The 52,455-nt window shown below is 45.3% G+C and carries 54 protein-coding genes, 7 tRNA genes, 1 pseudogene, 1 riboswitch and 1 other annotated feature; of the genes and pseudogenes, 46 read left to right on the top strand and 16 right to left on the bottom strand.

Annotation, left to right across the window (positions count from 1 at the left end):
* Positions 1-55: 55 nt before the first annotated feature.
* The 7 genes from J7E26_RS18115 to J7E26_RS18085 all read left to right on the top strand — a co-directional run bounded on the left by J7E26_RS18115 (position 56) and on the right by J7E26_RS18085 (position 658).
* Positions 56-128: transfer RNA gene (locus tag J7E26_RS18115), tRNA-Phe, on the top strand.
* Between the two features lie 25 nt (positions 129-153).
* Positions 154-229, top strand: a tRNA-His gene (locus J7E26_RS18110).
* Between the two features lie 9 nt (positions 230-238).
* Positions 239-312 (top strand) — tRNA-Gly (locus J7E26_RS18105).
* Between the two features lie 15 nt (positions 313-327).
* Positions 328-404 (top strand) — tRNA-Ile (locus tag J7E26_RS18100).
* A 10-nt stretch (positions 405-414) separates the two neighbouring features.
* Positions 415-489, top strand: a tRNA-Asn gene (locus tag J7E26_RS18095).
* Between the two features lie 3 nt (positions 490-492).
* Positions 493-583, top strand: a tRNA-Ser gene (locus J7E26_RS18090).
* Positions 584-586: 3 nt separating this feature from the next.
* Positions 587-658 (top strand) — tRNA-Glu (locus tag J7E26_RS18085).
* A gap of 35 nt (positions 659-693) precedes the next feature.
* Here J7E26_RS18085 and J7E26_RS18435 read toward each other — a convergent pair.
* Positions 694-969: pseudogene (locus J7E26_RS18435) on the bottom strand (tryptophan-rich sensory protein); the annotation flags it as partial.
* Between the two features lie 576 nt (positions 970-1,545).
* Positions 1,546-2,265, bottom strand: a complete 720-nt coding sequence (locus J7E26_RS18080) for a TraR/DksA C4-type zinc finger protein (protein WP_214803817.1) — start codon at positions 2,263-2,265, stop codon at positions 1,546-1,548.
* 282 nt (positions 2,266-2,547) lie between these two features.
* On the opposite strand from J7E26_RS18080, the gene J7E26_RS18075 reads away from it, so the two are divergent.
* The 6 genes from J7E26_RS18075 to menC all read left to right on the top strand — a co-directional run bounded on the left by J7E26_RS18075 (position 2,548) and on the right by menC (position 10,048).
* A complete protein-coding gene (locus tag J7E26_RS18075) occupies positions 2,548-3,963 on the top strand; it encodes an isochorismate synthase (protein WP_214803815.1) in 1,416 nt (471 codons plus the stop codon).
* Entirely contained in the window at positions 3,960-5,696 is a 1,737-nt protein-coding gene (gene menD / locus J7E26_RS18070; protein WP_214803812.1) for a 2-succinyl-5-enolpyruvyl-6-hydroxy-3-cyclohexene-1-carboxylic-acid synthase, read from the top strand. The genes J7E26_RS18075 and menD overlap by 4 nt, the downstream gene beginning before the upstream one ends.
* Positions 5,684-6,514 (top strand): 2-succinyl-6-hydroxy-2,4-cyclohexadiene-1-carboxylate synthase, encoded by an 831-nt coding sequence (gene menH, locus J7E26_RS18065; protein WP_214803810.1) that lies wholly within the window; start codon positions 5,684-5,686, stop codon positions 6,512-6,514. Before menD ends, menH begins: the two co-directional genes overlap by 13 nt.
* 52 nt (positions 6,515-6,566) lie before the next feature.
* Positions 6,567-7,385, top strand: a complete 819-nt coding sequence (menB, locus tag J7E26_RS18060; RefSeq protein ID WP_214803808.1) for a 1,4-dihydroxy-2-naphthoyl-CoA synthase — start codon at positions 6,567-6,569, stop codon at positions 7,383-7,385.
* Positions 7,386-7,472: 87 nt separating this feature from the next.
* Positions 7,473-8,936: an o-succinylbenzoate--CoA ligase gene (locus J7E26_RS18055; RefSeq protein ID WP_214803806.1), complete on the top strand. Its 1,464-nt coding sequence runs from the start codon at positions 7,473-7,475 to the stop codon at positions 8,934-8,936.
* Positions 8,933-10,048, top strand: coding sequence for an o-succinylbenzoate synthase (menC, locus tag J7E26_RS18050; protein WP_214803804.1), 1,116 nt, complete (start codon positions 8,933-8,935; stop codon positions 10,046-10,048). Before J7E26_RS18055 ends, menC begins: the two co-directional genes overlap by 4 nt.
* Before the next feature lie 279 nt (positions 10,049-10,327).
* Here menC and J7E26_RS18045 read toward each other — a convergent pair whose 3' ends face one another.
* Genes J7E26_RS18045 through J7E26_RS18035 form a run of 3 tightly spaced genes read right to left on the bottom strand, consistent with a single transcriptional unit; the run spans position 10,328 to position 12,940 of the window.
* On the bottom strand, positions 10,328-10,486 hold the full coding sequence (locus J7E26_RS18045; RefSeq protein WP_214803802.1) for a DUF1540 domain-containing protein: 159 nt from the start codon (positions 10,484-10,486) through the stop codon (positions 10,328-10,330).
* 59 nt (positions 10,487-10,545) lie between these two features.
* Positions 10,546-11,586, bottom strand: a complete 1,041-nt coding sequence (locus J7E26_RS18040; protein ID WP_214803800.1) for a cytochrome d ubiquinol oxidase subunit II — start codon at positions 11,584-11,586, stop codon at positions 10,546-10,548.
* A gap of 22 nt (positions 11,587-11,608) precedes the next feature.
* On the bottom strand, positions 11,609-12,940 hold the full coding sequence (locus tag J7E26_RS18035; protein ID WP_214803798.1) for a cytochrome ubiquinol oxidase subunit I: 1,332 nt from the start codon (positions 12,938-12,940) through the stop codon (positions 11,609-11,611).
* 199 nt (positions 12,941-13,139) lie between these two features.
* Here J7E26_RS18035 and J7E26_RS18030 point away from each other — a divergent pair, with 199 nt between their 5' ends.
* Positions 13,140-13,388, top strand: coding sequence for a type B 50S ribosomal protein L31 (locus tag J7E26_RS18030; RefSeq protein WP_214803796.1), 249 nt, complete (start codon positions 13,140-13,142; stop codon positions 13,386-13,388).
* Positions 13,389-13,514: 126 nt separating this feature from the next.
* The gene (locus J7E26_RS18025; RefSeq protein ID WP_214803794.1) at positions 13,515-14,084 is read left to right on the top strand and encodes a beta-class carbonic anhydrase; all 570 of its coding nucleotides are present in this window, start codon (positions 13,515-13,517) and stop codon (positions 14,082-14,084) included.
* On the opposite strand, the gene yidD is transcribed toward J7E26_RS18025, so the two are convergent.
* Positions 14,081-14,308 carry a membrane protein insertion efficiency factor YidD gene (gene yidD / locus J7E26_RS18020; protein ID WP_214803792.1) on the bottom strand — a complete coding sequence of 76 codons (228 nt, stop codon included), beginning with the start codon at positions 14,306-14,308 and terminating at the stop codon, positions 14,081-14,083. The genes J7E26_RS18025 and yidD overlap by 4 nt on opposite strands.
* A gap of 122 nt (positions 14,309-14,430) precedes the next feature.
* Between yidD and J7E26_RS18015 the strand changes: the two genes are divergently transcribed.
* Positions 14,431-14,904, top strand: coding sequence for an S-ribosylhomocysteine lyase (locus J7E26_RS18015; RefSeq protein ID WP_214803790.1), 474 nt, complete (start codon positions 14,431-14,433; stop codon positions 14,902-14,904).
* Positions 14,905-15,017: 113 nt separating this feature from the next.
* A complete protein-coding gene (locus J7E26_RS18010; RefSeq protein ID WP_214803789.1) occupies positions 15,018-15,461 on the top strand; it encodes a FixH family protein in 444 nt (147 codons plus the stop codon).
* On the opposite strand, the gene ytzI is transcribed toward J7E26_RS18010, so the two are convergent.
* Positions 15,458-15,607 carry a YtzI protein gene (ytzI, locus tag J7E26_RS18005; protein WP_214803786.1) on the bottom strand — a complete coding sequence of 50 codons (150 nt, stop codon included), beginning with the start codon at positions 15,605-15,607 and terminating at the stop codon, positions 15,458-15,460. The two genes, J7E26_RS18010 and ytzI, sit on opposite strands and share 4 nt — an antisense overlap.
* 126 nt (positions 15,608-15,733) lie before the next feature.
* Here ytzI and J7E26_RS18000 point away from each other — a divergent pair, with 126 nt between their 5' ends.
* The 3 genes from J7E26_RS18000 (at position 15,734) to ytkD (ending at position 17,334) form a co-directional block, all read left to right on the top strand.
* Positions 15,734-16,171, top strand: a complete 438-nt coding sequence (locus J7E26_RS18000) for a Dps family protein (protein ID WP_214803784.1) — start codon at positions 15,734-15,736, stop codon at positions 16,169-16,171.
* A 151-nt stretch (positions 16,172-16,322) separates the two neighbouring features.
* Complete coding sequence (locus J7E26_RS17995) at positions 16,323-16,727, top strand: phage holin family protein (protein WP_214803782.1); 405 nt, start codon at positions 16,323-16,325, stop codon at positions 16,725-16,727.
* Between the two features lie 130 nt (positions 16,728-16,857).
* Entirely contained in the window at positions 16,858-17,334 is a 477-nt protein-coding gene (gene ytkD / locus J7E26_RS17990) for an RNA deprotection pyrophosphohydrolase (RefSeq protein WP_214803780.1), read from the top strand.
* A gap of 38 nt (positions 17,335-17,372) precedes the next feature.
* On the opposite strand, the gene J7E26_RS17985 is transcribed toward ytkD, so the two are convergent.
* From J7E26_RS17985 to J7E26_RS17975, 3 genes are read right to left on the bottom strand one after another with little or no spacing between them, the layout of a single operon-like run.
* Entirely contained in the window at positions 17,373-18,185 is an 813-nt protein-coding gene (locus J7E26_RS17985; RefSeq protein WP_214803778.1) for an ABC transporter permease, read from the bottom strand.
* Positions 18,160-18,942 (bottom strand): ABC transporter ATP-binding protein, encoded by a 783-nt coding sequence (locus J7E26_RS17980; protein ID WP_214803776.1) that lies wholly within the window; start codon positions 18,940-18,942, stop codon positions 18,160-18,162. Before J7E26_RS17980 ends, J7E26_RS17985 begins: the two co-directional genes overlap by 26 nt.
* A gap of 10 nt (positions 18,943-18,952) precedes the next feature.
* Complete coding sequence (locus tag J7E26_RS17975; protein ID WP_214803774.1) at positions 18,953-19,957, bottom strand: ABC transporter substrate-binding protein; 1,005 nt, start codon at positions 19,955-19,957, stop codon at positions 18,953-18,955.
* A gap of 141 nt (positions 19,958-20,098) precedes the next feature.
* On the opposite strand from J7E26_RS17975, the gene J7E26_RS17970 reads away from it, so the two are divergent.
* Positions 20,099-20,872, top strand: coding sequence for an alpha/beta hydrolase family protein (locus J7E26_RS17970; RefSeq protein WP_214803772.1), 774 nt, complete (start codon positions 20,099-20,101; stop codon positions 20,870-20,872).
* A 54-nt stretch (positions 20,873-20,926) separates the two neighbouring features.
* Positions 20,927-21,169 (top strand): DUF2584 domain-containing protein, encoded by a 243-nt coding sequence (locus J7E26_RS17965; protein WP_061520066.1) that lies wholly within the window; start codon positions 20,927-20,929, stop codon positions 21,167-21,169.
* Positions 21,170-21,207: 38 nt separating this feature from the next.
* Here J7E26_RS17965 and pckA read toward each other — a convergent pair whose 3' ends face one another.
* Positions 21,208-22,791, bottom strand: a complete 1,584-nt coding sequence (gene pckA, locus J7E26_RS17960) for a phosphoenolpyruvate carboxykinase (ATP) (RefSeq protein ID WP_214803770.1) — start codon at positions 22,789-22,791, stop codon at positions 21,208-21,210.
* Between the two features lie 197 nt (positions 22,792-22,988).
* A riboswitch (SAM riboswitch) is annotated at positions 22,989-23,128 on the top strand.
* A 170-nt stretch (positions 23,129-23,298) separates the two neighbouring features.
* On the opposite strand from pckA, the gene metK reads away from it, so the two are divergent.
* From metK to alaP, 3 genes are all read left to right on the top strand, one after another.
* A complete protein-coding gene (gene metK / locus J7E26_RS17955; protein WP_214803768.1) occupies positions 23,299-24,501 on the top strand; it encodes a methionine adenosyltransferase in 1,203 nt (400 codons plus the stop codon).
* 144 nt (positions 24,502-24,645) lie between these two features.
* A complete protein-coding gene (gene asnB / locus J7E26_RS17950) occupies positions 24,646-26,544 on the top strand; it encodes an asparagine synthase (glutamine-hydrolyzing) (protein WP_061520069.1) in 1,899 nt (632 codons plus the stop codon).
* Between the two features lie 203 nt (positions 26,545-26,747).
* Entirely contained in the window at positions 26,748-28,151 is a 1,404-nt protein-coding gene (gene alaP, locus J7E26_RS17945; protein WP_214803767.1) for an alanine permease AlaP, read from the top strand.
* Between the two features lie 176 nt (positions 28,152-28,327).
* Here alaP and J7E26_RS17940 read toward each other — a convergent pair whose 3' ends face one another.
* Entirely contained in the window at positions 28,328-28,843 is a 516-nt protein-coding gene (locus J7E26_RS17940; RefSeq protein WP_214803821.1) for a gamma carbonic anhydrase, read from the bottom strand.
* A 47-nt stretch (positions 28,844-28,890) separates the two neighbouring features.
* On the opposite strand from J7E26_RS17940, the gene J7E26_RS17935 reads away from it, so the two are divergent.
* Entirely contained in the window at positions 28,891-29,670 is a 780-nt protein-coding gene (locus J7E26_RS17935) for an alpha/beta hydrolase (RefSeq protein ID WP_214803764.1), read from the top strand.
* A gap of 20 nt (positions 29,671-29,690) precedes the next feature.
* On the top strand, positions 29,691-30,770 hold the full coding sequence (locus tag J7E26_RS17930) for a tetraprenyl-beta-curcumene synthase family protein (RefSeq protein ID WP_214803819.1): 1,080 nt from the start codon (positions 29,691-29,693) through the stop codon (positions 30,768-30,770).
* Between the two features lie 135 nt (positions 30,771-30,905).
* On the opposite strand, the gene J7E26_RS17925 is transcribed toward J7E26_RS17930, so the two are convergent.
* The 3 genes from J7E26_RS17925 to mnmL form a co-directional block, all read right to left on the bottom strand.
* On the bottom strand, positions 30,906-31,100 hold the full coding sequence (locus J7E26_RS17925; protein ID WP_214803762.1) for a hypothetical protein: 195 nt from the start codon (positions 31,098-31,100) through the stop codon (positions 30,906-30,908).
* Between the two features lie 395 nt (positions 31,101-31,495).
* On the bottom strand, positions 31,496-32,077 hold the full coding sequence (gene mnmM / locus J7E26_RS17920; protein WP_214803760.1) for a tRNA 5-(aminomethyl)-2-thiouridylate-methyltransferase MnmM: 582 nt from the start codon (positions 32,075-32,077) through the stop codon (positions 31,496-31,498).
* Positions 32,074-33,042, bottom strand: coding sequence for a tRNA modification radical SAM protein MnmL/YtqA (gene mnmL, locus J7E26_RS17915; RefSeq protein ID WP_214803757.1), 969 nt, complete (start codon positions 33,040-33,042; stop codon positions 32,074-32,076). Before mnmL ends, mnmM begins: the two co-directional genes overlap by 4 nt.
* 263 nt (positions 33,043-33,305) lie before the next feature.
* On the opposite strand from mnmL, the gene J7E26_RS17910 reads away from it, so the two are divergent.
* The 15 genes from J7E26_RS17910 (at position 33,306) to J7E26_RS17845 (ending at position 46,971) form a co-directional block, all read left to right on the top strand.
* Complete coding sequence (locus tag J7E26_RS17910) at positions 33,306-33,578, top strand: YtzC family protein (RefSeq protein ID WP_003152272.1); 273 nt, start codon at positions 33,306-33,308, stop codon at positions 33,576-33,578.
* A 190-nt stretch (positions 33,579-33,768) separates the two neighbouring features.
* On the top strand, positions 33,769-33,885 hold the full coding sequence (locus J7E26_RS18430) for a hypothetical protein (protein WP_251034689.1): 117 nt from the start codon (positions 33,769-33,771) through the stop codon (positions 33,883-33,885).
* Positions 33,886-33,924: 39 nt separating this feature from the next.
* Complete coding sequence (gene ytrA, locus J7E26_RS17905) at positions 33,925-34,317, top strand: GntR family transcriptional regulator (RefSeq protein WP_214803755.1); 393 nt, start codon at positions 33,925-33,927, stop codon at positions 34,315-34,317.
* Positions 34,310-35,188, top strand: coding sequence for an ABC transporter ATP-binding protein (locus J7E26_RS17900; protein ID WP_214803753.1), 879 nt, complete (start codon positions 34,310-34,312; stop codon positions 35,186-35,188). The genes ytrA and J7E26_RS17900 overlap by 8 nt, the downstream gene beginning before the upstream one ends.
* Positions 35,182-36,171 carry an ABC transporter permease subunit gene (locus tag J7E26_RS17895; RefSeq protein ID WP_214803751.1) on the top strand — a complete coding sequence of 330 codons (990 nt, stop codon included), beginning with the start codon at positions 35,182-35,184 and terminating at the stop codon, positions 36,169-36,171. Before J7E26_RS17900 ends, J7E26_RS17895 begins: the two co-directional genes overlap by 7 nt.
* A gap of 15 nt (positions 36,172-36,186) precedes the next feature.
* Positions 36,187-37,173 carry an ABC transporter permease gene (locus J7E26_RS17890; protein ID WP_214803749.1) on the top strand — a complete coding sequence of 329 codons (987 nt, stop codon included), beginning with the start codon at positions 36,187-36,189 and terminating at the stop codon, positions 37,171-37,173.
* Between the two features lie 37 nt (positions 37,174-37,210).
* Positions 37,211-38,191 carry an ABC transporter permease gene (locus J7E26_RS17885; protein ID WP_214803747.1) on the top strand — a complete coding sequence of 327 codons (981 nt, stop codon included), beginning with the start codon at positions 37,211-37,213 and terminating at the stop codon, positions 38,189-38,191.
* Positions 38,192-38,205: 14 nt separating this feature from the next.
* Positions 38,206-38,901 carry an ABC transporter ATP-binding protein gene (locus J7E26_RS17880; protein ID WP_061520083.1) on the top strand — a complete coding sequence of 232 codons (696 nt, stop codon included), beginning with the start codon at positions 38,206-38,208 and terminating at the stop codon, positions 38,899-38,901.
* On the top strand, positions 38,891-40,204 hold the full coding sequence (locus J7E26_RS17875) for an ABC transporter permease (RefSeq protein WP_214803746.1): 1,314 nt from the start codon (positions 38,891-38,893) through the stop codon (positions 40,202-40,204). Before J7E26_RS17880 ends, J7E26_RS17875 begins: the two co-directional genes overlap by 11 nt.
* Positions 40,205-40,267: 63 nt before the next feature.
* On the top strand, positions 40,268-40,963 hold the full coding sequence (locus tag J7E26_RS17870; RefSeq protein WP_214803744.1) for a response regulator transcription factor: 696 nt from the start codon (positions 40,268-40,270) through the stop codon (positions 40,961-40,963).
* Positions 40,956-41,960 carry a sensor histidine kinase gene (locus tag J7E26_RS17865; RefSeq protein WP_214803742.1) on the top strand — a complete coding sequence of 335 codons (1,005 nt, stop codon included), beginning with the start codon at positions 40,956-40,958 and terminating at the stop codon, positions 41,958-41,960. Before J7E26_RS17870 ends, J7E26_RS17865 begins: the two co-directional genes overlap by 8 nt.
* 101 nt (positions 41,961-42,061) lie before the next feature.
* Complete coding sequence (locus J7E26_RS17860) at positions 42,062-42,823, top strand: ABC transporter ATP-binding protein (protein WP_214803740.1); 762 nt, start codon at positions 42,062-42,064, stop codon at positions 42,821-42,823.
* The gene (locus J7E26_RS17855) at positions 42,813-44,753 is read left to right on the top strand and encodes an FtsX-like permease family protein (RefSeq protein ID WP_214803737.1); all 1,941 of its coding nucleotides are present in this window, start codon (positions 42,813-42,815) and stop codon (positions 44,751-44,753) included. Before J7E26_RS17860 ends, J7E26_RS17855 begins: the two co-directional genes overlap by 11 nt.
* A gap of 118 nt (positions 44,754-44,871) precedes the next feature.
* Complete coding sequence (locus tag J7E26_RS17850) at positions 44,872-45,591, top strand: YwaF family protein (RefSeq protein WP_214803734.1); 720 nt, start codon at positions 44,872-44,874, stop codon at positions 45,589-45,591.
* A gap of 195 nt (positions 45,592-45,786) precedes the next feature.
* On the top strand, positions 45,787-46,971 hold the full coding sequence (locus J7E26_RS17845) for an MDR family MFS transporter (protein ID WP_214803731.1): 1,185 nt from the start codon (positions 45,787-45,789) through the stop codon (positions 46,969-46,971).
* A 41-nt stretch (positions 46,972-47,012) separates the two neighbouring features.
* Here J7E26_RS17845 and ytvA read toward each other — a convergent pair whose 3' ends face one another.
* Positions 47,013-47,798 (bottom strand): YtvA family blue-light photoreceptor, encoded by a 786-nt coding sequence (gene ytvA / locus J7E26_RS17840; RefSeq protein WP_214814444.1) that lies wholly within the window; start codon positions 47,796-47,798, stop codon positions 47,013-47,015.
* A 383-nt stretch (positions 47,799-48,181) separates the two neighbouring features.
* Here ytvA and J7E26_RS17835 point away from each other — a divergent pair, with 383 nt between their 5' ends.
* From J7E26_RS17835 to J7E26_RS17820, 4 genes are all read left to right on the top strand, one after another.
* Positions 48,182-48,517, top strand: coding sequence for a DUF4257 domain-containing protein (locus J7E26_RS17835; RefSeq protein WP_214803725.1), 336 nt, complete (start codon positions 48,182-48,184; stop codon positions 48,515-48,517).
* Between the two features lie 103 nt (positions 48,518-48,620).
* Positions 48,621-48,836: a binding site (T-box leader), on the top strand.
* Between the two features lie 109 nt (positions 48,837-48,945).
* On the top strand, positions 48,946-51,360 hold the full coding sequence (gene leuS / locus J7E26_RS17830) for a leucine--tRNA ligase (RefSeq protein ID WP_214803722.1): 2,415 nt from the start codon (positions 48,946-48,948) through the stop codon (positions 51,358-51,360).
* Positions 51,361-51,473: 113 nt separating this feature from the next.
* Positions 51,474-51,785, top strand: coding sequence for a rhodanese-like domain-containing protein (locus J7E26_RS17825; RefSeq protein WP_214803719.1), 312 nt, complete (start codon positions 51,474-51,476; stop codon positions 51,783-51,785).
* Between the two features lie 107 nt (positions 51,786-51,892).
* Positions 51,893-52,381, top strand: coding sequence for a GNAT family N-acetyltransferase (locus J7E26_RS17820; RefSeq protein WP_214803717.1), 489 nt, complete (start codon positions 51,893-51,895; stop codon positions 52,379-52,381).
* Positions 52,382-52,455 lie beyond the last annotated feature (74 nt).

The raw sequence follows: 52,455 nt of genomic DNA, 5'->3' as shown, positions 1-52,455 counted from the left end.
TGTCACGCAGGAGGTCGCGGGTTCGAGTCCCGTCCGGACCGCCATTTATATTCAAGGCTCGGTAGCTCAGTTGGTAGAGCAACGGACTGAAAATCCGTGTGTCGGCGGTTCGATTCCGTCCCGAGCCACCTTTTTAATTCAATATATGTTTTGGCGGTTGTGGCGAAGTGGTTAACGCACCAGATTGTGGCTCTGGCATTCGTGGGTTCGATTCCCATCAATCGCCCCAAACAAACATGCGGGTGTAGTTTAGTGGTAAAACCTCAGCCTTCCAAGCTGATGTCGTGGGTTCGATTCCCATCACCCGCTCCATTTTTGTGTTGTCATGGGCCTGTAGCTCAGCTGGTTAGAGCGCACGCCTGATAAGCGTGAGGTCGGTGGTTCGAGTCCACTCAGGCCCACCATGACTTTTCTTCCACAGTAGCTCAGTGGTAGAGCTATCGGCTGTTAACCGATCGGTCGCAGGTTCGAATCCTGCCTGTGGAGCCATATGGAGAAGTACTCAAGTGGCTGAAGAGGCGCCCCTGCTAAGGGTGTAGGTCGCGTAAGCGGCGCGAGGGTTCAAATCCCTCCTTCTCCGCCATAAGGCCCGTTGGTCAAGCGGTTAAGACACCGCCCTTTCACGGCGGTAACACGGGTTCGAATCCCGTACGGGTCATTTTAAAACCCTTGCATAGAAATGCAAGGGTTTTTTTATTTGCTCAGAAAGCGTGGCTTTGTTATTAATTCATAAGGAATCCGAAGACAGGATGCAGCCTTGCTGTATTTACCGGCAGAGATCATAATAATCAATGTCGTATCGCGACGAGCAGGCAATCAATTGATGCAGCGAGCAGGCTTTTTTGTGTGAAATGAAAAAAGCTGAAGCCTTGGTTCACGATGTAATTGAGGATCAGAATCACTCAGAAAACTTTGGCATACAATGGCTGCTGTAAGTGAAATAAGCGCAAATAAAACAGCCCATATGACTTGTTTTTACTTATTTGGGCGCCTGTTGATTCATAGGATTTAAGATGTAACATTCCATCGCCGGGGTCCGCCGTTAGGCTGCTGATAGAAGGCAGAAGCGGGATGAAAATTGTCTTCAATCAATCACTCGCAGACTGCAAGTGAAACTTATTGCCTTTTCTCGGGTTATACCGTTTTAATCCGGCAAATAAAATGTTTGTCTCCAACTCCGTATTTTTTGCGGTATTCATTTCTTATGTCTTTCCCGCGGGAGGTGAATGTAATTCACTTCATTTCTCATTTTCCTTTTAGGGAGAGCGGGATCTTCAATTGAAGGACAATTAAGTCGTAAGAGCTGAAGAAATAAGGGGATACCCCGTCAATCATTATTGGAATAGCGCCGCTAAGCATGGCCGGGGCCTATTTTTTTCATGCGAATTAAGGCCGGCTCACATTGATTTCTCTTATATAGCTGCGGTCCCTTTGACACAGTCTCCGACATACGTTAAGTCTCTGGATGTTTCCCGTCTTCCGTGTACATAAAGCGTTGTATTAAAGCCTATATGTATGAAAAAGACCCCGGAAAAAGCCGGGGCATTAATCAGCGTGCAGGTCGCCAAAAGTCGTCATGATTCCTTCTTCATCCAGTTCCTGCTCATATTTTTCATGTGCTTTGCTGGGATACACGGAAACGTTTTTTCCGGTAATATCTGTCGCGATAAAGTTTTCATAATCCTCGGCATATCCGATGTTTTCTTCTGAGTTCATCGTCATATCGCCGTAGCTGAGCGGCGGGTCTTCTAAATCCTGCGGCGTCTCCGAGTTTCCATACTCTTCGACATCCTGATAGGCGTCTTCACTGTCGTAGGCTGCCCGGATCGATTCATCATCATCGAATTCAAACTGTCCGAATGGCGTTTCTTCTTCGATCGGCCTATCTTTTGAGACGGCGTCTTGTGAGGAATATTCAGCAAGCGTCGTAGCGGTCGGCAGAGCTTCCAGTCTGTCGTAAGGAATTTCTTTGCCGCTGGCTTCGCATATGCCGTATGTGCCATTTTCGATTTTCTTCAGCGAGTAGTTGATGTCGTGAAGATGTTCGCGTTCATGTTCGAGAAGAGCGATATCTTTTTCACGCTCGTATAACTCTGTCGCCTCGTCACCGGGATGATTGTCATAGGAAGACAGTTCTCCGACCGAGTCATACGGAAATTCATCTGTTAATTGAAAATGGTCATTTTCTTTAAACCGGCTTAAAATATCGTGTTTTGCTTCTTCAAGTTCTTTTTTCAGATGCATGATCTGTTCGTTTGTAAGCAATATGATCGCCTCGTTTCTATGTGATGCTTACTGATAGTATGAACGTTTTTGGGCTGAAAAATGGTGGATAAAAATAGGTGTTTTTCCTTCTATGACTCAAGACATACAGCGATTGCCGCGAGTGGGGAAAATAATTTCAAGTTTGTTTCTTTATTCATTTGCTCAAAAAGGTTTATAATAAGAAATGCAGGCATTTTGTCGTGCAAATTCTGTGTGTTTGACACAATGTAACCACAGGTGTATTGTATTAAAAGCATTTAACGGATTATGGAGGAATGTCTCATGGTGACAACGGTGCAGCATACGTTCCGAAAGGAAGCAGTTCATGCATTATATAAAACCAAACAAGTCAACCATGCTGTCTTATTGAGCTATTCAAGACGTATTGCGTCTTTGGACCCTCTATCATTTTTCAATTACGGAGCAAAAAAATATAAAGGCAAGCGATTTTTTTGGTCAGAACCCGGTAGTGAATTAACAATAGTCGGTCTCGGCACAGAAGCGGTGTTCCAGTCGGAGGAAAAAAATGAAAAACGGTACCACGACGTTTTTGAACAATGGGAGCGCTTTAAAAAGACGGCTTTTCATATTCATGAGGAAGAACAGGCGCAGCACTCTGCGATAGGTCCTGTCTTATTCGGCGGTTTTTCGTTTAATCCTTCTGAGGAAAGAGGAGATGAGTGGAATGGATTTGAAGAAGGGCTTTTCTTTATTCCTTCACTCATGCTTACGAAAACAGCTGACGGTGCTTTTCTAACCGTCAATCAATGGGCCGGTGAGGCGGATCAGGCAGAAGATGTGCTCGAACGTCTGAAATCCTTTTCGGAAGCTTTTACGGTTTCTTCTTTGTCGTATGAAGATTATCCGGAATTAACGAAGGCGGAAGAACTTGATGTGGAGAACTGGCTTGAAGCCATTAAAACAGCAACAAATGAAATGAAAGAGAATCAATATGATAAAGTTGTGCTGGCGCGGGAAGTGCTCTTGTCGTATGACGGGCCGATCCCGATTGAAAGCGTGCTGAATAAGCTTTTGACGGATCAAACGACAAGCTATATCTTTGCCTCTGAGCAGGGAAATAAATGCTTTATCGGCGCTTCACCGGAACGTCTTATTAAAAAAGACGGCAAAAACGTGATGTCATCCTGCCTTGCAGGCTCGATCAAACGAGGGAAAGATGAACAAGAAGATGTGCGTTTAGGACGGGAATTGCTGCATGATGAAAAAAATCTCATGGAGCATGATTTTGTGGTCAAAATGATACACGATGCTTTTTTGTCGAGCTGTCATGAGGTAGAAAAGCCGTCAGGCCCGCAATTATATAAGACAAAAAACGTTCAGCATCTTTATACGCCGATCGTCGGCCGTCTCAAAACGTCAGCTTCGCTTTTTGATTTAATTGAAAAGCTTCATCCTACACCGGCATTGGGAGGCGCTCCTCAACAGAAAGCCGTTGAGGTCATTGCTGAGCTTGAGCCGATGACACGCGGATGGTATGCAGCTCCTATTGGCTGGATTGACAGCAGAGAAAACGGAGAATTTGCGGTAGCGATCCGCTCGGGACTGATCGAAGGCAATGAAGCGCGGCTGTTTGCAGGATGCGGCATTGTTGAAGATTCCGACCCGCAATCAGAATATGAAGAAACACAAATTAAACTAAAGCCGATGATCTCTGCTTTAGGAGGTGAAAGGCTTTGACAAACCCGATTACCCATTATATCGGAAGTTTTATTGATGAATTTGCTCTTTCAGGTGTAACCGATGCGGTCGTTTGTCCTGGATCGAGGTCTACTCCGCTGGCCGTGTTGGCTGCGGCTCACCCGGATATCAATGTTCATATTCAGATTGACGAACGATCCGCCGGTTTTTTCGCACTCGGTTTGGCAAAAGCCCGGCAGCGCCCGGTCATGCTGATTTGTACGTCGGGTACGGCTGCGGCGAACTTTTATCCGGCTGTTATTGAAGCGCATTATTCACGAGTGCCGCTTATCGTGCTGACCGCTGACCGTCCTCATGAATTACGTGAAGTAGGGGCGCCTCAAGCGATTAACCAGCATTTTCTGTTCGGTAACTTTGTTAAGTTTTTCACAGACTCGGCTCTTCCCGAGGAACAGCCGCAGATGCTGAGTTACGTCCGGACATTGGCCGGCCGCGCTGCCAGTGAAGCGGGCAAGCGTCCGATGGGGCCTGTTCATATCAATGTTCCGCTCAGAGAGCCGTTAATGCCGGATCTCTCCGCGCAGCCTTTTGAAAGAATGAGAACGGGACGCCACGTATCTGTGAAAACAGGCATTCAGTCTGTCGATAAAGAGTCTCTGCGTGATGTTACCGAGCGCCTTGCCGGCGTTCAAAAAGGAATGATCGTCTGCGGAGAGATTCACAGCGACGACGAAAAACAGCATATTATCGCGCTTGCCGAGGCGCTTCAATATCCGATTTTGGCGGACCCGCTTTCAAATCTCCGAAACGGAAAACATGATAAGAGCATGATCATTGATGCCTATGATTCTTTCTTGAAAGATGAAGAGCTGAAAGAGGTCTTGCGTCCTGACGCTGTCATCCGTTTCGGGCCGATGCCGGTTTCTAAGCCGCTCTTTTTATGGCTGAGGGATGATCCTGCCATTGAGCAGTTCATTATTGATGAGGATGGCGGCTGGAGGGACCCTACTCAGGCCGGCGCACACATGATTCATTGCCATCCGTCAGTCTTTCTGGAAGCTGTCCGTTCCGCTGAAGGCGCAAAACGGCATTCGGACTGGCTGGAAAAATGGCAGTTTGTCAATGAGCGGTTCCGAAGTCATTTGCAAACCGCAAGTATGGATGATCTGTCATTTGAAGGAAATGTATATCGAGAGCTTCAGCATCTTGTTCCAGAAAACAGTTCACTTTTTGTCGGCAACAGTATGCCGATCCGTGACGTGGATACGTTTTTTGAAAAACAGGACCGTTCCTTCCGTATATATGCCAACCGCGGCGCAAACGGAATAGACGGGGTTGTTTCTTCGGCTATGGGGCTGTGTGAGGGGACGAAAGCCCCTGTAACGCTTGTAATCGGAGATTTATCGTTTTATCATGATTTAAACGGGCTGTTAGCGGCTAAGAAGCTTGGCATTCCGCTTACAGTCATTTTGATTAATAATGACGGCGGCGGGATTTTCTCATTTTTGCCGCAGGCTTCTGATAAAACACATTTTGAAGAGCTGTTCGGCACGCCGACAGGCCTTGATTTTCAGCATGCTGCCGCTCTTTACGGGGGCACGTATACATGCCCGGATTCATGGGAAGCCTTCAGAGCTGCATATGGTCCTCAGGCGGAAAAGCCCGGCCTTCACATTATCGAGCTGAAAACAGATCGCACATCAAGGGTTCAGTTCCATCGCGAGCTGTTGCAGTCCGCCGTGCGGGAAGTGAAAAAAGAATGGAAACTGTAAACATCAAAATGGCGGACGGAGTGTGCTATCGTGCTGCTGATAGCGGACATCATGCATCGGAAGCACTTGTATTTCTTCATGGATTCACAGGCAGCAAAGAATCCTGGATGTTTTTGCAGGACGCGTTTCCGGGTGAACGTTTGGTGATGATAGACTGCTTAGGGCACGGTGAATCAGAAGCGCCGTTACAAGCGGTAAGGTACAGCACGAACCGGCAAGTTTCAGACCTTGCCGCCATTTTTAATCAATTAAAACTTCACAAAGTGAAACTTATTGGTTATTCTATGGGGGGCAGGCTTGCGTATTCATTTGCGCAGGTGTTTCCTGACCGTGTGTCTGCTCTTGTTTTAGAAAGTTCGACTCCCGGCCTGGGCACGCTTCAGGAACGCAAAAACAGAATTCAGTCTGACCGGAAGCTTGCGGATTTTATTTTGCGGGACGGCATTGAATCATTTGTTGATTATTGGGAAAACATCCCTTTGTTTGCCACACAGCTTTCCCTTCCTGAAAGCGTGCGGAAGAACATCAGGTCAGGCAGATTGAAAAATAATCCGGCCGGACTTGCAGGCAGCTTACTCGGAATGGGGACTGGATCACAGCCTTCTTGGTGGGATGCATTAGATAACATCAAAGCGCCCGTTCTTCTGATATGCGGGGAATGGGATGAAAAATTTTGCGTTATTAATCAAAAGGTGCACAACCGGCTTCCATCGAGTAAAATAGAGGTTGTCAAACAGGCGGGCCATACGGTTCATGTGGAACAGCCGCGAATTTTTGGTAAGATAATAAGTGAGTTTTTATCCTCGGAACAAGCATAACTAAGATGCTGTTTCGGCAGCTCACATGTAAAAATTAAAGGAGGTCATATATATGGCTGCAGAATGGAAAAGCGAACGTCAGTACGATGAAATATTGTACGAGACGTATAACGGCATTGCAAAAATAACAATTAATCGTCCGGAGGTACATAACGCATTCACTCCTAAAACGGTGTCTGAAATGATTGACGCATTTGCTTACGCGCGTGATGATTCCAACATCGGTGTTATCGTGCTTGCGGGTGCGGGAGATAAGGCGTTTTGTTCAGGCGGAGACCAAAAAGTGCGCGGTCACGGCGGATATGTCGGTGACGATCAGATCCCTCGTCTGAATGTGCTTGATCTTCAGCGTTTGATCCGTGTCATTCCTAAGCCGGTTGTGGCAATGGTATCTGGTTATGCCATCGGCGGAGGCCATGTGCTTCATATCGTATGTGATTTGACGATTGCTGCGGATAACGCGATTTTCGGACAAACAGGCCCGAAAGTAGGAAGCTTTGATGCCGGTTACGGTTCTGGATACCTTGCGCGTATCGTCGGACATAAAAAAGCACGTGAAATCTGGTATCTGTGCCGTCAATACAATGCACAGGAAGCACTCGACATGGGACTTGTCAATACAGTTGTTCCGTTAGAGCAGCTTGAGGAAGAAACCATCAAATGGTGTGAGGAAATGCTTGAGAAAAGCCCGACCGCACTTCGTTTCCTTAAAGCGGCGTTTAACGCAGATACAGACGGACTTGCCGGAATTCAGCAATTTGCGGGAGACGCAACGCTTCTTTATTACACGACAGACGAAGCGAAAGAAGGCCGCGATTCCTTTAAAGAAAAACGCAGTCCCGATTTCGGTCAATTCCCTCGTTTTCCGTGATCAGATGACACCTCGAAACAGCTTGAGCCATTCTGGTCCAAGCTGTTTTCTTTTCAAAATCAGTACTTTTACCTCGGAGATGATAACATGCTGACAGAACAGCCTAATTGGCTCATTCAAAGGACGCAGCTCACACCAGAGAGAACGGCTCTCATATTTGAAAACCAAAGTTTCACATTCAGAGAATTATATGAAGCTTCTAAACAAATGGCGGCGCGGCTTTCCGCATGCTGCTCGCTGAGAAAAGGCGACCGTGTTGCGATTTTGCTTTCTAACCGCGCGGAGATGGTCTTTGCCGTACATGCCTGCTTTTTATTGGGCGCTGAAGCGGTGCTGTTAAATACGAAGCTGTCAAAACAAGAAAGACTGTTTCAGCTTGAAGATTCGAAGGCGGTGCTGTTACTGACGGATTCCGGTTTTTGCCGCCGGGAATACGACTCTGTGATTGCGACGGCCGACGTGGACGAGCTTCAAGCGGCTGAGGCGGAAGACATTGAAGTTGAGGCTTATATGAAGCTTGATGATACGGCGACTTTAATGTACACGTCAGGAACGACAGGGAGGCCGAAGGGGGTTCAGCAAACGTTCGGAAACCATTATTCAAGCGCTGTATCTTCAGCTTTGAATCTGGGGGTCACAGAGCGGGACCGCTGGCTGATTGCGCTGCCTCTGTTTCATATCAGCGGGCTGTCCGCGCTGTTTAAATCGGTCATTTACGGCATGCCTGTTGTGCTTCATCAAAAATTTTCCGTCAGTGATGTACTGGACAGCATCAGCCGCCACCGGGTTACGATCATATCTGCGGTGCAGACGATGCTTTCCGGTCTGCTGTCGGAGACGGATCACTGTCCTGAATCTCTCAGATGCATCCTGCTTGGCGGAGGACCTGCACCGCTTCCGCTCCTTGAAGAGTGCCGCCAGAAACAATTTCCGGTGTTTCAATCATACGGCCTGACTGAAACCTGCTCACAGATCGTCACGCTTTCTCCTGAATTCAGTATGGAAAAGCTCGGCTCGGCAGGAAAGCCGCTGTTTTCATGTGAGATTTCGATTGAAAAAGACGGCAACAAGTGTGCGCCGTTTGAACACGGTGAAATTACGGTCAAAGGGCCGAATGTGATGAAAGGTTACTATAACCGTGATGAAGCCAATCGAGCGGCTTTTGAAAACGGCTGGTTTAAGACGGGAGATCTTGGCTATTTAGATGAAGACGGGTTTTTGTTTGTGCTGGACAGACGTTCTGATCTCATTATTTCGGGCGGAGAAAACATTTACCCCGCTGAAGTCGAGGCAGTGCTGCTTGCACATCCCGCAGTTGCTGAAGCGGGTGTTTCGGGAGCTGAAGATCCAAAGTGGGGAAGGGTCCCGCACGCATTTCTCGTGTTAACCTCTCCGGTCAGTTCGGACGAGCTGGCCGCCTTTTGCCGTGAACGGCTTGCAAAATATAAAATTCCGGCTAAGTTTTTCTCAGCGGAAGAGCTGCCGCGAAACGCGTCAAATAAATTGATGAGACACCGGCTGAATGATCTTCGTAAAGGAGAGCTGTCATGATTAAGATAGAAAAAATCACCCTTTATCATGTAAGTATGAGGCTGAAAAAACCGTTTAAAACAAGTATCGAAACGCTTCAAGACCGGAAGTTTTTGATTCTTGAGGCTATAGATGAATCCGGTGAGGCCGGCTGGGGGGAAGTATCCGCGTTTTCTTCTCCCTGGTATACAGAAGAAACAATTCAAACGTGCGCGCATATGCTTAAGGATTTCTTTATCCCCAATATAGTGGGGCGTGAGTTTTCCCATCCGTCTGAGGTGCCGGACAGCCTCGTGCGTTTTAAGGGAAACCGTATGGCAAAGGCCGGGCTGGAATCTGCCGTGTGGGATATATACGCAAAGAAAAAAGGTATTTCTCTTGCTGAAGCCCTCGGCGGCAAAAGGGATAAAGTTCCCGCCGGCGTCGTAGTGGGGCTCGCTCCGATTAAAGATATGCTTCGGGAAATTGAGCAATATGTAAAAGAGGGTTATCAAAGAATAAAAATAAAAATTCAGCCGGGCCGGGATATTGATTTAGTGAAAGCCATACGCAGCCGTTTTCCGAACGTGCCGCTGATGGCGGACGCAAATTCGGCGTATGAACTGAAAGACATCAGCAGGCTGAAGGAATTGGATGAATTTCATTTAATGATGATAGAGCAGCCGCTTCAGGCAGATGACATTGTCGATCACCGCCACCTGCAAAAGCATTTGAGAACGGCCATATGCCTTGATGAGAGCATTTGCTCGGCGGATGACGCAAGACGGGCAATTGAGCTTGGAAGCTGTAAAATAATTAACATTAAGCCGGCACGTGTCGGCGGCCTGACGGAGGCGCTTAAAATTCACGACTTGTGCAGAGAGCATCAAATGCCGGTATGGTGCGGGGGAATGTTTGAGACGGGCATTTCCCGGGCGCAGAGCGCGGCGCTTGCCTCGCTGCCCCAATTTACGATACCGGGCGACATTTCGTCATCCTCCCGATACTGGGAAGAGGATATCGTAACCCCTGATATTCGTATTGACGAGGGTTTTATTTCTGTTCCGAACGGGCCTGGTTTGGGTGTGGAAGTCAATCAAGAGGTTATGAGAAAATATGTTACCCAAATGGATGTTTTCACAACAAACAGCTGATAAAATGAAATTTTAGTAAGTTGAGCGCATGGCGTGCCGCTGTTATATTGAAATTGTTCACATTTTATCCCCTTCTCGTTTGAACCGGCTATCAGCCGGTTTTTTTATTTAGCAGACACTTGACAAATGTGGGTGCGTACGATATTGCACAAAGGAAACTGATGGCAGGTGTCTTTTTTCTGCTGGCGTTTCTGTTTTCGCCTTCACAGGTGCTGATCTCTAAAAGGCTTGCGGCAGGCAAAGTAAAAAGAGCTGTATGAAAACAGCTCTTCTCTTTTTTTACAAATCTTGAGGTTTAAAGGTTTTGCAATCCGTTTCTTCACTTTTTTCAGCTGTATCGCCCGTATGGCTGACAACATAAATCGCGTCAGCTGTACATTTGTTTCCTTGATCCCAATATGAACAGTTGTTAACTTCGCACAGAATTTTTTGTTTCATTGTAAAACTCTCCCTCCAAGATAAAAGGTACGCCTTTAGTATAGCCAGCCTTACATGTGCTATTCTTCTTGGCGGATATAACGTTTATCTTTCATGAATAACTTCCAAAAGAAATAAAATCCCGGAAATAAGACGATGAAAGCAACGATATAAGTCATGAACAGCGCCCTGAACGTTGCAGGCTCTGTAAAGCCGGACATGATGGTGATATCTGGATAGATCATATAAGGGAGATGTGCCCGCCCGTATGCATAGCTTGCCAAGAAATATTGAACCGCAATCGCTATCATGGCGATTCTCGGCTTGCCGAGGTTTTGTCCGAAACGTTTATTCGGCAAAAACAGAGCAACACCCGCAATAATAAATGTAATGACAGAAAGAATCAGCCACGTCACATCCTTCATCATCCCGGCATAAAGCCAGCCGGCTTCAGTGCGTAAAGTCAGCATAATGAAAATCGCAAAAAGAAGAGACAGAGGCCCTGTTATTAACGCGCTCCGCCTGTAAACGCGGTATGCGTGCTCCTCTTCCGCCACATTGGAAAAATCGGCCAAAAGCAGCGAAGATAAAAATAAAGTAGTTAAGATGGCAAAGCCGATAAAAGCATAAGCGTTCAGGCTCGTGAACACACTGACCAAATTCAGATGATACACTCCGCCCGCTTTTTCGATAAAACCGCCATGTGTCACCGGAAGCACAAGAATAAGCACTGCCGGTATGATAAAGCCAGAGATTCCGGAAATATATCTCATGATTTTTCTTTCTTTCGCCGTGTTGGAAAAGACGAGAAAACCGCTTCGGATGGCTAAAAGCAGCAAAATGATACTCCCCGGAATTAATAAAACGGTTCCCAGCACGAAAGTCGCCCCCGGAAAGAAGCTGAAAAGGGCGACAACGATCGCGACGATAAAGACATTGGTCACTTCCCATGTCGGCGACAAATAACGGTTGGCGATGTTTGTCGCTTTTGTTTGTTCTTTATTTAAATAAATCATGGACCAAAAACCGGCTCCGAAGTCCATCGTCGCCATGACCGCGTAGATAAACACGAAACCCCATACGATTGAAATCGCGATGAGAGCATCCATAGTAATGTCCATTTCTATTCAGCCCTTTCTATTGTTAAGATTCTGCCGCTTTTACATCCTCCTCGACAGGATGCTTGCGGAAATAATAAAGCAGCACATAAATGACTGCCGCAGCCAAAATGGCATAAACAACCGTAAACAGAATAAACAGAACGCCGATTGAACCCGTTGTCGTTACAACATCCGATGTTTTCAGCAGGTGGTAAATGACCCACGGCTGCCTGCCCGTACAAGCGAATATCCATCCGAACTCGATCCCGATTAAACTAAGCGGGCCGGCGGTTAAAAATAAAATCAGCAGCCACTTCGGAAAGCTGTCTTTTTTTAAGATCTTTCTCCAAACGATGCCGATGACAGAGTACAGAATCAGCACCATGCCGATTCCGACCATTCCGTTAAACAGCGTATGGATAAATAAAGGCGGCCATTCGTCTTTCGGAAATGCATTTAATCCTTTTACGACGGTGTCAAAACTGTTCGCCGCTAAAAAGCTTAAAGCCCACGGCACTTCTATCGCCCATTTCACCTTTTCTTCTTTTGCATCCGTAAAACCGCCGATCGCAAGCGGGGCATGTGATCTTGTTTCAAATAATCCTTCAGCGCCCGCAAGCTTTTCCGGCTGGTATTGGTAAAGAAGCTGGGCTGATTCGTGTCCGTTTAAAGAAGCGGCAATCGAAAAAATGCCGCCGATCGTTAAAGCAAGCAGCAGCGCTTTCCGGTGAAAACGATAAACCTGTTCCTGCTTTCTCGTTCTCAGCATTTTATAAGCCGCTACTGACGCGACAATAAACGCGCCTGTCATAAAAGCGGTCAGAACGACATGGCCTGCGGTGGTAAAAAAACTCGGATTGAAAAACGCAGCCCACGGTTCAACGTCCGTTATTTTGCCGTTCAAAATTTTAAATCCGGCCGGCGTTCCTTCAAAGGCGTGGACATTTGTAATTAAAACGGCAGATGCCGCAGCGCCGATTAAAACAAAAACAACGGCGATGATACGCATGGCCGGAGTCAGCCGGTCAGCAGCATATACATAAATGGACATAAACAGCGCCTCAATAAAAAACGCGTAGATTTCAATCTGAAACGGAAGCGACATGACTCTGCCGATGACTTCCATAAATCCAGGCCATAACAGGGCGAGCTGTGTTCCTGCAATCGTCCCGGTCGGAATCGCCACACCGAGCAAAACGGCCTGCGCTTTCGTCCACCTTTTCGCCATAATGGCATAGTGCGGGTCTTTTGTTTTTTGATAAATCAATTCAGCCATTAAAATCATAAGAGGCAAACCTACCCCTAAAGTCGCGAAAATAATATGAAAGCCCATAGTTGTCCCGAACAGGCTTCTGGCTAACACTAAATCATCCACGATCATAAACCGCCTTTCTGAATTACCGTTTTATGTAATGTGGTTATATTATTTGCCGAGTCATTTAGATTATTCTTCTTATTCCAGAAATGAACAGGGTTTAGAAATCAAAGGATCGGGGCATATATGATTGACAAGGGGCCTGTAGAAGGTGTAGAATAAAACGTAATTATTACGATTTAAGAAAGGGAGATCAGCTATGAAAAAAGACATCCATCCGAATAACCATCGAGTGATTTTTCAAGATGTAAACAGCGGCTACCGTTTTTTAAGCCGTTCAACTAGAACATCTGAGGAAACCGCCCAGTGGGAAGACGGAAACACATACCCGGTGATTAAAGTAGAGGTCAGCTCGGATACGCATCCATTTTATACGGGCCGGCAAAAATTCAACGAAAAAGGCGGAAGAGTGGAACAGTTTAACAAAAGATACAATATGGGAAAATGAGACAAGCCCCGGCGGTTTGTCTTTTTTATTGAACAGCCTGTTACTTTTTCATCAAGTGCCGGGGGTGACGAAAAGCCGTGATCTGTGTTATATTGTGTATAAAAAATGCAGAAAGGAAACACCAAGATGAGTCTACTAAACGATATCCTGCAATTTAATGAGCAGTTCATTGAAAAGAAAGATTATGAAAAATATCAAACCTCTAAATTCCCTGATAAAAAGATGGCGATTTTGTCTTGTATGGACACCCGTCTCGTGGAATTGCTGCCGCATGCGATGAACATGCGAAACGGTGATGTGAAAATTATTAAAAGTGCTGGCGCGCTCGTTTCCCACCCATTCGGGAGCATTATGCGGAGCCTGTTGGTCGCCGTTTACGAGTTAAACGCAGATGAAGTCTGCGTTATCGGCCACCATGATTGCGGAATGAGTAAAATTAACAGCGAGGATATGCTCGATAAAATCGTTGAGCGGGGCATCCCGAAAGAGCGGATTGACATGCTGAAAAACTCAGGCGTCGACCTTGACCAGTGGCTGAAAAGCTTTGATTCTGTAGAAGCAAGCGTCACTGACAGTGTAAACGTCATTAAAAATCATCCGCTTTTCCCTGATAATGTGCCGGTGCATGGTCTTGTGATCGATCCGGAAACCGGAAAACTTGACCTCGTCATTGACGGCTATCAACACATGAACTAATTCTTTCGTTTTTTTTCAGGTACGGGATCAACGCCGCCCGGATGAAGCGGGTGACACTTCAAAATACGTTTAAGCGTCAGCCATCCTCCTTTTACCGCGCCGTGTGTCTTTATGGCTTCAATTCCGTATTGTGAACAAGTCGGATAAAAGCGGCATGACGGCGGCGTCAGAGGAGAAATGAATTTTTGATATCCGCGGATTATGGCGATAAATAAGGTTTTCATCGTAAAGCCCCTTTCTGATGCTAGTATAGAAAAAAAAATTCAGATTGAAAAGCTTCAGCCATAATTCTTATCGGAAAACTGTGTTATAATGGGTCCATATTCTAAAAAAAGGGAGTGCCATTATGCCTTCAGTAGAAAGTTTTGAGCTTGACCATAATGCGGTTGTGGCTCCGTATGTAAGACATTGCGGAGTGCATAAAGTCGGAACAGACGGCGTCGTGAATAAATTTGACATTCGTTTTTGTCAGCCGAACAAACAGGCGATGAAGCCGGATACGATTCATACGCTTGAGCACTTGCTTGCGTTTACGATTCGTTCGCATTCTGAGAAATACGATCACTTCGACATCATTGATATATCACCAATGGGCTGCCAAACAGGCTATTATCTCGTTGTCAGCGGCGAACCGACAGCAGAAGAAATTGTTGATTTGCTTGATGCGACGCTGAATGAAGCGATTGATATTACGGAAATTCCCGCAGCCAACGAAAAACAGTGCGGACAGGCGAAGCTTCACGATTTAGAAGGCGCCAAACGTCTCATGCGCTTCTGGCTTTCACAGGATAAAGAGGAATTGCTGAAAGTTTTCGGATAAAAAAGTAAGCCCTTTTGCTAATGCAAAAGGGCTTTTTTACATATTTCTAAAAAATGTCACAACTTTTGTGTAAGCGTTTGCTAAAATGGAAGTAAACACAAAGGGGTGATGGAATGAAACGGGCGGTATTGGCAGGAATGTGCGGTATGGTATTTCTTTTATCTTCTTGCGGAGGCGCTTCGGATAAAACTGCCTCCACTGATGAGCCTAAAGTGCTGGAGGTCAAGCTTACGGGACCGAAAACGGTAAAGCCGCATGAAAAAGCGGAATATCAGGCAGATGTTTTTTATGGGGATGAGCGCGTCACAGATGCGGACGAAGTCATGTTTGAAGTATGGAAAGAAGGAAAGAAAGGCAGCAGTAAGACAAGAAAGGCCAAGGAGGAAAAAGGGACGTATCATTTACGCACTGAATTCGAAGAAGAAGGCATATACACGATTCAATCCCACGTAACGGCAAAAAAACAGCACAACATGCCGACTCTTACAGTCCGTGTCGGGAATGCTGATGCTGCCGGTGATTCCTCCGGCCAAGAGAAAAAGACGCATCATCATTAATGTTTGTTTTTCTGTGAGAAGCGGTTTGGCGCGTTTTGCGGCGGATCAATCGTATGCTTTACGTTATAGGCCTTTACGGTCGACCAAATGGATAGCAACAGGACGGCAAGCACAATAACGATGCCGAAACTTAAAAGAAGCAGCATAATATCCCTCCTTTTTAACAAATGATAACATATTTTCCAGATGGATGATCAAGGGGCTGAAATTTTATGTTTTGGCAGACGATAAAAAGGGTATATCAATAGTAAACCATAAGGAGGAAGATAGGAATGTCAGAAAAATTACTGAATGCAGTCAATAAACAAGTCGCTAACTGGACGGTCATGTATGTGAAACTACATAATTATCATTGGTATGTAAAAGGGAAGGATTTCTTCACGCTGCACGAGAAATTTGAAGAGCTGTATAACGAAGCGGCTACTTATATTGATGACTTGGCAGAACGGCTTTTAGCATTAAACGGCAAGCCGATCGGCACAATGACTGAATCGCTGAAAACGGCGTCCATAAAAGAAGCGGAAGGCAATGAGAGCGCCGAGCAAATGGTGCAAAGCATTTATGATGATTTCTCCGTTATCGCAGAAGAGCTGAAAAGCGGCATGGATCTTGCCGATGAGGTCGGAGACGAAACAACGGGAGATATGCTGCTTGCGATTCACCAGAATATCGAAAAGCATAACTGGATGTTAAAAGCGTATTTAGGATAACGTAATGAAAGGACCGGGGCTTTAAAGCTTCCGGTTTTTTTATCTGTCTGCCCGCGGGAGGTGTTGTCCATTTTTCTGAAATATCCAGTCCGTTCCTCTTCTTTTTCATAGAATAAGGTAAGTCCGTTTCTGTGAAAGGATGTTGGAACAAGTGGGCAAAGACTTTGGCATCTTTTCGTTTTTTGCAGTTGTCGTGTCAGCAGCGGGTTTTTTCTTCGGCGGTTTTCAGTATCCGTTTCTTATTTTGTTATCGTTAATGGCAATTGAATATATCAGTACAAGCTTAAAGGATACCATTTTACATCAGTTGACCGCGAAAAAGCTTTTTGCGCGGCTGGTCAAAAAAATTGTGACCTTGGCATTAATCTCAGTTTGCCATTTTTTTGATCAGCTGCTCACTACTGAGGGTTCTATCCGTAATTTAGCTCTTATGTTTTATATCTTATACGAATCGGTGCAAATTGTGATTACGGCAAGTTCGCTTGGTATTCCGGTTCCGCAAATGCTCGTCGATCTTTTGGACGCCTTGAAAAATAAATTCAAGCGCAAACCGTAACTTTTGCCGCGCCGGAGGCCATACTAGGGTATGATGGTTTTCCTCTGAATTTTTGATAAAGGGCTTCCGATCAAACGCAACTGTGGTATGATGTATGGAAGATACGAAGGAACGGATTAGAGGGATAAACATGTACGAGTTTAAAGACTATTATCAAAATACTGTTCAGCTCTCCTTTGAACACCAGCCTTTTTCGGACAGCCCGAAGCACGTGTGGGTCATTTGCCGCTACGGAGATAAGTGGCTTTTGACTGAGCATGAAGACCGGGGCTTTGAATTTCCGGGCGGAAAAGTGGAGCCGATGGAATGTGCCGAAGAAGCGGCGCTGCGCGAAGTAAAGGAAGAGACCGGCGCGGCGGTAAGACATCTTCAGTACGTCGGGCAGTATAAAGTGCTCGGCAAAGAAAAGATCATCGTTAAAAATATATACTTTGCCGATATCGAAAAGCTTGAAAAACAAGCCGATTACTTTGAGACGAAGGGCCCGGTGTTATTCAGCGAACTTCCGGACAATCTCCCGCGAAATAAAAAATTCAGCTTTATTATGAAAGATTCAGTGCTTCCGATCAGTTTGAAAAAGCTGAAACGGGACGGTTTATTTGAATAATGTAAAACCAAGACCCGGCGTCACCGCACGGGCCTTTTTTATATTCTGCCTTTCGTCCATTTTCTTTCTAACAGCTCTACCACCTGATACATCAGCGTCGCAAAAATTGCGATAATCAAAAGGCTTAAGAAAACGAGTGTGAAATTAAAGACCTGGAATCCGTAGATGATCATATAACCTAAACCTTTTTCGGAGACGAGAAACTCACCGACAATGACGCCGACCCATGATAACCCGACATTCACCTTTAGCGTTGAAATAATCGCAGGGGAGCACGCCGGCAAAATCACTTCTTTAAAAATGACACGTTTTTTTGCGCCGAATGTTTTCATCACCTTAATATAATTTTCATCCACTTCCTGAAATGCCGTAAACACGACGATCGTGGTGATAATGACACTGATCACGGCCCCCATGGCTACAATGCTTGTGAAACTCGGTCCGAGTGCGACGATCAGGATCGGTCCGAGCGCGACTTTCGGCATCGCATTTAAAATGACGAGGTACGGATCTAAAATCCGGGCGAGCCGGTTTGACCACCATAAAAGAGCGGCGAGGCAGGTGCCGAGCAGCGTTCCAAGCAAAAAGCCGAGAACGGTTTCTCCTAAGGTGATGCCGATATGCGCAGCGATTGATCCGTCTGCGATTTTTTGAACCAGAAGCTTCCAAACAGCAGAAGGCGAGCTGAAAATTAACGGATCAATCCAGTCTGCTTTGCTTGAGATCTCCCATCCGGCAAAAAAGATGACAAAGATGGCCGCCTGATACGCACGGATATGGCGTTTTTCTTTTTTATGTTTTTTCTTAAACTGCTGATGAAGCTGTTCAATACTCCCGCTGCTGTTTTTCAAGGGAATTCAGCTCCTTCCATATGGTTTGAAACAGCGGCTGGAAGGCCGGGGCCTGGCGCGCGTCAAACGGGTCTAATGCGGCTAATTCTTTAGGTACGTTGAATATTTGATGGATGGTGCCCGGCTGATTTGAAAATAAGTAGATGGTATCGCTCATCGCGATGGCTTCGCCAATATCGTGAGTCACAAGGACAGCTGTTTTTTGAAAGTCTTTTAACGTCCGGAACACAAGATTCTCAAGAGAGAGCTTCGTTTGGAAGTCAAGTGCGGAAAAGGGTTCATCAAGAAGTAAAAGGCTCGGATTCGACGCAAGAGTTCTGGCGAGGGCCGCCCGCTGCCGCATTCCGCCTGAAAGTTCTTTCGGATATTTCTTTTCGACGCCTATTAATCCAAGCTCAGGAAGGAGGCCGAGAACCTCCGTTCTTTTTTCCTCCGTTAATGTCTTGGAGATGCGTAACCCGAGCAGCACATTTTCCTCAATTGATTTCCAAGGAAATAAATAATCCTGCTGAAGCATATAGCCGATATGATGATCCTTATGATTCGGCACACTTCCTTCAATCAGCACCTGACCTTCTGCGGGAAGGATAAGGCCGGCAATAATCGATAAGAGCGTTGTTTTTCCGCACCCGCTCGGCCCGAGAAAGGAGATGAAGTCTCCTTTTTCAATCTGGAAATGTATATCCTTGACGGCGGTTGTTTTTTCTTTCAGCGAGAAATAAGTATGAGTTACATGATCTACATGTAAAAAAGACATAATGGTCCTCCTATTGTTCTGAGGTGACTTTTTTGGCGATTTTTGTGTTTACCAGTTTGCTGTATGGAATATGTTTAGGCAACTCCCCGGCTTCATCCATAATCGATTGGAGCTGTTCCCATTCGTCTTCTTGCAGAACAGGATTGGTTGAGAATGATTTTTGTTTCTTATAGCGGTTTATTGAAGTTTCAATAATGGCAGGATCGGTATCTGTAAAGTCTTTTTGAATTGTTTTTGCAATGTCTTTGGCCGAGTGGCTTTCCACCCATTGCTGAGCCTTATGAATGGCCCGCGTGAATTTTTCCGCCGTTTTTTCGTTGTTCTTTAAATAGCTTTCTTTTGCCATAAAGGTTGTGTAAGGCACTCGGCCGAAAGCTTCCCCGAAGGAGGCGACGATATGGCCGATGCCTTCCTTTTCAAACAGTGAGGCCGTCGGTTCAAACAGCTGCACATAATCGCCGGTTCCAGACGCGAATGCGTTTGATATATTGGCAAAATCAATGTTTTGAATGAGGTCAATATCTTTCTGCGGATCGATGTGATGTTTTTTCAGGGCGTACTCACCGGCCATTTGGGGCATGCCGCCTTTTCGCTGGCCGAGAAATGTCTTTCCTTTTACATCGTCCCATTTGAATTGCTGCACATCCTTTCTTGCAACGAGAAATGTGCCGTCTGTCTGTGTCAGCTGAGCAAAGTTAATGACAGGGTCCTTTGCTCCTTGTGCCTCTACATAAATTGATGTTTCAGAACCGACTAACGCGATGTCCGATCCGTTTGACAGCAGTGATGTCATCGTTTTGTCGCCGCCCCATGTCGTATTGACAGTGACAAGAAGCCCTTCTTTTTTAAAGAAGCCTTTTGCTTTAGCGACATACAAAGGTGTATAAAAGATGGAATGAGTGACTTCCGCCACTTTCACCTTTGTCAGACTTTCTTCCTGCTTGCAGGCCGGGAGCAAAAAAAGAAGAACAGCGCATATGACGAAGGCGCAGCCCGTTTTGAGCCATTTGTTCACGGTATAACCTCCTTGTGTTAAGCGTTAAAATAACCCTTTTTGCTTTACATATCGTATGATGGGTATAAAAAATGTGTGAGTGCCCATATTCAGGTTAGGAAAGAATAAAAAAACCGATAATGACAAGGAGGCTTATTCGTTTTGCTAGTTGAGAAGAGAAGATTTCCGTCTCCCAGTCGGCATGTCCGCCTCTATACGGTGAGTTATGTCTCTGAAGGATTGAAGGTGAAGGGACTGATGGCTGAGCCGGCTGAGCCAGGGGAGTATGACGGTTTTTTATATTTGCGAGGCGGCATTAAAAACGTCGGCATGGTCCGGCCGGGAAGAATCATTCAATTTGCATCGCAAGGCTTTGTCGTGTTTGCGCCTTTTTACAGAGGCAATCAGGGCGGCGAGGGCAACGAGGATTTTGCGGGAGAGGACAGAGAAGACGCGTTTTCCGCTTTCAGCCTGCTGCAAGAGCATCCGAGCGTAAGGAAAGGCAGAGTCCATATTTTCGGCTTTTCCCGCGGCGGGATTATGGGGCTTTTAACCGCGATTGAGATGGGGCGCCAAGCCGCTTCGTTCGTCTCATGGGGCGGCGTCAGCGATATGGTGCTTACGTATGAGGAGCGCAAGGACTTGCGGCGAATGATGAAGCGGGTGATTGGCGGCACGCCGAAAAAGGTGCCGGACGAATATAAACGCCGCTCACCGTTTGAAAAAGTAAACCGCGTCCATGCTCCCGTGCTGCTCATTCATGGCGAAGAGGACCAAAATGTATCAATTGAACATGCACGCATGATAGAAGAGAAGCTGAAAGAGGCGGGCAAGCTGGTGGAAACATGGTATTACAGCGGTTTTACGCATTATTTTCCTCCGCACGAAAACAGGCGCATTGTCCGGCAGCTTACCAAGTGGATGAAATCAAGGTAAGACCAATGATTTATGGTATGATAAAGAAAAAGAGAACGAAAGGGGATTTTCATTTTGGGAATGCCTGTTGAATTTAATACAATGATTGTGACAAAAGGCAACGAAAAACGGATAGAGGAAAATATCTTCATCCTTGAAAAAGAGGGCTACCGCGTATATCCTCTTGATATTCCGATGGACGTGCGCAAAACGAAAACAGGCGAGAAATCGGGTACGGGGGAAGTCCAAAAGCTTGAATGGGCGAACGGACGGACAAGCATTACATACAGGCTTACCTCGCTTTACACTACAAATTGAACAAAAGCCAAGGGCATTTGCGCCCTTGGCTTTTGTGGTTAAACGAGAGGTCCGCCCGTTTTTGCAATTGAGTCCGTATGCGAGAACTTTTTAAAGTTTTCCTTGAACTCGTGAGCGAGGAACAGCGCTTTTTCATTATAGGCTGTTTTATCGCTCCATGTGTTTTCAGGCTGAAGGACATGGTCGGGCACGCCTGGAACATGAACAGGGCTGTGCAGGCCGAAGATACTGTCTGTCACCATGTCTGTCTGATCCAGTTTGCCTTCAATCGCCGCTTTAACCATCGCTCTCGTGTAGGACAGCTTCATGCGCTCTCCCTCACCGTATCCTCCGCCGGTCCATCCTGTGTTGACGAGGAAGACCTGAACGCCGTGCTCATCGATTTTCTTCCCGAGCATTTCGGCATATACGTGGGCTGGAAGCGGAAGAAACGGAGAACCGAAGCATGTTGAGAAAGTCGTTTGCGGAGATGTCACTCCGCGCTCGGTTCCGGCAAGCTTACTGGTGTACCCGCTTAAGAAATGATACATCGCCTGTTCCTTCGTCAGTTTGCTGATCGGAGGCAGCACACCGAACGCGTCCGCCGTTAAAAAGACGATGGCTGACGGGTGCCCGGCGAGGCTTGGAGACACGATATTGCCGATCATTTCAATCGGATACGCCGCTCTTGTGTTTTCCGTGTAGAAGGGATTATCGTAATCCGCCTCATGCGTATTATCGTCAATCACAACATTTTCAAGCACTGAACCGAAGCGGATCGCGTTGAAAATCTGCGGTTCCTTCTCTTCACTCAAGTTAATACACTTAGCGTAGCAGCCGCCCTCGATGTTAAACACGCCGGAGTGTGACCAGCCGTGCTCGTCATCGCCGATCAATTTGCGGTTTGCATCTGCTGAGAGCGTCGTTTTTCCGGTGCCGGAAAGTCCGAAAAACAGGGCGACATCGCCTTTTTCCCCGACGTTGGCTGAGCAGTGCATCGGCAGGATATCCTGCGCGGGCAGCAGGAAGTTCATAATGGAGAATATCGATTTTTTCATTTCTCCGGCGTATTCCGTTCCGCCGATTAAAATGACGCGTTTTTCGAAAGAAACGATAATAAACGTTTCAGAATGTGTGCCGTCAGTTTCCGGGTCCGCTTTAAAATGCGGTGCGGAAAGAATGGTAAAGGGCTGAACCCCGGAGTCTCTTTCGTCTGTCTCAGGTCTGATAAACAGCTGGCGCGCGAACAGATTATGCCATGCAAACTCATTTACGACCGTAATCGGCAGTCTGTATTTTTCATCCGCACCTGCGAATCCCTCAAATACAAACAGTTCATCCCGCTGTTTTAAATAGCTGACGACTTTTGAATAAAGCCGTTCAAACGCTTCTTCGGAAATGGGCTGGTTTACCGGGCCCCAATCAATCTGATCTTCTGTGCTTTGTTCCCGGACGATAAATTTATCTTTAGGAGAACGGCCGGTGTATGCGCCGGTAGTTGCGCGGACGGCGCCCGTTGATGTTAATGTTCCTTCATTTCGGCTGATCACTTTTTCGGTAAGTCTTGGGGCGGATAAATTATGATGCACATTCGAACTTGCGAGTAACGCTTGTAAGTCTGCGGTTAAATCAACTAATTTCATAAAAACCTTCCTTTGCCGGTTTATTTGTGTTTCGCTGAATGTGAAATTAGTATAACACATATATAAAAATAGTCTATACTATTTATTATTTTTTGTTTGTGTTTTTCCATTGCTTTCTGAAATTAAGGCGCACAATCGCTTTAATTCATATTGACACCTTAAACACTTTTACGATAAGATATTTCATTGAGCGGATACTCTTATCCCGAGCTGGCGGAGGGACAGGCCCGATGAAGCCCAGCAACCGGTTTCTCTGTTAAAAAGCATGTGGAAACACTGTGAGAAACTAAGGTGCTAACCTGATGCAAGGTTCAATATTTTCCTTGAGCGATAAGAGTGAAAGGCACACAAACCAAACCCTTTCCTCGAGTGGAAAAGGTTTTTTTATTTCATAAAATATGCCAATTAACATTCTCTGATATAGTATGACATTGTATTAAGAGGGAGCGAGTTCCGTATCATATGAGAAGATCTTGGGATGGATCTTTTTTCAGGAGGAAAAAATTCATGAGTAAAAACCGTCGACTGTTTACATCTGAATCTGTTACAGAGGGGCATCCGGATAAAATCTGTGACCAAATTTCTGACAGCATTTTAGATGAAATTTTAAAAAATGACCCTAACGCGCGCGTAGCCTGCGAAACATCTGTAACGACAGGCTTAGTGCTGGTCAGCGGAGAGATTACAACATCAACATACGTTGACATTCCGAAAACGGTACGTGAAACGATTAAAGAAATCGGCTACACACGCGCAAAATACGGATTTGATGCGGAAACTTGCGCTGTTTTAACGTCAATTGACGAACAGTCAGCAGATATCGCGATGGGCGTTGACCAAGCGCTTGAAGCACGTGAAGGCACAATGAGCGATGCTGAAATCGATGCAATCGGAGCGGGAGACCAAGGCTTGATGTTCGGTTATGCATGTAATGAGACGAAAGAGCTTATGCCGCTTCCGATCTCACTGGCCCATAAATTGGCGCGCCGTTTAAGCGAAGTCCGCAAAGAAGACATTCTTCCGTACCTTCGCCCGGACGGTAAAACACAAGTAACAGTTGAATATGATGAAAACAACAAGCCGGTTCGCATCGATGCGATCGTCATTTCCACTCAGCACCACCCTGAAATTACGCTTGAGCAAATCCAGCGCAATCTGAAAGAGCACGTCATTAATCCGGTCGTGCCTGAGGAACTGATTGATGAAGAAACAAAATACTTCATTAACCCGACAGGACGCTTCGTTATCGGCGGACCTCAAGGTGACGCGGGGCTTACAGGCCGTAAAATCATCGTTGACACATACGGCGGCTATGCACGCCACGGCGGCGGCGCGTTCTCCGGTAAGGATGCGACGAAAGTAGACCGTTCTGCGGCATATGCAGCGAGATATGTAGCGAAAAACATTGTTGCAGCCGGACTTGCCGATTCATGTGAAGTGCAGCTTGCATACGCAATCGGCGTTGCGCAGCCTGTTTCCATTTCAATCAACACGTTTGATACCGGAAAAGCTTCTGAAGAAAAGCTGATTGAAGTCGTACGCAGCAACTTCGATCTGAGACCGGCCGGCATTATTAAAATGCTTGACCTGCGCCGCCCGATCTATAAGCAAACGGCTGCTTACGGCCACTTCGGACGTCATGATGTGGATCTTCCTTGGGAGCGCACTGACAAGGCGGAAACGCTTCGCAAAGAAGCACTAGGAGAATAAGTATATAGCCGCTTACTTAAGCGGCTTTCCCTTTTTGTAGATGCTGTCATGTTTATTTTTTTACATAACGTGAAACAAATGATTGAGCAAAGCGTCTATAAAAAGGGGGTCCAATTAGAAAATTACACTTATGGAGGCTATATTATGTGTGGATTTGTCGGTGTTTTTAATAAGCATCCATTAACTCAAACCGCAGATCAAGAAGAGCTAATCAAACAAATGAACCAAATGATCGTTCACCGCGGTCCTGACAGCGATGGGTATTATCATGATGAGCACGTTGGCTTCGGCTTCAGACGGCTCAGTATTATTGACGTAGAAAACGGCGGACAGCCTTTATCATATGAAGATGAAAAATATTGGATCATTTTTAACGGCGAAATTTATAACTATATTGAATTGAGAGAAGAGCTTGAAGCAAAGGGCTACACTTTCAATACAGATTCCGATACCGAAGTTCTGCTTGCGACATACCGCCATTATAAAGAAGAAGCTGCTTCAAAGCTTCGCGGAATGTTTGCGTTTCTGATTTGGAACAAAGCCGACCAAGTCATGTACGGCGCGAGAGACCCGTTCGGAATCAAACCGCTGTACTATACAACGATTCAAGACAAGGTGTATTTTGCTTCTGAAAGAAAAAGTTTAATGGCCGCTCAGAACGGAATTGACCTTGATACAGCTTCTTTACAGCAATACATGTCTTTCCAATTTGTTCCTGAACCGGGCACGCTTGACGCTGAAGTGAAAAAAGTGGAGCCGGGCAGCCAGTTTACGATCCGTCCGGAAGGCGACATTGCGTTTAAAACGTATTTCAAAGCGAACTTCAAGCCTGTTCAGTCAGATGAAGATAAGCTTGTTAAGGAAGTCAGAGACGCGATTTTTGACTCTGTGAAAGTTCATATGAGAAGTGACGTTCCTGTCGGCTCGTTTCTTTCCGGCGGTATCGACTCTTCTTTTATCGTCTCTGTGGCGAAAGAGTTTCACCCCAACCTGAAAACTTTTTCTGTCGGCTTTGAACAGCAGGGCTTCAGTGAAGTTGATGTAGCGAAGGAAACAGCCGCTGCGCTCGGTATCGAAAACATCAGCAAAGTCATTTCTCCTGAGGAGTATATGAACGAGCTTCCGAAAATCGTATGGCACTTTGATGATCCGCTTGCAGATCCTGCGGCGATTCCGTTGTATTTCGTTGCGAAAGAAGCGAAGAAGCATGTAACGGTTGCCTTATCCGGAGAGGGAGCGGATGAGTTATTCGGCGGTTATAACATTTACCGTGAGCCGCTGTCCCTTAAACCGTTTGAGCGCATCCCGTCCGGCCTGAAAAAAATGCTTCTTCATGTTGCAGCTGTCATGCCTGAAGGAATGAGAGGAAAAAGCCTCTTAGTCCGCGGCTGTACACCGCTTGAGGATCGTTATATCGGCAATGCAAAGATTTTTGAAGAGCCTGTGAAGAAACAGCTGCTGAAACATTATAATCCGCAGCTTTCATACCGTGATGTGACGAAGCCGTACTTTACGGAAAGCAGCACATACAGTGATATTAATAAAATGCAGTATGTCGACATTCATACGTGGATGCGCGGCGATATTTTGTTAAAGGCCGATAAAATGACGATGGCGAATTCATTAGAATTGCGTGTGCCGTTCCTTGATAAAGTCGTGTTTGATGTGGCTTCTAAAATTCCTGATGAACTGAAAACGAAAAACGGTACGACGAAGTATCTCTTGCGCAAAGCCGCTGAAGGGGTAGTGCCTGATCATGTGCTTAACCGCAAAAAACTCGGCTTCCCTGTGCCGATCCGCCATTGGCTGAAAAATGAAATGAACGAATGGGTGCGAAATATCATTCGTGAAAGTGAAACGGACGCTTACATTGAAAAGGACTACGTTCTTCAGCTTCTTGAAGACCATTGTGCCGACAGAGCGGACAACAGCCGTAAAATCTGGACAGTGCTGATCTTTATGATCTGGCACAGCATTAATGTAGAAAAACGTCTCGTCCCTGAAGAGCTGAATCACCAGCCGAAAGAAGTCATTTTCGTTTAATAAAGAAGGCTTTCGATATTTGTCGAGAGCCTTTTTTCTATAGGTTCTCTAATCCGTCTATTCCGCTTTGTTTTTGACAAAGTATTACACAATATTCAGAAAAGAGTTATAATAGGACTAATCGGGTGTCTGCCAGAAAGCGTTTTCTGGCTATTTCGTCTCGGTTTATGTTGTTTTCTGTCAAAATCAGGGGGGAGAGAGTTATGCAAAACAAAGGGAAAACGCTGCATCGCGGATTAGAGGAGAGGCATATTTCACTCATGTCTTTAGGTGCCGCGATAGGAGTCGGCTTGTTTCTCGGGTCAGCTTCTGCCATTAAGCTTGCCGGGCCGGGAATTTTAGCCGCTTACGCCTGCAGCGGGCTTATTATGTTTTTTATTATGCGGGCATTAGGGGAAATGGCGATTCAAAAGCCTGTAGCCGGATCTTTCAGCAGATATGCGCGGGATTATTTAGGACCTCTCGCCGGGTTTTTAACGGGCTGGAACTATTGGTTTTTATGGGTCGTAACCTGTATGGCGGAAATCACGGCGGTCGGCATTTATATGGGCTACTGGTTTCCGGACGTGCCGGCATGGATTTGGGCGCTTGCGGCGCTTGTCATTATGACGGCTGTCAACTTTTTGGCGGTTAAAGCATACGGTGAGCTTGAATTTTGGTTTGCGCTCATCAAGGTCGCTGCGATTCTGTCTATGATCGCGATCGGTTTAGTCATGATCGTGTTCGGACTCGGTAACGGAGGCGCGGCATTGGGCATCAGTAATTTGTGGAGTCACGGCGGCTTTTTCCCGAACGGGATAAAAGGGGTGCTGCTGTCACTTCAGATGGTCATGTTTGCTTATCTCGGTATTGAATTAATCGGTGTAACAGCCGGTGAAGTCAAAAACCCGGAAAAATCATTGGCGAGAGCCATTGATACTGTCTTTTGGCGCATTCTCATTTTTTATGTCGGTGCTTTGTTTGTTATTATGTCTATTTACCCTTGGCAGGAAATCGGTTCAGGAGGAAGCCCGTTTGTTCTTACGTTTGAAAAAGTGGGAATTCCCGCAGCAGCCGGCATTATTAATTTTGTCGTTTTGACGGCGGCTCTCTCTTCCTGCAACAGCGGGATTTTCAGCACGGGACGCATGCTTTTTAATCTTGCGGAACAAAATGAAGCTCCCAAAGCTTACGGAACGGTCACAAAAGGCGGCGTGCCGGGAAAAGCGGTGTTGGTTTCGGCAGGCGCATTATGCATCGGAGTCATTTTAAACTACGTGGTGCCGGCGAAAGTATTTACGTGGGTGACAAGCATTGCGACGTTCGGAGCGATTTGGACGTGGGCGATTATTTTGCTTTCCCAATTGAAATACCGTAAAAGTTTACAGCCGGAAGAGCGCAAAAAACTGAAATATAAAATGCCTTTATATCCTTTTTCCTCATACATCTCACTGGCATTTCTCGCTTTTGTGGTTGTGCTGATGGCTTATAACGCGGAGACAAGAGTCGCCGTCATTATCGGCCCTATCTGGTTTTGTATCCTATTAGCGGTGTACTACGGGAAAGGCTTCCATAAAAGAAAACATGTGAGTCTGGAAAGCGGACAAACAATCGCCGAAAAAGCATAAAGAAAGAGCCCTCTTGAACGGGCTCTTTTTTCATAGGATCTCGGTGATCGGGGAAGAATAAAACAAATTCCTGAACATTTTGTTTCTGTTTTTCCGCACAATCATCAAAACGCAAATGGTTTTCGCTTAAATAATATTTTGAAAAATGGTACAGTAGTAAAACAAAGCTTTTCTTTTTATTTCTCTTGAAGTGTTTTATAATATCGGCCTTTTTCAACATATTCCGTTCTGATTCTTTCCATATCCTGTATGTCTTCTTCCGTCAGCCGGCGAATGACCTTTGCGGGCCGGCCGAACGCAAGACAGCCGGGCGGAATGGTTTTGCCCGGAGGAACGAGGCTTCCGGCGCCGATAAATGCGCCTTCACCGATTTCAGCTCCATCAAGTATGACGGAGCCCATACCGATTAAAGCATTCTTTCTGATGATGGAACTGTGCAGTGTAACCTGATGCCCGATTGTTGCGTCATCTTCTATAAGAAGCGGGCGGCCCGGACTTTGATGAAGGCAGCTTAAGTCTTGGATATTGACTCTTTTTCCGATTCTTGTCGGCGCTACATCTCCCCGAATGACTGCCGAGAACCAAATGCTTGATTGTTCTCCGATCACAACGTCGCCGGTAATGACGGCGTTATCCGCGATAAATGCTTCAGGGTGGATGTCCGGCGTAAATTGTTTATAAGGGTAGATTATCATTCTCATCCTTCTTTCTTTAATAAATATCGTAAGAGGTGAACAGCATGTGGACTTGGAAAGCAGACAGTCCTGTCGGTACGATTGTCATTATCCACGGGGCAAGCGAATACCACGGGCGGTATAAATGGTTAATTGAAATGTGGAGATCTTCCGGTTATAACGTTGTGATCGGCGATTTGCCCGGTCAGGGAACATCCACCCGCGCCAGGGGGCATATTCGCTCTTTCCAAGAATACATTGATGAAGTAGATATATGGATTGATCAAGCGAGAACGCTTGAAGAGCCTGTTTTTCTTTTGGGCCACAGCATGGGCGGGCTAATTGCGATAGAATGGTTTAAACAGCAGAGAAATCCCCGCATTACGGCACTTATTTTATCATCACCTTGTCTGGGGCTGCAAATTAAAGTAAATAAAGTGCTTGATTTCGCGTCAAAAGGACTGAATGTCCTCGCGCCCTCCCTCAGAGTGGATTCCGGATTATCACCGGATATGGCGACACGGAATGCGGAAATGATCGAAGCGGATATAAACGACTCTTTATATGTCACAAAGGTATCTGTAAGATGGTACAGAGAGCTTTTAAAAACCATTGACGCCGCTATGGTGCCGACCGATGCTTTTTTAAAGGTGCCGCTTCTTCTCATGCAGGGCGGCGATGATAAAATTGTCGATAAAATCAAGGTCCGCAAATGGTTTTCCGGCGTGGCTTCCCATAATAAGTCTTACAGAGAGTGGGAAGGGCTTTATCATGAAATTTTTAATGAACCTGAAAGAGACGATGTTTTTAAGGCAGCAAAGGCCTTTACAGATCAGTATATTTGAATTCGTTGGGGGTGCATGTGTTGACAGTACCGGAACATCCTTTTAATCTAATGGCAAAAGTGTATCGGGAGATTTTTCCGCTCGTCCATCAGGAACTGGACATGTGGCGGGCAAAATCAGAAACCATTAAAAATACCGAGCTGCAGCAGCAGGCAGCCGCAAGTATCCGGGATAAATCATTTCATTGTGAAGGCGGCGGCATTTTGGCCCTGCTGTCGGGTGAACAAAAGCAGAAATGTGTGCAATTTATCATTGCGTACCAGACGATCAGCGACTATTTGGACAATCTGTGCGACCGCAGCACCTCGCTTGATCCCGAGGATTTCCGCATGCTTCATCTTTCAATGCGTGATGCACTGACAGTCGGCGCTGATGTGCAGCCGTACTATCAATACAGAGAAGAGCAGGATGACGGCGGGTATCTGCACGAGCTGGTCAGAACATGCCAGCGCGTCCTCGGCTCCATTAAACATTACGACATCATTAAACCTTACTTGCTTGAACTGTGCGGCTATTACTGCGACCTTCAGGTTCATAAGCATGTCGTGGAGCATGAACGTGTTCCGAGGCTTAAAAAGTGGTTTGAGCAGTATCAATCACAGCTGCCGGAAATGGAATGGTATGAATTTTCCGCTTGTGCCGGTTCAACGTTAGGCATTTTCTGTTTGGTCGCATATTCTTTCCAGACTGATTTTGACGAACATACCGCTGAGAAAATCCGCAGCAGCTATTTTCCGTACATACAAGGGCTTCACATTTTGCTCGATTATTTAATTGATCAGGAAGAGGATTTGCTTGAAGGGGACCTGAACTTCTGTACGTATTACGAGTCTCATGAAGAAATGATGCAGAGGCTGAAGCATTTTATAGAAAAAGCGGATGAACATTTACAGGGCATTCCGCATGAGAATTTTCACCGGCTGATTAACAGGGGGCTGCTCGGCGTCTATTTATCAGACGATAAAGTCGCGAGTCAGAAAGAGATGGGCCGACTTGCCAGAAAGCTGATCAGAGCAAGCGGAAAAACGTCTTTTTTCTTTTATATTAACGGGAGAGCCTACCGCAAATTTCAGAAGATGGCTTGGACGAAAAGCTCATAATTACTGAACTGCGCCATTCACTTCTGTCAAACGGCAATTGAATGGTGCAGTTTTTTATTTTTTTGGTCAGGCTCAAGGGTATCCTGCTTACACAAAAAAGATGTTGAAAGAAAATAAAAAAGAGACGCGCAGGAATTACGCTGTCTCTTTTTTTAATGGCTTCTTTTTTGCCATAAAGAACAATACAAATTTGCCAATAATCCCAATGATGAACAATGAAGCGAACCACCAATAATATGTTTTTGCAAATTCAAATCCTAAATGCCTTAATAAAATGATCACAAACATCATATATGGAACAATTGAAAAGACGAAGCGAAGAATATTCAAACTGCTGCTCCTCCCAGATGAAAAAATTGGTTTATCGTTTTTTTGATGAAGTATAGCGAGGATCACCATTAAATAAATAGGTGTCATCCATGAATCAATTCCGGCGCCATTCTAATGAACTCCGCTTTGTAAGAGTACAGAGGAAGATAAATGGCTTTTGGGATAGTTCATAAGTGGAAAATGAAACTGCCTGATAGTGAGAATACGGCGGAGAATCATTTTTTCAATCAACTGAAGCTGCTTCTTTTTTGATATAAATTCATGTTAATATATTTCTTTGAAAAGTAAACATGATTAACCAAAAAAGATGGTAGAGAATAGTGAAATACTTCTTAAAATGTGTAAAAAAAAGGATTAACCCTGTATATAACAGAGGCCAATCCTCAAAAATCAGCTTATTTGTTTTGAGCTTTTTTTTCAATAGCAATTATAAACGGAGGATCGTTCCGCTGATTGAGAAAGCCGTAGCTTAACACGCGGGCTTTCTGCTGATCAAGATTTTGGCAGTACTCCATAAGTGCGTTTTTTTCTGCCTTGCCTTCAGGGTGTCCGTGATATACAACGAGTACAATCAGCCCGTTTTCTTTCAGCAGCTCAAGGAGCTGTTCAATTGCCGGAATTGTGGAATGTCCGTTTGTTGTAATGCTTTTATCACCGCCGGGCAGATAGCCGAGATTAAAAACCGCCGCCGCTACCTTGCCGCGTGCTTCCTCCGGCAAGGATTCCTTGATTTGATCATGGCTTTTATGATGCAACGTGACACGCTTCCCGAATGTTTCTCCGAGCCGTTCCTTCGTTTTAGCAAGAGCGTCTGCTTGAATGTCAAACGCGTGAACATGTCCCGTTTCACCGACAAGGTCCGCTAAAAAATACGTATCATGCCCGTTGCCCATCGTCGCGTCAACTGCGATATCTCCTTTTTGTGCGGCAGACTTCAGCAATTCTTTGCTGAAAGGAAGGATGTGCATTAACGTCATAGAGCGGATTCCTCCCCGATTCTCCGGAAGAGCTTGCCTTGATAGCTTTCCCGCTTTTCAAGCTCTTTTTGAATCGCGCCTAATACTTCCCACTTATTGACGCTCCACATCGGACCTACCATTAATTCAATCGGCCCGTCTCCTGTAATGCGGTGGACGATCATTTCCGGGGGAATAATTTCAAGCTGATCGCAGACTAGCTGGACATACTCATCCTGAGAGAGAAATTCAAGCTTGCCTTTTTCATATTGCTTCACCATCGGCGTACCTTTTAATAAGTGAAGAAGATGGATTTTAATGCCTTGGACATCTAAATCGGCTACCGCTTTTGCCGTTTCCATCATCATATCCCTGTTTTCGAGCGGAAGCCCGTTAATAATATGGGAGCAGACACGGATGCCGTGTTTTCTTAATTTATTGACACCCTCAACGTAACAGTCGAAATCATGGGCGCGGTTGATTAAAAGGGCCGTCCGCTCATGAACCGTCTGCAGTCCGAGCTCGACCCACAAATATGTGCGTTCATTCAGTTCGGCTAAATATTCCACGACATCATCGGGCAGGCAGTCGGGACGGGTTGCGATCGACATCCCGACAACGCCGTCAAGTTTCAGCACGGATTCAAACTTTTCGCGGAGCTCCTCGACAGGGGCATGCGTATTGGTGAAGGCTTGGAAATAAGCGATATATTTGCCGTCCTTCCATTTTTCGTGCATACGGTTTTTAATATCGTGAAATTGCGTTAATAAGTCATCGGCCCGGTTGCCGGCGAAATCACCGGAGCCCGCCGCGCTGCAAAATGTACAGCCGCCATGGGCGACCGTGCCGTCCCGGTTCGGGCAGTCAAAGCCGCCGTCAAGCGCTACTTTAAACACTTTATGGCCGAAATGCTCCCGCAAGTGATAATTTAATGTATGATACCGTTTTTCCGTATTTGAATAAGGAAAAGGGTTGTTCTCATTCAATGTTCAAAAAGCCTCCTCACATCAGATGCATCCTAAAATTGTAGCATGAATGATGGGGGTTCACAATGCGGAAAGCGATACGCGATTGTTATGATGCGAGGTTTTTCATTTTTATTATTGCTGAATAGGGAGAGTGTAATTCCTGACCTTAATTCTCAGGTCATGGTCATCAATTGGTTTCTTTTCCTGTAACATTCATGACTTAATCATTTGCTGTACGCTCAAACTAAGCTTGATTTTCCATTCACTTAGGAGGGGTTTCTTTGGCAACAAGACAATCAGTAGATGAACATCTCCAAAGAAGCGAACAGGCATATGAATTTGCGAATGAGCAATTTATGACCGCTTCAAAACAAGAGCATTATAATGATAATGAGTACAGCGAAGCGCAGATGATGCTTGAAAACGCGGTGAATGAATTAAACAAGCTGTCATTATCAGCGAATGATCAGCAAAGAGAACAGCTTTATCGTATGAGATTACAGCTGCAAACCTTGCAAAACAATATGATATTGCAGCGTAATTTCGATTATTAACAAGCAGCCCTTTAGGGATTGAAGCTTGCCGGAATCCCGGCAGGCTTTTTTTGCGGTTTTTTTAAAAAAGAATTGACAATTTACTGGTGTGTCTATATTGTATTAGGTGTACTACTTGACATAATACACAGCAAACACTATATATACTGAATTTACATATTAATCCCGAACAGAAGAAAGGAGAGCTTTCATGAAGACCAAAAGACCTGTAAAGCAAGATATGCCTCTCATAATTGCAGCTTCGGTTCTGGCCAGCAGTCTGTTTATCATTCTTGTCATGATCGGGTTCCAGTGGCAAAACATTTAAATCTATAAAGAGCAGCTCGTATAGAAAGAAGGGAAGTAAATGATTCAAATCGACCCGAGAAGCTCAACTCCGATTTACGAACAAATCATACAGCAGATGAAAGAGCTTTGTTTAAAAGGGATTATGAAGCCTGGAGATAAACTTCCTTCTGTCAGGGAATTGGCCACGATTATTATCGCTAATCCCAATACTGTCAGCAAAGCGTACAAGGAGCTTGAACGCGAAGGAATGATTGAAACGCTGAGAGGAAGAGGAACGTATATATCGGAGGACGCAAAAACGACATTGGTTGAAGGGAAGATGACGATGATAAAAGAGCAACTGAAACAGCTCATCATCGATGCCCATTACGCGGGAGTTGAGCTGGAGAAGCTGCAGGAATGGATAAAGGAAATCAGCGCTGATGTGAAAGAAGGGAAAGATCATGATTGAATTGCGCAATCTCTCAAAAACGATTGACGGAAAAGAAGTGCTCAAAGATATCTCACTCACCGTTGGAAAGGGAGAAATCTTCGGGCTGCTCGGCAGAAACGGATCAGGAAAAACAACGATGCTCCGGCTCATTCAGCAAATATTGCTGCCGGATAAAGGTACGGTCTTATTTGATAATGTAGAAATAAAACGTCACCCGAAGGTAAAGCAGAATATCATTTACATGCCTGTTGAAAACCCTTTTTATGACAAGTATACGTATAAGCAGCTTGTCGCCATCTTGAGCAGAATCTATCCAAGCTTTGATGTGACTTATGCCAATGAGCTGATGAACAGGTATGACATTCCGGAAACGAAGAAATACCGCGAACTGTCAACAGGACTGAAGAAACAGCTGGCGCTCGTCCTTGCCTTCGCTTCCCGCCCCGCATTGATTCTGCTGGACGAACCGACGGACGGAATTGACGCCGTAATGCGCCATGACGTGCTTCAGCTCATGGTGGACGAGGTGGCAGAGCGGGATACAAGCATTCTGATTACCTCACACCGTTTAGAGGATATTGAACGACTGTGCAACCGGATCGGATTTTTGGAAGGGAATCAACTGACAAATGTGATGGACTTGGATGATATGAAAGAAGAATATATCAAGATTCAAATGGCGTTTGAAACGGATGTCAACTTGAAGATCAGAAAACAAAATATACCGATTCTCGATTCGGCGGGTGTGTTTTACACAGTGCTGATCCCGAAAAATGATGAGGACAAAAAGAAATTTCTGAAAGAGCTGAATCCGAAAGTGTGGAACGAGCTGCCTGTGAATTTAGAGGAGGTCTTCATCGCGAAATTTGGGGGGAACCGGAGATGGTAGCCCGGGGACTGTTATATCGTGAGTGGAAACAGAATCAGGTCGTACTGATTTTGGTCAGTATCTTTTTAGCAGCAGTTAATCCGTTTTCGGTTTTAAATACTTATTTAACCTATAAAGGCTGTCTAAGTGATCCGGGGGAAAATTATTGCGTTTTTCATGTGAATTCATTTGATAACGGAATGCTCATTATGAATTGGGTTGCCGGTCTTATGCTGGCGGTCTGTTTATTCGGATTGGAGCGTACAAAGGGAACGATGGATTCACTGCTGAGTCTGCCTTATACACGCGGGCAGGTGTTTCAAACTAAATTTTTGCTCGGCGGAGCGGTCATTGTCGGTTTCCAAGCGGTCGGTTATGGGCTGGCCGAGCTTTTGATCATTTTGCTGAAGCCTGAGCGTGTATACTATTTTCACCATCTCAGTGTCGGCGAAATCGTTGTGAGTGTTTTGGCTTTCGCATTGGTTGCAAGCGCGGGTACTTTAACGGGGAATACGTTCGGGCAGCTGTTAACGGCGTTTACCGTGTCGGTAGCGCCATACTTGATCATTTCTTTGCCGCTGGCAAATGCGGAAGTCGTTTTAGGGATTAATATATATGAATTATTGCCGTCTGTGGATGCTTATTTAAATGTAAATCGTTCTTTTCAATATATTAATCCGATTATGTATGCTAATACAGATTGGATCACTGCGAGTAACTATATCTTAATCATTCCGGCAGCAATGAGCATTTTGTTTTATGTCATTGGATATATGTGTTTTGTCAGACAGCCGCTTGAACGAAACGGACGCTTTTTCCTGTGGAAAAAACTTGACCGTCCTGTTCAAATCTTCGTGATTATCATCGGCATTCTCGGTTTTGGTTTGGCGGGATACTCGACGGGCCAGACGATGACTGGGTACGTTGTCGGAATGTTGATCGGTGGAGCGGTCGGCTTTTTGGTCAGTTATTTTGTGATTTATAAAAAAACAAAACATGTGTAAGAAAGGAGGACAGGAATGATACCGCGGGGACTATTGTACACAGAATGGAAGAAAAATCAGTGGCTGTTTTTATGTTGCGGTATTTTTTTGATAGCGGCAAACCCTTTATTGGTTTATAACAACTACTTAACATATCAAGGATGTTTGAATCATCAAGCTCTGCAAGATTGTGAATTCACCGTGAGTTATACGAATGGGTCGCTTCTTTCCTTCAGTTGGGTTGCAGGTGTCGTCTTTGCTGTCTGCTTATTAGGCTTGGAACGGACAAAGGGAACGATGGACGCCCTGTTAAGCATGCCTTACAGCAGAAGCCAAATCTACCAGACTAAATTCTGGCTCGGCGGCGCAGTCATTGTTGTTTCTCAGGCGATAGGCTATGGAGCGGCGTCATTGCTGATTTCTCTGCTGAAACCGAGCCATACGTACGATTTTAATCATTTTTCAATCGGAATGATTGTCATCAGTTTTATGGCCTACGCTCTGTTAATGGCATCAGGAGCATTAACGGGACACATATTCGCTCAGCTGTTGACGGCGTTTACCGTAACGGTTCTGCCCTTTTTACTCATCGGTCTGCCGGCCGCGAATTTGGAGGTCGTTTTCGATTTTAGTTTGGGAAATCAATTTTCTTTCATCAGCAGCTATACCAATTCTCGTCTTTTTATATTTGTAACCCCAATTGGATATGTGTTTAACGACTGGATCAGAGAGAGACATCTAATCTTATTCATTCCGGCAGTGATGAGCTTCGTTTTTTATCTGATCGGTTACGTCAGCTTTCTGAAACATCCGAATGAACGGAACGGCAGATTCTTTCTATGGAGAAAATTGGACCGCCCGGTCCAGATCTTGGTGATCGCGTTTGCGGTTATGGGCTTTGGAGTTTTCGGATGTGGGGTCACAAACACGATGTTCGGGTATTTAGCCGGCGTTATCATCGGTGCGGTTATCGGGTTTTTCATCAGTTATTTTACGATTTACAGACGGTCAAAGCATATGTAGATCTGTTTGAAAATGAGAAGTCTGGGGGGAAGGCAAGGTGCCGATTAGCGGTTTACTATATAAAGAATGGAAGCAGCGACAGACGCTGCTGCTTCTTACAGCGGGGTTCTTATCTATCTTAGGTCCTTTGGCAATTATAAATGAGTATTTTCACTATAAGGATTGTGTGAGTGCATTTCATCAATATCCAGGTTCAGTTTGTACATTCAGCATTGATTACAGCAATCGGAATTTGATTGGGCTGCATTTCATTCCCCCGGTTATTATGGGGCTTTTTCTGACAAGAGCAGGCCGGGCTGAAAAAATGTTTACATTGAGTCTTCCGTATTCGAGAAGCCGGATATTTCATACTAAGTTTTTCTTGGGGGCAGCCGTGTTAGCCGGCTCACAGCTTGTCTCTTACGGGTTATCTGACATATTGTTTCTTATGCTTAAACCTGACGCAGTACATGATTTTCACTCTTTCAGCGCAGGGATGCTGGTCATCAGCTTGATGATTTATGCATTAGTGACAGCTGCCGGCACGATAACGGGCAATTTGGCAGCACAGCTAATCACAGCGTTCATGGTCTCCGTCTTTCCAATCGTGGTCTTGACCATTTACCTGTTAAACGCTGAGTTCCTTTTTGGCAAGCAGGCTGTGCAGGATATTGATTACCCTTGGAGCGGGTTTCTGATTTATTTAATGCCTGCCGCTTACATTCATACATCATGGATTTATTACATGAAACATGCATTGATTACATCCGCATTAATGGGATTTTGTTTCTATCTTTTCGGCTATGTGAATTTCCTGAAAATGCCGAGTGAACGAAGCGGACATCTTATCTTGAGCAAACATACAGAACGCATCATTCAAGTGCTCGTCATGGTGATCAGTATGTTGGGAAGTGCGGGTGTATGCGGATATGCTTATAACGGTTCATATACCGGTTACATATTCGGTATGCTCATCGGCGGAGTCATAGGCTTTTTGATCAGTTATTTCTTCATCTATAAAAAAACAAAGCTTATATAAGAGGAGTGGTGTAAATGATAGATGTACAGCATATCGATCATTCATTTAAAATCGGCAGAAAAGGACGAGAAAATGAGGTTCCGGTGTTAAAGGATGTTTCTTTGACTGTTGAGAAGGGGGAAATCGCCTGCATTGTCGGGCGGAGCGGGTCCGGAAAGTCGACGCTTTTGAATTTGATTTCCGGCTACATATCACCGACGAAAGGCCGAATCGTTATTGACGGCACTGATGTGACAGATTTCAGTGAAAAAGAATGGGCGCAGTTCCGCCTCGGCCATTTCGGATTTATTTTTCAAAGCTTTCAGCTCATTCCGAGTTTAACAACCTATGAAAATATTGAAATGCCGCTTGCGCTGAAGGGCGTTAAGCCGTCCGAGCGCAAACAGAAAGTCGCGGATATGCTGAAACGGGTCGGGCTTGAGAATCATGCCAATCATTATCCGAACGAGCTGTCAGGCGGCCAGCAGCAGCGTGTCAGTATTGCGAGGGCGCTGATTTTAAATCCGTCGATTATTTTAGCCGACGAACCGACGGGAAGCTTAGATTCAGAAACGGAGCTCGAAGTGCTTGCGTTAATTCAGCAGCTGAACCGGGAGCGCGGGATTACATTTGTCATCATCACGCATGACGATGAAGTCGCTTCGATCGCGCATTCAAAATTCCTGCTGCATGACGGTGTATTAAAAGGGGGCGTTACTGTTGAGATTTAAGGATCAGGTTCACTTTATCAGAAGAAATATGAAGAAAAACCGTCTGCGTGTTTTCATGACGGTGCTTGCTACGACGATGGCGTGCGCATTTTTGGTTGTGCTGTCCTCGGTGGGATTCGGAATACAAAAAACGATTACAGATATCACCATGAGCCAGCAGATCGTAACCGAAATCAGCGTGCTCGGCCAAGAGAACGGCAAACCGATAAAAAAATCAGACTTAGAAAAATATCAGCATGTCAAGTCTGTCGTTGAAAGAACCCAAGTGAATGAACCGAATAAAGCGTCCTTGGATAGCAGGACAAACGAAGATTCAACGATTGTGTTAACGAATATGAAAGACGAAGTAAAAGCCAACATGGAGCTTGATCAGGGAAGTGTAGCCAAATCAGAAAATGAAATTGTGGTCGGCTATGATTTCGCGAAGAACTTATGGACGAAAAAAGAGGCGGATGCCTACAACAAAGAATTACAGGATCATCAAGATGACGCGTCAGATGTGAAAAAGCCAAAAGGCTATACGAAGGATTTGCTGAATAAAACCATACAGCTGAGCATCTCTAAAACGAACAAAGATACAGGAGATGCGGAGGAAACAAAAACGTACGACTTTAAAATTGTCGGGATTACAAAAAAACCGTCTCAAGATTGGATGGAAGACACAAATATTTTTATCAGTGATCAATTCAAAAAGGATTTTTCGAAATTCTTAGATTTTAAAGGCGGAAATGTTCAAAAAAGCACAAAAGTCTATGCTGACAAATTTGATAATGTTGACCAATTAACGAATGACCTGAGTGATGACGGTTATCAAGTCATGTCAGTCACAACCGAGCTTCAAGGCGTCAACACATTTTTCCTTGTCTTTAAAATCGGCTTGATCTTTGTCGGATGCATTGCCGTGATTATTTCTGCGATCGGGATTTTCAACACGATGACAATGGCCGTTACAGAAAGAACGCAGGAAATCGGGATTATGAAAGCAATCGGCGCAAGCCCGACCATTATCCGCAGAATGTTTTTGATGGAAAGCGCGTATATCGGGATTTTAGGGTCTGTGATCGGCATTATTATTTCTTACGGAGTGAGTTTTGCCGTCAATCTGGCTGTGCCGGTTATTTTGAAAGCGGTGGGGGGAAAGACCGGAGCTGAAGATCTTCATTATACCTTCTCTTATATCCCGCTCAGCCTCGTTGTGATCGCAGTTGTCATTTGTGCGGGAGTTGCGGTCCTCTCCGGTATGAATCCGGCCCGGAAAGCGACAAAAACAAATGTCTTAACCGCGTTAAGAAGAGAGCTTTAAAGGAAAAAAGCCGGCTGGACATCAGCCGGTTTTTCCTCTATCTATCAGAAAAGGGCGGATACAATGTTTAACATTTTGTTAATAGAAGATGATAAAACTTTGTTTCACGAAATAAAAGAGCGTTTAACGGGATGGTCATTTGCCGTTCACGGTATAAATGATTTCAGCCGGGTCATCCGGGAGTTTTCGGAGATCAAACCTGATCTTGTAATTATTGATGTGCAGCTGCCGAAATTTGACGGCTTTCATTGGTGCAGAATGATCCGCTCTCAATCGAACGTGCCGATTCTTTTTTTATCTTCGCGTGATCATCCCGCAGATATGGTGATGTCAATGCAGCTCGGAGCGGATGATTTTATTCAGAAGCCTTTTCATTTTGACGTCTTGATTGCTAAAATACAAGCCGTGTTCCGGCGGGTGTATCAATACAATGCAGAACCGGCGCTCATCAAAAGATGGTGCGGGGCTGCAATTGATGCTGAAACAAATATCGTCAGCCATGAAAACGGTTCAGTTGAGCTGACTAAAAATGAAATGCTGATTTTAAAGCTGTTAGCGGAACAAAAAAATAAAATCGTCAGCCGTGAAGATCTGATCAGAAGCTTATGGAATGATGAACGCTTCGTCAGCGACAATACGTTAACGGTCAACGTCAACCGCCTGCGGAAAAAGCTTGATCAGTTAGGCATCGGGAAAATGATTGAAACAAAAGTCGGCCAAGGCTACATCGCAAAGGAAGATGACGGGCGCTATGATTAAGACATTTCTTTTGGAGAGAAAAAGCTGGATTATGATGTTTTTCATTCAGCAGCTCGTCATTCTGTTTGTTGCATATATTGATCCGTCAATTCCGTTTTTTTCGGTTTTGTATTTTATCTATTTATCACTTCTCGCATTTCTCGTTTTTCTCGTGTTTCGCTTCCGCAAAGAGACCGCGTTTTATAAAAGCTTAAAAGAGTGGGAGACCAATCTTGACGTGTCTTATCTTAAAGAGCCGGACAGCCCGTTTGAGTCGGTCATCGAGGAAAGCATTGAAGGCCAGACGCGGCAATTAAGAGAAAGCTCGCTTGCACTGCGGTCAGAGCTGGAACGCGAAAAGGACGAGCTGATGTCTTGGATTCATGAAGTCAAAACACCATTAACGGCGATGCACCTTATGATCGAGCGCCTTGATGAACAGCCGTTAAAGGCTCCTTTAATGTATGAATGGCTGCGGATTCACCTTCTCCTAGACCAGCAGCTGCATCAGAAGCGTATTTCCTTTATAGAAAATGATTTATCGTTTCAAAGCATTCAGCTTCAACCGCTGCTTTTTAAGGAGATTAAAGCCTTACAATCCTGGTGCATTCAAAAAGGCATCGGCTTTGACATTCAGCTTGAGGCGGAAGAGGTTCTCAGTGATGCAAAATGGCTTTCTTTTATCATCAGACAGCTTTTAAGCAATGCGGTCAAATACAGTGAAGCAGATGACATTACTGTGAAAAGTTATGAAAAAAACGGGCAGGTGTACATGGAGATCAAAGACCGCGGCATCGGGATCGCTCCGCAGGATATCACCCGTATTTTTGAAAAAGGGTTTACGTCGACGGGAAAGCGGCACGATCATGCGTCAACAGGCATGGGGCTGTATTTGGCTGAAAAAGCTGCGGCTCCGCTCTTGATCCGCATCAGCGTTCGCTCAGAGCCGGAAAGCGGCACGGTTTTCACTTTGGCTTTTCCGAAGAGGAACGATGCCGTCAAAATGATCAGCATGTGACAAAAGTGTCACATGCTTTTCTTTTTTGTTCGCTCAATCAAACGAAAAAAACGTGTCCTGCTTTTATAATAAAAGTATCTAATTTAAAGGAGAATCGTAACGTGATGATTTTAGAAGCCGGCAACATTCAAAAAAGCTACGGAAGTAAGCTGAATAAACAAGAGGTGTTAAAAGGAATCGATCTTCAGATTCGTAAAGGAGAATTTGTCAGCATTATGGGGCCGTCAGGATCGGGTAAAACAACCCTGCTTAATGTGCTCTCCTCCATTGATAAAGTGAGCGCGGGATCGATTAAACTGAATCAGACAGAGATCACCGCAATGAAAGAAAAGCAGCTCGCCGAATTCAGAAAACGGCACCTCGGGTTTATATTTCAGGATTACAATCTATTAGATACGCTGACAGTGAAAGAAAACATTCTGCTTCCGATATCCATTACGAAAATGTCTAAAAAAGATGCCAATCAAAAATTTGCAGAGGCGGCAGAGGAGCTTGGCATTTATGAATTGAAAGATAAGTATCCAAGTGAGATTTCAGGCGGACAAAAGCAGCGGACATCAGCCGCGAGAGCCTTTATCCACGAGCCGAGCATTATTTTCGCCGATGAACCGACCGGAGCGCTTGATTCCAAGGCAGCATCTGATTTGTTAAATAAGCTCAGCCGTCTTAATCAAAAACGGAATGCCACGATCGTTATGGTGACGCACGATCCGGTTGCTGCCAGCTATTCCGGACGGGTGATTTTCATTAAGGACGGCCGCATTTATACGCAGCTGAATAAAGGCGGACAGGACAGGCGGGACTTTTTCGAGGATATTATGAAAACGCAAGGCGTGTTAGGCGGGGTTCAGCATGAACATTAATCATTTGATCTTCCAGAATTTGAAAAAGAACATCAAAAACTATTATCTTTATGTCTTTGCTTTAGTTTTTAGCGCGGCCCTTTATTTTGCGTTTGTCACAATGCAGTACGACCCGGCTCTTGATGAAATGAAAAGCTCTATCAAAGGAGCGGCAGCGATTCGGGCGGCGTCGATCCTGCTTGTGGCGATCGTGTCTGTTTTTCTTTTATACGCCAACACGATTTTTATTAAACGGCGCAGCAAGGAAATCGGTTTATTCCAATTGATCGGAATGACGAAAATGAGGATTTTCCGCATTCTCAGCGCGGAGAATTTCATTTTGTATTTTACTTCCATATGGATCGGGATTTTTGTCGGTTTTTCCTTTTCTAAATTATGCATGATGATTTTGTTTCACACAGTCGGTGTAAAAGCCTCTGTCTCACTGTTTTTTTCAAGCAAGGCGCTTGTTCAGACCCTTGTCGTTTTCGGTGTGATTTATGTTCTGATTATGATCATGAATTACCTGTTTATCAAACGGCAAAGCATTCTGTCGTTATTTAAGGCGGCATCATCCTCTGAACAAAAGATGACATCGCTCTCTTGGTTCCAGATGGTGATCGGCATGATTGGGATTGCGTGCATTATCGCAGGGTATGCCGTGTCCTCCAAATTATTCGGCGGCAGCTTTACGTCAATGAATGAACTGTTTTTAGCGATGGTATTTATTCTTGGATCAGTTATAATCGGAACCTACCTTTTTTATAAAGGCTCAGTCAGCTTTCTGGCAAACCTTATCCGGAAATCAAAGGGCGGTTATTTGAATGTAAGTGAAGTGCTTTCGCTGTCTTCCATTATGTTCCGGATGAAGTCCAACGCCGTTTTGCTGACGATTATTACAACCCTCTCGGCGCTTTCGATCGGTTTATTGTCATTAAGCTACATCTCGTATTATTCTGCGGAAAAATCAGCCGAGCAAAATGTAGCGGCGGATTTTGCGATGAACAATCAAAAGGAGGCGGATTCATTTACTGCTTTATTGCGTGAGAACGGGATTCAATATCACATGAAAAAAATAAAGACGATTCAAGCCGATGCCAATGTGAAGCACATTATAAACGGCGATATGAGTAATTTTAAACAAGACCCCTCACACATGGCCTTGCCGATCGTAAGTGAAAAGGACGCAGAAGGGGTATCTCTTTCTGACCGCGAAACCGTATTCACAGGCTATAATGATATGATGCAAAAATTTCTGAGCTTGAAAGAGTCGGGACGCATTGAAATGAATGGCAAAAGGGAAAGCATATCATTGTCTTATTCGGGCTTGAGACGTGACTTCATATTGCCTTATATATTTACAAGCGGACTGCCAATTGCCATTGTGAGCCAGCATGTATTTGATCGTTTGGAAAAGGATATCGATCCGGTCATTCAGAAAAAAACCACGCTGTTTTTCAGCATCACACTGAAGAATGAGGATGAATTAAAAGCAGCAAACGATCTGTTTCAGGCGCAGCACTATTCAGACGATCAGCTCTCGCGTTTTGACTTAGCCGACACCCAAAAGAAAAACATGGGGCTGATGATGTTTATTGTCGGATTTTTAGGGTTAACCTTTCTCATCACATCAGGCTGTATCCTGTATTTTAAACAAATGGGTGAGTGTGAAGATGAGAGATCTGATTACACGATATTGCGAAAGCTCGGATTTACACAAGGGGATCTCCTTAAAGGCATCCGCAGGAAACAGGTATATAATTTCGGCATTCCGCTGATTCTCGGGCTTTTCCACAGCTATTTTGCCGTTCAATCGGGCTGGTTTTTATTCGGAACGGAAGTGTGGACACCGATGATCATTGTCATGGCGCTGTATACGGTGCTGTATTCCATTTTCGGAATGCTGTCCGTGCTTTATTATAAAAAAGTCATTCATTCTGCACTGTCATGATGAAAAGAAAAGCTCCGGTAAAACGGGGCTTTTTTTTCTGTGTGCCGGCGGTTCTGAATAGAGGAGGGGATTTTTTAGCACGATAAGCATATGTCATTCTTTGTACGCGGGGGAGCATATGCAAACATATTTTCAAATGAATCCTAAAACCGAACCCTTTCAGCTTTTTTCTAAAGAACACATCTGTACGCTGATGGTTATAGGCCTGCTTGGAGCGTGCGTGATCATCTTCCGGCGGAAACTGGATCAAAGTCAGCGAGACCGCTTTATTCGGTACGTGCTTTTGTTTCTTCTCGCTGCGTCACAAATCAGCTACCATATTTGGCTGGTTTATTTTCATGACTGGTCGCTGAGAACATCCCTGCCTTTGCAGCTGAGTGATATTTCAGTGTATCTGGCCATGCTTTTGTTAATCACGAAAAGCAGAAAGCTGTTTGCCTTTCTCTATTTTGCCGGTTTGGGCAGCGCGATCCAGGCGATGGCAACTCCCGATTTGGGAGCCTACTCCTTTCCGCATTTTCGGTATATCGTGTTTTTCGTCTCTCATGGAGGTGTTTTTCTTACTTGTCTGTTTATGGCTGCCGCCCGAAGATACAAGCCGACGGTCCGCGCTCTTTGGGCTTCCGTGCTGATCGTAAATATATACGGCGCTTGCGTCTTTTTCATTGATCATGTCCTGAATGCAAATTACCTCTATTTGATGAAAAAGCCGAAGACATCCTCCCTTTTGGACGTTCTCGGTCCTTGGCCGTGGTACCCTCTGTCAATGGAAGCGGCAGTGATCGTGAGCTTTTTCATTCTTTATATTCCGTTCTGGGTTCAGAAGAAAAGGGCATGATCACGGATCATTCTTGTGAATCCATTCATTTGTAATTTTTTCAACATTCCGGCATTATTTTTTTTGGTTTCCTATGTTGAAAAAAAGAGGCGGCGGATATAGAATGAATGTGCTATGATAACTTGATCGATACGGAGCCGCCGCTTGCGGTTTCCGTTTTTTCATGGGTTTTTTTATAAAGAAAGGGGGATCGGTATGCCGCGCGCTTTGAAAATATTAGTCATCGGAATGTTTATCAATGTCACGGGAGCATCATTTTTGTGGCCGCTCAATACGATCTATATTCATAATCATCTAGGGAAGTCGCTGACGGTGGCGGGGATTGTCCTGATGCTGAATTCCGGCGCGAGTGTGGCGGGGAATTTATGCGGCGGATTTTTGTTTGATAAAATCGGCGGGTTCAAATCGATTATGCTGGGAATTATCATTACGCTGGCGAGCCTTCTTGCGCTCGTTTCGTTTCATCAATGGCCCGTTTATATTTGGCTGCTCATTCTTGTCGGGTTCGGTTCCGGTATTGTATTTCCGGCAAGCTACGCCATGGCGGGAGCGGTTTGGAAGGAAGGCGGCCGAAAAGCCTTCAATGCGATTTATGTCGCTCAAAACGCAGGCGTTGCCGTCGGATCAGCGCTTGGAGGAATGGTCGCAGCTTATTCCTTTACGTACGTGTTTTTAGCCAATGCGCTCCTGTATGCGCTGTTTTTCCTGATCGTATTTTTCGGGTTCCGAAACATTAAAACCGGAGATGCCGGCCAAGCGTCCGTTCTTGATTATGAACCTGTCAGCAATAAAACAAAATTTATGGCGCTTCTTATTTTAAGCAGCGGGTATGTTCTCGGCTGGATTGCTTATTCACAATGGTCAACAACCGTTGCCTCTCATACCCAAAGCATCGGAATGCCCCTTTCATTATACAGTGTACTGTGGACGGTAAACGGAATCTTAATCGTCGCCGGACAGCCGCTTGCCGGGGCTGTTGTGAAAAAGTGGGCCGGCGCTTTAAAAACACAAATGGTCATTGGTTTTTGCATTTTTATCGTCTCTTTCGGGGTATTGCTTGCGGCAAAGCAATTTCCGATGTATCTCGCCGCAATGGTGATTTTAACAATCGGAGAAATGCTCGTTTGGCCTGCCGTTCCGACTATCGCCAATCAGCTTGCGCCTAAAGGAAAAGAAGGTTTTTATCAAGGATTCGTCAACAGCGCGGCGACGGGCGGAAGAATGATCGGCCCGCTGCTTGGCGGCGTGCTTGTTGATCAGTACGGCATGTCTGTGCTGCTTTTGTTCCTGATGGCGCTCCTTGTCGTCAGTATCGCCGCGACCGTGCTGTACGACAAACGGTTAAAAACCGTGAATAAGGGAAACGTCCAAGTGCGTTGATGTTATAAAAAAATCCCGCTGCCCGGCGGGGTTTTTGCTGTCTATATGACTGGAAGCACGGTGACGGCGTCCTTTACATTTAAATAGGTTTTTAATGAAGCAAAGCTGGCATCCAGCTGATTCATTTTCATCGCAAGGGCAGGCTTGATGCCGGTGATAATTAATTCTGTTCCGATTAATTTCAGCAAATGATGCAATTTGAATATTTGATCTGCGGTATGTTCATTTACTTCAGCCAAACCCGATAAGTCTATAATTAAGTAATCATCTTTAGATGCGGTCAGGATGTCGGTTAATGTTGAAACAACTGAATCAAATCGTTCCTCTGTCAAGTTGCCGATTAAAGGCATAGCCGAGATGCCGTTTCGAATCGGAACAATCGGGGTTGACAGGGTTGAAATTTCCGTGAGGGAATCCTCCAGAAGCTTTTCATATTCTTTTTGCTCTGTTATGTCTTTTTGAAAGCCGACAAAGTATAATTTGTCTTCAATAAACAAAGGGTCAATGTTCAGCTCGTTCCAAAACAGTGTGCCGTCTTTTTTTACGTTTTTCAGCCGCACCGTAATCGGTTCTTTGTTTTTCAGGCCGTTTCTTATTTTAGCGACTTGTTTTTTGTCTGTTTGTTTCCCCTGCAGAAATCTGCAGTTCTTACCTAATATCTCTTCGGAAGAATAGCCGGTCATATCCATAAATCCCTGATTTGTATACACAATGGGATTGTCCTCAAGAGAGGGGTCTGTAATCACCACGCCTATACGTGCGTGATCAAGCGCCTTTTTGATCAGCTCTAGCTGCTCCAGTTTTCCGAATAAGTTTGAGTCAGCCATGTAAAACCCCCTTTTGGCCGTAAAGCTTTTCAGCCATTGTTACTCCCCTTTTTACATGAACCTACAGTAACCGTAGCATAACATATGTTCTGATTCAAGCAGCCGCGGCTTTCAATTTGTCATTCGGGCTTGTCCTCATATACACTGAATATAGAGGGGATTGCATATTCAGCGCTAAGTAACTGACTAGGTCATTGTCACTGGGTAAAAAATGAATCTAATGCATCAAGCTTACCGATCATGTGTTCACATATAATGGAAGAAACAAGCTTTTTCCTTTCTTGCAGAATTGCCAGTATGTAGATATCGAAAATCATCGTATTCGTAAGGGGGCTGGATGGCCTGAAGTCGCTTTACTAAATAAGGGCTTTAGGAAGGTGATGATGAAGATGCTGCATCAGGTATTAATTGCTTGCGTAATTGGAGGAATCATGGGGATTCTCGGTCATGTGAAAAAGAGAGGCAGGCTGGAGAAACCCAGAATGACAAAGCGGTTCATCTATCTCGGTTTTTTGGAAGAGTGCTTTATCGGAATGGCTGCTTCCATCTTACTTGTCTTATCCGCTGACCCCGATTCAGGAATTCAACTCGTCATCTTATCCATAATCGCAGGCTACGGCGGTGAAGCTGTTCTTAGAAGCTTTGATTTTGTCAGAGAACAAAACAGTGACTCTGCCCAGGCAAAACCACAGCAGCAAAAAGATCCTCCATCTAAATAATATCCCCACTCTTTACCCCGTTCAGGGTACATTCCCATTGTATACAAACCTGCTTGCACTTATGAACAGAATTCTATAAAATACAGGTAAGATTACGGTAGCGATAAGAACAGTGAAGAGGAGCAGTAAGAAGCAGATTTCGCATACAGAGAATTGACGGCCGGTGAAAGTCAATCAAGTCTGTTTCCGAACTCACCTCAGAGTTGCAGCGGTGAAAACCGCTGACGCATAACTGCGTTAAAAGTATCAAGTGAGTGCGGCCGAAAACCGCACTAACGAGGGTGGTACCGCGGGAAACAAAAAATCTCTCGTCCCTTTTAGGGATGAGGGAGTTTTTTTTAGTTTTAGAATAATCTGAATATGAATTTCCTTATCCCGTCAATACTTGGACTAAAGACGCCGTATTCAATCAGAAGGAGGTTTTTGCGTTGAGTTTTCAGCACGAAAAAATAGAAAAGAAATGGCAAAATTATTGGTTGGAGCATAAAACCTTTGCTGTCAGTGAAAAGGAGGACAAGCCGAAGTTTTACGCGCTTGACATGTTCCCTTATCCGTCAGGAGCCGGCCTTCATGTCGGGCATCCCGAAGGCTATACGGCGACGGATATTCTGTCGCGTATGAGACGCATGCAAGGGTACAACGTGCTTCATCCGATGGGCTGGGACGCGTTCGGCCTTCCTGCGGAGCAATACGCGCTTGATACGGGGAACGATCCGGCAGTGTTCACAAAGCATAACATCGATAATTTCCGCCGCCAGATCCAGTCCCTCGGATTTTCATATGATTGGGACCGGGAAATCAATACGACAGACCCGGACTATTATAAATGGACGCAGTGGATTTTCACCAAGCTTTACGAAAAAGGACTTGCTTACGTTGATGAAGTGCCCGTCAACTGGTGCCCGGCTCTCGGCACGGTGCTTGCGAATGAGGAAGTCATTGACGGCAAGAGCGAACGGGGCGGACATCCTGTTGAACGCCGCCCGATGAAGCAATGGATGCTGAAGATCACGGCTTATGCGGACAGGCTTCTTGAAGATTTAGAGGAGCTTGACTGGCCGGAAAGCATTAAAGACATGCAGCGCAATTGGATCGGCCGCTCAGAGGGGGCCAATGTGCATTTTGCCATCGACGGCCGCAATGAGACGTTCACTGTGTTTACAACGCGCCCTGACACGCTGTTTGGCGCGGCATACGCTGTTTTGGCTCCTGAGCACGGGCTCGTCAGCACCATTACAACGGCTGAACAAAAAGAAGCGGTTGACGCTTACATAAAAGAAGTTCAGGCCAAAAGTGACCTCGAGCGCACGGATCTCGCGAAAACAAAAACAGGCGTTTTCACGGGCGCGTATGCCGTGAACCCGGTAAATGGTGAAAAGATGCCGATCTGGATCGCTGATTACGTGCTTGCCACTTACGGAACGGGAGCGGTTATGGCCGTGCCTGCCCATGATGAGCGTGATTTTGAATTTGCCAAAGTGTTCGGCCTGCCTGTCAAAGAGGTCGTAAAAGGCGGAAACGTTGAAGAGGAACCGTTCACGGGTGACGGCGAGCACGTTAATTCCGATTTTCTGAACGGCCTGAACAAAGCGGACGCCATTGAAAAAATAATCGCCTGGCTTGAAGAAACGAAAAACGGCGAGAAAAAGGTGACGTATCGTCTGCGTGATTGGCTCTTCAGCCGTCAGCGCTATTGGGGCGAGCCGATTCCGGTCATTCATTGGGAGGACGGAACATCAACGGCCGTACCGGAAGAGGAGCTGCCGCTCATTCTGCCGAAAACCGATGAGATCAAGCCGAGCGGAACGGGCGAATCACCGCTTGCCATCATTAAAGAATGGGTGGAAGTCACTGATCCTGTAACGGGCAAAAAAGGCAGAAGAGAAACAAACACAATGCCGCAATGGGCGGGAAGCTGCTGGTACTTCCTTCGATTTATCGATCCGAAAAACCCGGATCAGCTTGCTTCACCTGAGAAATTAGAGAAATGGCTGCCTGTTGATATTTATATCGGGGGAGCGGAGCATGCCGTGCTGCACCTTCTTTACGCACGTTTCTGGCATAAGTTCCTCTATGACATCGGTGTTGTCCCGACGAAAGAGCCATTCCAAAAGCTGTACAACCAAGGAATGATTCTAGGGGAAAACAATGAGAAAATGAGTAAATCCCGCGGCAACGTCGTCAATCCGGATGAAATTGTTGCGTCTCACGGAGCGGATACTTTGCGGCTGTACGAAATGTTCATGGGGCCGCTTGACGCTTCCATTGCCTGGTCTGAATCCGGCCTTGACGGAGCGCGCCGCTTCCTTGACCGTGTATGGCGTCTGTTCGTTGAGGAAAACGGCGAGCTGACGGGCAAAGTGACAGAAGGCGCGGGTGATACACTTGAACGCGTCTATCATGAAACAGTGATGAAAGTGACGGAAAACTACGAAGGCCTTCGTTTTAACACGGGCATTTCCCAGCTGATGGTTTTTATTAATGAAGCTTACAAAGCGAATGAACTGCCGAAAGACTATATGGAAGGTTTTGTGAAGCTGCTTTCTCCGGTTGCGCCTCACTTAGCGGAAGAGCTGTGGGAAAAACTCGGCCACAACGGTTCTATTTCTTACGAGGCTTGGCCTGTGTATGACGAATCAAAACTGATCGACGATGAAGTGGAAATCGTCGTCCAGCTGAACGGAAAAGTGAAAGCGAAATTAACCGTTCCGGCTGATGCTGATAAGAAACAATTAGAGCAGCTCGCGCAGGCTGATGAAAAAGTGAAAGAACAGCTTGAAGGAAAAACAATCCGAAAAATCATCGCTGTACCAGGCAAGCTGGTCAATATCGTAGCAAACTGACCGAATGAAACCCCTCTCTTACAGAGAGGGGTTTTTCTCAGCCTCAACAATAGAATTTGTCGTGCCGCCTTTGGTATACTTAAAGGCATCACGACGAATAGGAGTGTCACAAATTGAAGATAAATGAAATCAGCACAGCCGTTCTGCAAGATAAACTGAAAGCGGGGGAAGAGCTGTATCTGATCGATGTCAGAGAAGACGAAGAGGTAGCCGAAGGCATGATTCCGGAGGCTGTTCATATCCGCATGGGAGATATCCCCGAGAAGATGGATGCATTAGATAAGGACAAGGAATATGTGTTCATCTGCCGTTCCGGAAAAAGAAGCATGAACGTTTGTATGTATTTACAGGAGCAGGGCTTTCAAACGGTTAATGTAGAAGGCGGCATGCTGGAATGGGAAGGCGAAACAAAGCCGAAGCAGTAAATATCAAAAAGAAAAGAAGAAAGAGCTTAAGCTCTTTTCTTCTTTTTTATTTTAAAATGATTTCCGTGATACCGGTATATATGGGGAAAATGAGGAGGCGGATACGAATGGAATGGCTTATCCGTGCTATGGAATCGGGCGATATAAAGCAAGTCCGGCAAGTCGCAAAACAAAGCTGGCATCATACGTATGAAGGAATCATTCCTGAACATATTCAGGATCAATTTCTCCAATCCGCTTATCATGATGAGATGATGGAACGCCGGATCGAACAATCTCTGTTGCTGGCTGCAGAAGCAGCAGACGGGACAATCGCAGGTTTTGCCAATTTCAGCCCCGTTCAAGAAGGCGGAAAAGCTGAGCTTGCCGCTATTTATATTGATCCCGATTACCAGGGAAACGGAATAGGAACGGCGCTGCTTAAAGAGGGCATACAAAAGTCCGGCGGGATAAAAGAGCTTTATGTTCATGTGAAAAAAGAGAATCAGGCCGGAATGTCTTTTTACAAAGCGAAAGGGGTTGAATGGGTGTCCGCATTTGAAGAGGATTTTGAAGGGCACCTCTTACAGACGGTCAAAATGGTGCTCCGCATATAAAACGATCCAAACCATGAGCGGTTTGGATCAGAAGAAAAAGCCGGGAGCCGGTCGGGACTGACCCCCGTTTTTGA

The sequence above is a fragment of the Bacillus sp. ISL-51 genome (assembly GCF_018613535.1).
Taxonomy (GTDB): Bacteria; Bacillota; Bacilli; order Bacillales; family Bacillaceae; genus Bacillus.
This window is presented reverse-complemented; position numbering and strand designations above follow the sequence as displayed.

What these genes read in the sequence shown, in the direction of transcription:
- metK (WP_214803768.1), top strand. Translation starts at nt 23,299, where the DNA reads ATGAGTAAAAACCGTCGACTGTTTACATCTGAATCTGTTACAGAGGGG.
- menC (WP_214803804.1), top strand. Translation starts at nt 8,933, where the DNA reads ATGATTAAGATAGAAAAAATCACCCTTTATCATGTAAGTATGAGGCTG.
- menH (WP_214803810.1), top strand. Translation starts at nt 5,684, where the DNA reads ATGGAAACTGTAAACATCAAAATGGCGGACGGAGTGTGCTATCGTGCT.
- yidD (WP_214803792.1), bottom strand. Translation starts at nt 14,308, where the DNA reads ATGAAAACCTTATTTATCGCCATAATCCGCGGATATCAAAAATTCATT.
- J7E26_RS17890 (WP_214803749.1), top strand. Translation starts at nt 36,187, where the DNA reads ATGATACCGCGGGGACTATTGTACACAGAATGGAAGAAAAATCAGTGG.
- J7E26_RS18040 (WP_214803800.1), bottom strand. Translation starts at nt 11,586, where the DNA reads ATGGACATTACTATGGATGCTCTCATCGCGATTTCAATCGTATGGGGT.
- J7E26_RS17865 (WP_214803742.1), top strand. Translation starts at nt 40,956, where the DNA reads ATGATTAAGACATTTCTTTTGGAGAGAAAAAGCTGGATTATGATGTTT.
- J7E26_RS18430 (WP_251034689.1), top strand. Translation starts at nt 33,769, where the DNA reads ATGAAGACCAAAAGACCTGTAAAGCAAGATATGCCTCTCATAATTGCA.
- J7E26_RS17850 (WP_214803734.1), top strand. Translation starts at nt 44,872, where the DNA reads ATGCAAACATATTTTCAAATGAATCCTAAAACCGAACCCTTTCAGCTT.
- asnB (WP_061520069.1), top strand. Translation starts at nt 24,646, where the DNA reads ATGTGTGGATTTGTCGGTGTTTTTAATAAGCATCCATTAACTCAAACC.
- J7E26_RS18015 (WP_214803790.1), top strand. Translation starts at nt 14,431, where the DNA reads ATGCCTTCAGTAGAAAGTTTTGAGCTTGACCATAATGCGGTTGTGGCT.
- J7E26_RS17895 (WP_214803751.1), top strand. Translation starts at nt 35,182, where the DNA reads ATGGTAGCCCGGGGACTGTTATATCGTGAGTGGAAACAGAATCAGGTC.
- J7E26_RS17900 (WP_214803753.1), top strand. Translation starts at nt 34,310, where the DNA reads ATGATTGAATTGCGCAATCTCTCAAAAACGATTGACGGAAAAGAAGTG.
- ytvA (WP_214814444.1), bottom strand. Translation starts at nt 47,798, where the DNA reads ATGGCTGACTCAAACTTATTCGGAAAACTGGAGCAGCTAGAGCTGATC.
- mnmM (WP_214803760.1), bottom strand. Translation starts at nt 32,077, where the DNA reads ATGACGTTAATGCACATCCTTCCTTTCAGCAAAGAATTGCTGAAGTCT.
- alaP (WP_214803767.1), top strand. Translation starts at nt 26,748, where the DNA reads ATGCAAAACAAAGGGAAAACGCTGCATCGCGGATTAGAGGAGAGGCAT.
- J7E26_RS17870 (WP_214803744.1), top strand. Translation starts at nt 40,268, where the DNA reads ATGTTTAACATTTTGTTAATAGAAGATGATAAAACTTTGTTTCACGAA.
- J7E26_RS17855 (WP_214803737.1), top strand. Translation starts at nt 42,813, where the DNA reads ATGAACATTAATCATTTGATCTTCCAGAATTTGAAAAAGAACATCAAA.
- J7E26_RS17935 (WP_214803764.1), top strand. Translation starts at nt 28,891, where the DNA reads ATGTGGACTTGGAAAGCAGACAGTCCTGTCGGTACGATTGTCATTATC.
- J7E26_RS18045 (WP_214803802.1), bottom strand. Translation starts at nt 10,486, where the DNA reads ATGAAACAAAAAATTCTGTGCGAAGTTAACAACTGTTCATATTGGGAT.
- J7E26_RS18055 (WP_214803806.1), top strand. Translation starts at nt 7,473, where the DNA reads ATGCTGACAGAACAGCCTAATTGGCTCATTCAAAGGACGCAGCTCACA.
- ytkD (WP_214803780.1), top strand. Translation starts at nt 16,858, where the DNA reads ATGTACGAGTTTAAAGACTATTATCAAAATACTGTTCAGCTCTCCTTT.
- J7E26_RS17880 (WP_061520083.1), top strand. Translation starts at nt 38,206, where the DNA reads ATGATAGATGTACAGCATATCGATCATTCATTTAAAATCGGCAGAAAA.
- ytrA (WP_214803755.1), top strand. Translation starts at nt 33,925, where the DNA reads ATGATTCAAATCGACCCGAGAAGCTCAACTCCGATTTACGAACAAATC.
- J7E26_RS18025 (WP_214803794.1), top strand. Translation starts at nt 13,515, where the DNA reads ATGAGTCTACTAAACGATATCCTGCAATTTAATGAGCAGTTCATTGAA.
- J7E26_RS17980 (WP_214803776.1), bottom strand. Translation starts at nt 18,942, where the DNA reads ATGTCTTTTTTACATGTAGATCATGTAACTCATACTTATTTCTCGCTG.
- J7E26_RS18030 (WP_214803796.1), top strand. Translation starts at nt 13,140, where the DNA reads ATGAAAAAAGACATCCATCCGAATAACCATCGAGTGATTTTTCAAGAT.
- J7E26_RS17835 (WP_214803725.1), top strand. Translation starts at nt 48,182, where the DNA reads ATGAAGATGCTGCATCAGGTATTAATTGCTTGCGTAATTGGAGGAATC.
- J7E26_RS17845 (WP_214803731.1), top strand. Translation starts at nt 45,787, where the DNA reads ATGCCGCGCGCTTTGAAAATATTAGTCATCGGAATGTTTATCAATGTC.
- pckA (WP_214803770.1), bottom strand. Translation starts at nt 22,791, where the DNA reads ATGAAATTAGTTGATTTAACCGCAGACTTACAAGCGTTACTCGCAAGT.
- J7E26_RS17820 (WP_214803717.1), top strand. Translation starts at nt 51,893, where the DNA reads ATGGAATGGCTTATCCGTGCTATGGAATCGGGCGATATAAAGCAAGTC.
- J7E26_RS18010 (WP_214803789.1), top strand. Translation starts at nt 15,018, where the DNA reads ATGAAACGGGCGGTATTGGCAGGAATGTGCGGTATGGTATTTCTTTTA.
- J7E26_RS18075 (WP_214803815.1), top strand. Translation starts at nt 2,548, where the DNA reads ATGGTGACAACGGTGCAGCATACGTTCCGAAAGGAAGCAGTTCATGCA.
- ytzI (WP_214803786.1), bottom strand. Translation starts at nt 15,607, where the DNA reads ATGCTGCTTCTTTTAAGTTTCGGCATCGTTATTGTGCTTGCCGTCCTG.
- menB (WP_214803808.1), top strand. Translation starts at nt 6,567, where the DNA reads ATGGCTGCAGAATGGAAAAGCGAACGTCAGTACGATGAAATATTGTAC.
- J7E26_RS18000 (WP_214803784.1), top strand. Translation starts at nt 15,734, where the DNA reads ATGTCAGAAAAATTACTGAATGCAGTCAATAAACAAGTCGCTAACTGG.